The following is a 49,444-nucleotide window of genomic DNA, read 5'->3' on the forward strand; positions in this document are numbered from 1 at the left end:
ATTGGTATCTCCACCGACAAATTCCACGCTCGCGGCCCAGTGGGGCTGGAAGGGCTGACGTCGCAGAAATGGATTGTGTTTGGCGATGGCCAGATCAGGCAGTAACCGTTGAGCACACCTGAGCTATCCCAACAGCCCTCGGTAGGCTTGTTTGGTGGCACGTTTAACCCGGTTCATATCGGCCACCTGCGCTTGGCGTTGGAGATTCGCCAACACCTGCAGTTGGATGAAATGCGGCTGATGCCCTGCGCGCTGCCCCCTCATCGCGATGCTCCGGAGGTAGCTGCGCAACACCGCCTGGCCATGTTACAGCTGGCGGTGGCAGGGGAACCCGGTTTGCAGGTGGATGATCGTGAGCTGCGCCGCGCAGCGGCACATGCCGAAGCCAGGCCTTCCTATACTATTGATTCCGTTGCTGAATTGCGCACCGAGTTGGGGCCGCAGGCGGTTATTTGCCTGTGTATTGGCATGGACTCCCTGTTATCGCTGGATACCTGGCACCGTTGGCGCGAGTTGCTGGATTTTGTTCATCTGGTGGTGGTGGCGCGCCCCGGTTGGACTGCGCCACAATCGGGGGATGTGGCTGAGTGGCTCAAGCAGCACCGTATTGAGGATGCCGACCAGCTGCACCAGCAGCCGGCGGGTAAAGTGTGGCTGGAAACCCTGACCCTGTTACCGGTTTCCTCCACAGAAATTCGCCACAATCTGGCGGTGGGGCAATCGGTGCGTTACCTGTTGCCGGAGGCGGTAATAGGCTACATTAGTAAGTACAAACTGTATGCGAGAGATGCCTGATTGCAGGCTCTTTAATTAACTGGACAATCTATGAATCAAAATTTGCAGGAACTGGTAATCGATGCCCTGGAAGGCGTCAAAGCGAAAGATATTGTCACCCTGGATGTCAGTGGCCTCAGCGATGTTATGGATACCATGATCGTTGCCAGCGGCACCTCCAATCGCCACGTCAAGGCGCTGTCCGATAATGTTACCCACGAGGCCAAGGCGGCAGGCTTTCAGCCGTTGGGTGTAGAAGGCGCCGATCGTGCCGAATGGGTGCTGGTGGATCTGGGAGACGTGGTGGTTCATATCATGCTGCCCGCCACCCGCGCTTTTTACGATCTGGAAAAACTCTGGTCCATGCGCCCGGACGATGCCCAAAAAGAACAGTCTTAAACAAGGCACTGGCTTGTGCGCCTGAAAATCATCGCTGTCGGTACCAAAATGCCCGCCTGGGTAGAAACCGGTGTGCAAGAGTACGGCAAACGCTTGCCGCCAGAGCTAAAAATGGAATGGCATGAACTGTCACTTGGACAAAGAGGCAAAGGGGCCGATGTCAAACGGGCCATGGCCAAAGAAGGTGAAGCCATGCTCAAAGCCATAGGCCGCAATGACAAAGTGGTTGCCCTGGATGTAAAAGGCAAACCCTGGAGCACTGAACAGCTGGCAGGTCAGCTGAGCGACTGGCAGTTCCAGGGGTGTGATTACAGTTTTTTGATCGGCGGCCCCGATGGCCTGGCGCCAGAATGCCTGACTCGTGCCGACCTGAAATGGTCGCTGTCGCCGCTGACGTTGCCTCACCCGCTGGTGCGCATTGTGCTGGCGGAACAACTCTATCGGGCGTGGACAATCAATGCCGGTCATCCCTATCACAAGTGAGACGAGAGATGAGAGACGTGAGACGAATTGCGGCTCTTACATCTCCCATCTTCCGTCTCCCATCTCTCGGAGCGAGCCATTAATCAGGAGCTAAAAGATTCCCAGCGGGAACAGTCGCTCTATGTCCTGCGCTTGCTGGTGGCCGCTGCGGTGGTGCTCGGTCTGGCGCTGGCTCTTGGTTTGCGCTACTACAGCTTGCAGATTGAAAGCCACCAGCACTACGTGGCGGCATCGGAAGAAAATCGCGTGCACGTGCGCCCGGTGGCGCCCATACGGGGGCTGATTTACGATCGTAACGGTGAGTTGCTGGCGGATAATCGCCCCAGTTTTATTCTGCGTATCGTCGTGGAACGCACCGACGACCTGGATGGTCTTCTGGCCCAGTTGCGCCAGATGGTAGACATCAGCGACCAGCAAGTGGCGCAGTTCAAGAAACGCCTGCAACGGCGCCACCCCTACGAAGCCATTGCCTTGCGCTACAACCTCAGTGAGCGTGAACGCGGCATTTTGGCGGTGGATGCCCACCGCTTGCCCGGTGTGGAGGTGGCGGCTCAGGTGGTGCGCTACTACCCTCAAAAAGAGCGTTTGGCCCATGTGTTGGGGTATGTCAGCCGTATCAGTGAGGGTGACCTGAGGGGCCGTGATGAGCAGCGCTACCGTGGCACGGATGTCATTGGCAAGCGCGGCTTGGAATATCACTACGAGGATATCTTGTTGGGCGGGGTGGGCAGCGAGAACGTGGAGACCAATTCCCGTGGCCGGGTGATGCGAGTGCTGGAACGCAACGATCCCCAGCCGGGCAAAAATCTGCAGCTGTTCCTGGACAGTCGCCTGCAACAGGTGGCTCTGGATGCTCTGCAAGGGGAGCGCGGTTCAGTGGTTGCTCTGGATACCACAACCGGTGGTGTGTTGGCCATGGTGAGTGCTCCGGGTTACGACAGCAATCTGTTTGTCACCGGTATCAGCCACAAGGATTATGGCGAACTGCGGGATTCTCTGGATAAACCATTGCTCAATCGCACTTTGCAAGGCACTTATCCACCCGCATCTACCGTCAAGCCCGCCTACGGGTTGGCGATGCTCAAGAGCGGTGTCGCCACAGCAAATACCGAGGTGTGGGCCCCCGGCCATTTCAGGCTGCCCAATATCGACCATGAATATCGCTGCTGGGAGCGTCGCGGTCATGGCCATGTAAATATGCGGTCGGCTATTCAGCAATCCTGTGATATCTATTTTTACAAGCTGGCTTACCAGATGGGCATTGACCAAATGGCTCCCATGGGCAGGAGTGTTGGCCTTGGACAGCCCACGGGTATTGATATGTCCGGCGAGAAAGTCGGTGTGATGCCCAGCCGCGAGTGGAAGCAGGGCGCGCGCGGGGTTAGCTGGTATCACGGTGATACTATCAATGCGTCTATTGGCCAGGGTTTTACTGCTGCGACGCCATTGCAGTTGGCGGTGATGGCCATGCGTTTGGCCAATCGTGGTGAGTCGAGACCGCCCAAGCTGGTGCAGTCTGTGGGGGGTGAGCCCATCGATTTGGAGCCGCCGATGCAGCATATAGTCGCCGATAGTGCCCACTGGGATGTGGTGCAGGGGGCGATGGAGTCGGTGATTCACACGCTTAAGGGTACGGCTAACGCGGTGGCCAAAGGCTTGCAGTATCGTATGGCGGGTAAAACCGGTACCGCCCAGGTGGTGAGTATTGCCCAGGGTGAGAAGTACGACGCCGAGATTCTCACCAAACGTACATTACCCCACGCGTTGTTTATTGGATACGCGCCTGCTGACGACCCGAAGATTGCGGTGGCGGTGATTATCGAAAACGGCGAGAAAAGCAGCCGCAGCGCCAAAGTGGCGCGCCAGGTGATGGATGCCTGGTTGCTGGAATATTCGGATCAGCCGTTGGTGACTGATGATGGCCAATAGCTCAGTACGTAAAGGTTGGGGATCACTGGTTGTGACACGCTGTCCTAATTTGGAAAAGAAAGTCGTCCCTGTAAGCTCGAGGCCAGCATCCCTGCTGGCCACGGTCACAACCAGTAATCCCCAACCTTTACCGGCAAGCTGGGAGTTGTCGTAGTGCAAAACGATTTTGTCCGCCATTTGCGCCAGCACAGCACCGGTATGTACCGCAAGAATCGCTGGCAGAAGTTGCATCTGGATATGCCGCTGATCCTGCTGTTGATGCTGTTGTGCGGCATTGGTTTGATGGTGTTGTACAGTGCTAGCGAGCAGAGCCAGCATTACCTGAAACGGCAGATGGTGTTCTACGCTGTGGGTTTTGTGGTGATGTTGGTCACAGCGCAGTTGTCGCCGCGACTGTTGGCTCGTTGGGCGTTGCTGCCTTACGCCATTGGTTTGCTGCTGCTGGTGGCGGTGTTGTTTTTCGGGGTGGGGGCCAAAGGGGCGCAGCGCTGGTTGGAGTTGGGAGGCTTTCGCTTTCAGCCCTCGGAGATTATGAAAGTGGCGGTGCCGCTGATGCTGGCCAGTTATTTGGGGCAACGGCATCTGCCACCGACGCTTCGCTATGTGTTGGCGGCTTTGTTGATGATGGTATTGCCCGCGCTGTTGGTGGGTTTGCAACCGGATTTGGGCACGGCGCTGCTGATCTTTGCGTCTGGCTTTTTTGTGCTTTTTCTGGCGGGACTGCACAAGCGCTATATGTTGGGTGCCGGCCTGTTGGCCATGGCGGCGATTCCGCTGTTTTGGCTGTTTTTGCTTCACGATTACCAAAAGCAGCGTATTCTGACGTTGCTTGATCCCCAGGCGGATCGGCTCGGTTCTGGCTGGAATATTATCCAGTCCACCACCGCTATTGGCTCCGGTGGTTGGCAAGGCAAGGGTTGGATGCAGGGTACTCAATCGCAGTTGGATTTTTTGCCAGAGCCACACACGGATTTTATTATCGCCGTGTTCAGTGAGGAGTTCGGTCTGGCAGGGGTGCTGAGCCTGCTGGGGCTGTATTTGCTGATTGTGGGGCGTTGCCTGTTTTTGGCTCTGCGCGCCAGTAATATGTTTGGTCGTTTGCTGGCGGGCAGTATTGCGTTGACCTTTTTTGTGTATGTTGTGGTCAACATGGGTATGGTATCTGGCGTTTTACCGGTTGTTGGTGTGCCTTTACCCCTGGTGAGTTATGGGGGTACTTCCATTGTGACCCTGATGCTTGGGTTTGGTATGCTAATGGCCGTTTGTGTTGATAAGCGTTAGGGCAACAGACCCTGACTTGTGAGGGAGATTTTTCGGTGAACAAACGTGTTGTAACATTTGTAGCGGCGGTGGCGCTGCTGTTTTCTGCCGGGGTGCAGGCAAAAAACTATCTGGGTAATCCACAGGCCGAGTCATTTATCGGCCTTATGGTGGAGGAGCACGATTTTAAAGCCACCGAGCTGCGGCGCTTGTTTGCCCAGGCGGAGTTCAAGCAGAGCATTATTGATGCCATGACCCGCCCCGCCGAGAAGGTAAAACCCTGGCGCGATTACCGCAAAATTTTCTACACCAGCAAACGCATTGATCTGGGTACCAAGTTCTGGCGTGAAAATTCCGAAGCCCTGATGCGTGCCAAGGAAGATTACGGTGTAGACCCGGCGATGATTGTTGCCATTATCGGCGTGGAAACCTACTACGGCCGCAACAAGGGCTCTTTCCGGGTACTGGACGCACTTTCCACCCTGGCCTTTGACTACCCCAAGCGCAGCCGCTTTTTCACCAAGCAGCTGGAGCACTTCCTGCTGCTGGCCCGTGAGCAAAACCAGGACCCCCTGGCCCTGAAAGGCTCCTACGCTGGTGCCATGGGCTTTGGCCAGTTTATTCCCAGCAGCTATCGCGCTTACGCGGTGGATTACGATAACGACGGCTTTGCCGATATCTGGAACAACACCACCGACGCCATTGGCAGTGTTGCCAATTACTTTGCCGAGCACGGCTGGAAAGACGGTGAGCCAGTGGCCACCCGTGTCAAACTTAAGCCGGATTACTCTCCCGATGTGATCACCAAAGGTTTAAAGCCGGATCGCACCATTCTGGAATTCAGCGAACACGGTTATTTTCCAGTGGATTTTGCCTCTCCAGACGCCATGGCTTCTGCCATCAAACTGGATGGCCAGAACGGCGTGGAGTTCTGGTTCGGGCTGCATAATTTCTATGTGATTACCCGCTATAACCACAGCAGCATGTACGCCATGGCGGTCTATCAGGTGAGCCAGGCGATTCGCGAGCGCATGGAGCCCCATCTCGCAGAAAAATAGTTTGCAGGTAAATAGTCTTGCGGAAAAATAGTCTTGCTGAGAAATAACCGCCTTTTCTTCCCACTGCTCGCAGCGGTACTGCTGCTGGCGGGCTGTGGCGGCTCCAATTACTACAAGGATGACCGCCCGCCTCGCCAGGACAGAGACGTCAGCCAGATTCCCGATGCGGTCCCCAGAGTAGAGCCCATCACTCGCGCCGGCAATACCAACCCCTATCGCGCCCTGGGCAAAACCTACCATCTGCTGCCGGACAATCGCGGTTACAAGGCCCGCGGTATGGCCTCCTGGTACGGCAGCAAGTTTCACGGCAGGCCCACCGCCAACGGCGAAACCTACGATATGTTCGCCATGACGGCGGCCCACAAAACCCTGAAAATTCCCGCCTATGTGAAAGTCACCAATCTGGAAAATAATCGCCAGGTGGTGGTGCGAGTGAACGATCGCGGCCCGTTCCTGCACGATCGTTTGATTGATCTTTCCTACGCGGCGGCCAAGAAGCTCAATTTTGCCGATGATGGTCTGGCGCAAGTTGAAGTCGAATACATAGACCCTGCAGGTGTGCAGGCCCGGCCAGAGCCAGTCAGGCCGGCGCAAACAGGCAAGCCTATGGAGAAAGGCAGTTATCTGCAGTTGGCGGCATTTTCCAAGGCCAAGCCTGCCCTACAAATGCAGGCGCGCCTGCGCCAATGGGTGGGCCATCCGGTATTGATGACCATCAATGAGGGTTCCAAGGGCCTGCTTTACAAAGTCTTGATCGGCCCCGTGGCTCAGACTGAAGAGCAGCAGCGTCTTAAAGCGCAGGTGCGCCAGCGGGAAAAGCTATCTCCATTTTTGGTTCAGTTTTAACGGTATTGCTTCATACTTCTGCTGTGGTACTCGTGGTAAAATCCCCGCCGATTTTGAATCCTGTCACCCTTCATTTCATTCAGGGTGACGATTAGCTGTTTCAAGGAACCACCATGATTAGCAAGTTGCTTCAGATTTTTCTGGCCACTGTCCTTACCCTGCTGGCGCCGCTGGCCACTGCTCTCACACCCGCTCCCCCGGAACTGTCTGCCAAGGCCTGGATTCTGGTGGATGCGGATACCGGCGAAATCCTGGTAGAGCACAACGCCAACGAGCAGTTGGAGCCCGCCAGCCTCACCAAGATGATGACCAGTTACATCGTCTCCAAAGATATCCACCAGGGCAAAATCAGCGAGCAGGACATGGTGCCCATCAGCGTCAATGCCTGGCGTATGGGCGGCTCCAAGATGTTTATCCGCGAGGGTACCGAGGTCAAGCTGATCGACCTGCTGCGGGGGGTGATTATCCAGTCTGGCAACGACGCCTCAGTGGCGCTGGCGGAATACGTGGCCGGCAGTGAAGGCGCCTTTGCCGATGTAATGAACCAGCAGGCACAACTGCTGGGCATGAACAACACCAACTACGAAAATGCCACCGGTTGGCCGGCGGAAGGGCACCTCACTACCGCCTACGACCTGTCCCTGCTGGCGCGGGCATTGATCAAGGATCACCCGGAGCACTACAGCATCTACGCGGAAAAGTACTTCAAGTACAACATCGACAAGCCCCAGCCCAACCGCAACCGTCTGTTGTGGCGCGACAAATCCGTGGACGGCATCAAAACCGGCCACACCGAGGCGGCGGGCTACTGCCTGGTGTCTTCGGCGCTGCGCGATGGCATGCGCCTGGTTGCTGTGGTGATGGGCACCGACAGCGACGAAGCCCGTGCCCGTGAATCGCAAAAACTGCTTTCCTACGGCTTCCGCTATTTTGAAAGCGCCAAGGTATTTAACGCTCAACAAGTGATGCAGGAAAACGCTCGCGTTTGGTATGGCGAGAGCGAGAATCTCAACTTGGTAGTGGCGGAAGAAACCCAGCTCACCGTGCCCTACGGAGCAGCCAAAAAGCTGCAAATTGACGTTAATGCCCCCGAGCAGATCGAGGCTCCAGTCGCTTTGGGCCAACAGTTGGGAACGGTAACCGTCAGCTACGATGGCGAGCTGTTGCGGGAGCTGCCACTGGTGGCGGATCGTGAAATCCCTGAAGCGGGCTTCTTTGCTCGTATGTGGGACAGCATCAAGTTGTTTTTTGTGGGTATTTTCAGTTGATAACCATCAGTAACACCATGAGTGAACAAGACGCCCCGAAAATAGAATTCCCCTGCGATTACCCCATCAAAGTAATGGGTAAGGCGCACCCGGACTTTCACGCCTTTGTACTGGAAGTCATGCAGCGCCATGTGGGTGATTTCGACCCTAACCGGGTGACTGTGCGCGACAGCAGCAAGGGCACCTTCCAGGCGATAACCGCTACGATCGTCTGCACCGGCAAGCCGCAATTAGAAGCCATTTTTGCTGACCTGAAAGAGCACCCCATGGTGCATATGGTGATTTGATGCGGGGTATTTTCCTCTGTCATCCTGAGCGTAGCGAAGGATCTATATCTAGAATTGAAAGGCGAGATTCTTCGCTACGCTCAGAATGACGATGAAAGATACCATTACTGTCCGCCAGCTCGGCCGCCAGCCCTATGAACCGGTATTTGCTGCCATGCAGGCGTTTACCGATGGCCGCGACGACGACAGCCGGGACGAAATCTGGTTGGTAGAGCACGACCCGGTATTTACCCAGGGCCAGGCGGGCAAGGCAGAACATGTATTGATGCCCGGAGATATTCCGGTGGTGCAGGTAGACCGTGGAGGTCAGGTGACCTACCACGGCCCCGGCCAGATCGTCGCTTATCCGATGGTGGATTTGCGTCGCCGGGGAATGGGTGTACGCCAACTGGTCTCCGCTATCGAGCAGAGCATAGTGGAAACCCTCGCCCCTTATGGTATTGTCGCCGCCCCCAAAGCCGACGCGCCTGGCGTGTATGTGGATGGCGATAAAATTGCCTCTCTTGGCCTGCGGGTGCGCAAGGGCAAAAGTTATCATGGCCTGGCGTTTAATATTGATATGGATCTGTCGCCTTTCGCCCGGATCAATCCCTGCGGCTACGCCGGGCTGAAAATGGTGCAGATGAAGGATCTGGTGCAGGGCGAGATGCCTGCGTACCGCACCGTGGAAGAACTGTTACTGGATCGTATGGCGGCAAACCTGGGTTTTGACCGCTGGCAGTATGCGGATCAGCCTCATGAAATCCTTGACGTAGGGCGGATTAGCGAAGCGTAATCCGCCAGAAAACCGGTGGATTACGCTTCGCCGACCAACCTAAAGTAGGCACCCTACAAGTGGCCTTTGGCACAGTAGAGATTAACAACGATGACAGACCTCACCCGAAACGATGACGAATTGGCCGTAGATGCCACCAAGCTGCAACCGGTGCGCAAGACTCGCCGCCGGGTGCAGGGTGAAAAGCTGCGCGATGCCGACAAGGTAGAGCTGATTCCCGTCAAGGTGATGCCCAGCGAAGGCCACCAGCGCAAGCCGGAGTGGATTCGCGTACGCATGTCCAGCTCTCCGAAAGTGGCAGAGATCAAAAAGACCCTGCGCAGTCACAATTTGTCCACGGTGTGTGAAGAAGCCAACTGCCCCAACCTCAGTGAGTGTTTTGGCGGCGGTACTGCGACCTTTATGATTATGGGTGACATCTGCACCCGTCGCTGCCCGTTTTGCGATGTGGGCCATGGCAAGCCCAATCCACTGGATGTGGACGAGCCGTTGAACCTGGCGAAAGCCATCGCCGATATGAAACTCAAATACGTGGTGATCACCTCGGTGGATCGCGACGACCTGCGCGACGGTGGCGCCCAACATTACGCCGACTGCATTCGCGAAGCCCGTATTTTGTCCCCCAATTTGGAAGTGGAAGTGTTGGTGCCGGATTTTCGCGGCCGCATGGAGCCAGCATTGGAAATCCTCAGCGCAACGCCGCCGGATGTGTTCAATCACAACCTGGAAACCATCCCCCGCCTGTACCGCGAGGCGCGCCCCGGCGCCAACTACAAGTGGTCGCTGAAATTGCTGCAGGAATACGGCAGGCTCAACCCCAAGGTACCCACCAAATCCGGGCTGATGGTGGGTCTGGGTGAAACCAAAGACGAGCTGCTGGAAGTGTTCTACGAAATGCGCGAGCACGACATCGATATGCTCACCGTAGGCCAGTACCTGCAACCCTCCAAAGACCACTTGCCGGTAGACCGCTTTGTGCATCCGGATGAGTTTGAAGAATACGCCGAATACGCCTACTCCATCGGTTTCAAACACGTGGCCAGCGGCCCGCTGGTTCGCTCCTCCTACCACGCCGACAAACAGGCGCATGGAGAGACCGTTAAATAAGCTGCGAGCCGCGGGCTACTAGCGGCGAGCTGTCCGAGCGAAATTCGCGCTCTACACCATGTAGGTCGGCCTTCAGGCCGACAAGTTAGCGGCTGTTACTACCTTGAATAATGAGATGAGGCATAGTGGAAAATTCTGATGTATATAAGGCACCTGAGTCGGAACTGGTGTCAGGCGATGAGCTGAAATCTATTGGTGGCTGGCTGCGTTTCTTTCAGGTAGTTAATTTCATCTATGCTATAGCCGGGGTTTTGGTTGCGGCCTTGGTGGTGGTGACTTACTTTATCGATGAATCTGTATATGGCGGCTTGATTGGGTCGATAGCATCATTGGTAGAGCTTACCCCAGTGATAGTTTTTTCAATATTGATTTTGAAGGTAGTAAATCACCAAGAAGAAGGTATCCCTGTAAAGATTAAATCCTATATTGGCTATTATCTGCTGACTTCGTTTTTGGTGGCTGCTGGAATAGCCAGCTTATATATTATGGATTTAGTTCCTGATAAGCCTGCCTCTATCTTTGGTGATCTCATTTACTATCTAATTTGGTCTAGCTACTTTAAACGATCAAAGCGCGTTAGAAGTTTTTATGGCGCGACTGCATAAAATTATTTCGGGAATACAGTTTCTCCGCGAAATGCATTACCTTGGTTGGATAACCTCTAAAATTGTCATTATCGGAGTGTGGTGACACAGCAATCTCCGAATATATCTTTGTAGGTCGCCCTTTAGGGCGTCAAGTAAAGCGTAACAACCTGCTATTGTGACGGGCTAAAGCCCGACCTACATTCTGCTCGTGGCCCGGAGCCCGACGCTCGCAGCCGTATGCTACTCTTTGTGATAAACGACATCACAAGGAGAGCCCCGTGAAACGCATCGTCATCTGTGCCGACGGCACCTGGAACCGTCCGGAACAAGATCCCGCCAAAGACTTCCCCACCAACGTCCTCAAACTGGCCAGAGCGATTCGCCCGGTAGCGGCTGATGGCGTCGGTCAGCAGGTATTTTATGACTGGGGTGTTGGCAGCTATGAAAGCCGCGTTGTGGGTGGCATTACCGGCAAAGGGCTGCACAAAAACATCACCGACAACTACCGATACATTGTGCAGAACTACGCGCCGGGAGACGAAATCTGGCTGTTTGGCTTTAGCCGCGGCGCCTATACCGTGCGCAGCCTGTGCGGCATGATCAACAATTGCGGCATTCTCAAACGGCCAGATGCGGCATTGATCGCCGAGGCTTTTAAACTCTACAAAAAACCGGGTAGGCGCAATGCCCCCAAAGGCGAAAATTCCGTGGCGTTTCGCCGTGCCCACAGCCACCGCTCGCGCCAAGTGAAGTTTGTCGGCGTTTGGGATACCGTGGGCGCCATGGGTATCCCACTGTCGTTCCTGGGTTTGTTCGACGACAAGGATGAGTTTTACGATACCAAGCTGGGGCGCAATGTCAGCGTTGCTCGCCACGCACTGGCCATTGACGAACAGCGCAGTGACTTTGAGCCCACTATTTGGCAGCCGCGCCAAAACCTCGATCTAAAGCAAATGTGGTTTGCCGGTGCTCACAGTGATGTGGGCGGCAGCTACAAGCCGGATGACGATGGCAGTCTGTTGTCAGATCACGCATTGAAATGGATGCTCAGCGAAGCCTCTGCCCATGGCTTGAAGGTTGAATCCCATCTGCTCAGCGGTATTACTGACAACCCCCTGGCGCGCCTGCACCAATCCCGGCGCAGCTTCTATCGAGTGCGCAAACGCTTTTTCAGGCCCATTGACCACGGTCTGGGCGAGGTTCTCATTCACCCCTCCGTGAAACAGCGTTGGCAGCAAGACGACAGTTATCGGCCGAAAAACTTGCTGCAATATGTTGATCAAAATGGCTGGTGAGTGGTCATAGACGGATTGCTTATAACGAGGAATTGCAATGGATCAGTCAGCAACTTATGTCCCACCAAAAGTCTGGACCTGGGAATCTGAAAACGGCGGTGAATTCGCCAGCATCAACCGCCCCATATCCGGTGCTACCCACGATAAGGACTTGCCAGTAGGTGAACACCCGCTGCAGCTTCACTCTCTGGCAACCCCGAATGGCGTCAAGGCAACGGTGATGTTGGAGGAGCTGCTGGCGGCAGGCCACCGTGGTGCCGAGTACGATGCCTACCCGATCAGCATTACCGAAGGTGACCAGTTCAGCAGCGGCTTTGTGGCCATAAACCCCAACTCAAAAATACCGGCACTGGTGGATCGCAGTGGTGCCGAACCGGTGTCTATCTTTGAGTCCGGCGCTATCTTGTTGTACTTGGCGGAAAAATTTAACGCCTTTTTGCCCACGCCGGAAAAACGCCATGAGTGTCTGTCCTGGCTGTTCTGGCAAATGGGCAGCGCCCCTTACTTGGGTGGCGGCTTTGGTCACTTTTACAACTATGCGCCAGAGAAGTGGCAGTACCCCATCGATCGCTTCACCATGGAAGTCAAACGCCAGCTGGATGTGCTGGATCGTCGCCTGGCGGGAAATCGTTACCTGTGTGGTGACGATTACACCATCGCCGATATTGCCACCTGGCCTTGGTACGGCAGTCTGGTGTTGGGGCGCTTGTACGATGCCGCTGAATTTCTCGATGTGGCCAGTTACCAGCACGTTACTCGTTGGGCGAAAGAGATCGATTCTCGACCCGCTGTGCAGCGAGGTCGCATGGTGAATCGCACCTGGGGTGAGCCTGACGAACAATTGCACGAAAGGCACAGCGCTGAAGATTTTGAGCTGCGTACCCAGGACAAGTTGGAGGCTGATAATGTGTGACGAACAAACCGAAAAGGACAACGAGGAGTTTGCCAGAAATGGTGGCCAGCTGAACCGCCGGGATTTCAGCAAGCTCAGTGCGGCGGCCATTGCTGCCTTGATGTTTCCGACAGCTGCCCTGGGTTCTGGTGACCATGGTTTTGAAACCCTTGGCTCTGACGATATTGTGGAATCCGATGTCGATGTTCCCATGGCTGACGGCAATTCCGATTGTTACTTTGTCAGGCCAGCTAAGGGCAAACACCCTGGTGTGCTGATGTGGCCAGACATCAAAGGCCTGCGCCCGGCCTTCAAGGCTATGGGCAAACGCCTTGCCAGAGCCGGTTACGCGGTGCTGGTGGTCAATCAGTTTTACCGGGACGCCAAAGCCCCAGTGGTAGGGCCAGGGGCAGACTATCGTGACCCTGACACAAGAGCATTCCTGCGCGGTATGGCGAGAAAACTCACTCAGGATGCCAGCATGTCAGACGCCCGAGACTATATTGCCTTTCTCGACAAACAGAAGGTTGTTGATACCTCGAAAAAACTCGGCACTGCAGGTTATTGCATGGGCGGCCCGCTGATTATGCGCACGGCGGCTGCTGCTCCTGAACGGGTTGGTGCTGCGGCTTCTTTCCACACGTCCAGCCTGGTGCGGGATACCCCGGACAGCCCCCACTTACTGATCCCGAAGTCACCAGCCCATGTGCTGCACGCCATTGCGGAAAACGACGACAAAAGGGCGCCGGAAGCGAAGAATGTTCTAGCCGCTGCCTACAAAGCCGCCGGTACTCCTGCTGAAATTGAGGTTTATGAAGGTACCTTGCACGGCTGGTGCCCACCGGATTCCAGAGTGTACAACGAGAAACAGGCGGAGAAAGCCTGGGCCAGATTGCTAGCGCTTTTTCAGACGGCCTTGGACTGAGACTGCCTGGGCTTTAGCAGTGCCATCAACAGTGCTGGCAAAAACGTCAAGCTCAACACCGTGGATACCAAAATACCGCTGAGTACGATAATGCCCACACCACGATACAGTTCGGTGCCTTCGCCGGGGATCAGTACCAGCGGTGCCAGGCCAAATATGGTGGTGGCCGTGGACATCAGGATGGGCTTCAGGCGTTTTTGCAGTGCTTTATGAATAGCGTCTTTTACCGAAACGCCTTGCTCAAGTAGGCAGCGCCGGGTCTGGTCGACAATCAGAATTGGGTTGTTGACCACGGTGCCCAGCAAAATCAAAAAGCCGAGCATGGTAATCATGTCAAAAGGCTGGTGGAACGTGCTGATACCCAGCAAACCGAGACCCGTGTTAATGCCGTTCACCAGTACCAGACTCAGCAGGCCGCCTGCCATACCCAGTGGCACGGTTGCCAGAATAAACAACGGGTAGCGCCAGTGAGTAAAGATGGCCACCAGCACCAGATAAATCAGCGCGATGGCAATGACGAAATTGCTGGATAAGGCGTTGCGGGTTTCCTCCAGCTGATCGGCAGCGCCACTGATGCTGACCTTGATTCCCTGAGCGATTTTATTTTCCTGCCACAAGTGCGGCAGCAGCTGTTCGCGCACAATGGCCTCTGCGGTTTCCAGGGCAAGGTCTCTCGGCGGAATAATGTAAACGGTCACGGTGCGATTACTGTCAACACGGCGAATGCTGTTGCTGTTTTTACTTTCCAGCAAATCCGCCAGTGCGCTCAATGGCAGAATCTGACCATTGCCAGTCAATATGGGCGCCGCCGCCAGGTTGGGCAACGTTTGTCGGTTACCCGCATTACTGAACAGAAAAATATCCACCTTGTCGTCTTCGAGAATAAATTCATCCACGTAAGCGCCATCACTCATGGCGGCAATGGAATAATTTAATTCCCGGCTACTCATATCCAATTCAGCCAGACGTTCCCACCTGGGCTTTATCTGAATAAGGGGCTGATCCAGGCTGAGTGATCGGGGTTCGGAATTGATTTGTGGTTGTTCGAAGTAGGCGTCCGCCGCCTGGTACACCGCATCGGCGGCCTGATAAATCTCGGTAATATCATTGCCGGCAATATCCAGTGCCACTGCTCTGGTTCCGCCATCGTTGCTGGAAATGATTGAACCCCTTGCGGAAAATGCCCGCATGCCGGGGTAACTTTCAAATTTGCGGGTGATGCCTGCCATCATGGCATTGATGTTTTTTGCCTCAGACGGGGCACTCAGCATCCAGATACGGCCATTTGAAATGGACAACATGTAATAGGCCAGCGGCGGCATATTGTCCTCGCCACCGTTAAAACTTTTCGGGTCGGCGTCGATGTACTGATTAAAGTATGCCTTTAAATCAGTGCCAATTTTTTTCATTTCTGTCAGGTTATAACTGGGCGGCGCCACCATGTTTGAGAACGCTTTGGGTTCTTCACCTTCCGGCAGGTATTCCGCAGCGGGCATCAGTAAATAGGCCAGCGACAAAATAACCGCGACAAACGCCCCACTGTAAAGACGGGCTTTTTTTTGTGACTGGGTAAAGACCGCCGACATTTTTAACCAGCGGCCCGAAAGCTCGAATGCCTCGCTCTGCTGAATGGATGACTTTTTACCAAAGTGCGCCAGCGCCGCCGGGATTACCCAAATAGCCACCAGCATGGACGCAATAATGGCGCCGGATATTGCAATGGCAATGTCGGAGTACAGTTGCCCGGCTTCCTGAGCAATGAATAGAATGGGTGCGAACACCAATACAGTTGTAGTGGTGGAAGCGAGCACGGCGGGCCATACTTCTTTAACACCGGCAATGGCCGCTTCTACTTTGTTTAATCCTTTAAGCCGCTGCTGCAGAATGGATTCCAGTACCACAATGGTGTTGTCCACTGTCATACCGATCGCAAATGCCACCCCTGCCAGAGAGATCACATTAATGGTTCTGCCAAACGCCATTAATGCCAAAAACGCGAAAATGGTACACACCGGAATGCCAATCACGCCGATCATGGTGGCCCGGCCAGAGCGCAGAAACCCATACATCACCAGGGTGGCAAGCAGGGCGCCAATGCCCAGGTTTGTCCAGACATTATTTAGCGAACTTTGTACGTACTGAACGTCGTCGCTGGTGAGTTTTAACTCCAGGCCATTTTGTTGAAGCAAATCCTGATTGATGGCATCGATGACTGGCAGCATTTGCGCCTTGATCGCCAGAACATTGGAGCCGCTTTCTCGCCGCACCGACAGGTTGATGTTGCGCCTTCCATTAAAGAAGCGTTCGCCACGGGTTTCAAAATGATCCAGCGCCACCTCGGCAACGTCTTTCAAGCGTGTATTGGACTGGCCCTGACGCTTGATAATCAGATTTTCCAATTCGCTGAGTTGTTCAAAGCGGCCCACCACCCGCATCAGGTATCGGCTTTTGCCACTTTCGATGTCGCCCGCAGAGGCGTCGGAGTTTCGATCCCGGATGGCACTTCTGACGTCTGTCAGGCTGATGCCTCGCTGCGCCAACTTGCCCGCATCCACTTTTATCTGGATTTGACGCTGGGCGCCGCCTCTAACCCTGACTTCGGAGACGCCAGCAACGGATTCCATTCTTGGGCGAATAAAATCCTCGGCGTAATCGCGCAACAAGTCCATGTCCAGCTGCATGGGGTTGCCTTCCGTGGGGCGTAAAGTGAAATGCATAAAAGCGTTGCTGGAAAACGAGCTGGAAAACAGCCGCGGCTGATCGACATTTTCTGGATAAGCTGGTACCTGGCTGAGAGCATTGTTGACTCGAATCAGGGCGTCGTTAACGTCCACCCCAAAAGGAAACTCCAACTCGATATTGGCTTCACCCATTTCTGCAGACGAGAGCATGCGTTGCAAATTGGGCAGGCTGCGCAAGTAGCGTTCTTGCTCAATGAGGATTTCTTTTTCAATGTCTTGCGGCGTTGCTCCGGGCCAGCCGGTTTGTACCGTAATGGTGCGCACTTCGAGATCCGGGATCATCTGCACCGGAATATTAAAGGCGGCCACCAGGCCAAGAATGCAGCTGATCAGCACCACCACGGCAACCAGCGTGCCGCGTTTTACCGCAGCGTCGATCATGGCCGCTGCCCTTCAGTGTTCTTGATGGTCAGCGATTCGCCATCACGCAAAAGGGCAACGCCTGAGGTGACATAGGCGTGGTTTGCCGGGGCGCCGGTAACGGCGATTTGCTGCTCTTTTTTATCTACCACGTCAACGATAAAACGTTCTGCCTGGCCATTAACTACAGCAAATACACTGGTGCCGCCATCCGGGTGTTGTTTGAGCGCTCTTTTAGGCAGCCACACCAACTGTTTTTGCACTCGGTTAAATTGCAACTCCGCGTTGGCAGACATTCCAGGGGTTAGAGAGTCCGATGCAGGCAAGTCGATATGCGCTGTAAAAGCACGGCTTTGTTCATTGGATACGGCAACATAGCGGCTGATTTTGCCGGTGAGCTTGGCGGCCTCGGTAACATCTGGTGTGATAGTTACCACGGTGTTTTCCGGCTCTTTTAAAAACTGGTAATACTCCTGCGGAATGGAAATCACCAGACGCAGCTTGTCTTGCTGAACCAGGCCTAACACTGAACGTTGTTGTGTCACCCACTCGCCGACGTCCCCGTTGCGTCGCGAAATAACACCATTGAAAGGTGCGTACAGGGTGTGCCGGTTAACCAGTTCTTTCTGATAGGCAAGATTGGATTTTTCCCGGTTCAATGCTGCTTCAGCAGTAGCTACCGCAGCTTTGCGTTGGGCAATCAGGGTTTGTGCCATCGCCTGTTGCTCTGATAACGCCAGCGCTTCCTGATAAAGTCGCTTGGCCTCCCGAAGACGTATCTCACTGCTGGTGACGCTGGCCTCAGTTTCAGCCAGCGTTAGTCTGGCCAGGGTAGCATCCAGCGTCATCAGTTTTTGCCCGCGAGATACCTTGTCGCCCACTTCCACAAAGAACTGCTGGATAACTCCCGCCTGCAGGCTGGCCAAATCGGCATTTTGTGCTGCTTCCACGGTGCCGGTTAGCGTTAAGGTTTGGTAGGCAGGTTCTGATGTCGGGTAAAACACATCCACCTCTGCGGCTTGTACCGGCAGCGCCGAGTGCGCGCAAAGTACCAATGAACCGAGCAGCGCTCGTACTGGTGCTAAGGTGAAAGTTGGCATGGTGATCTCGCTAGGGATTCATTCAGTCTATTGTAGGGTAAGTGGATTTTTGGTGACATTGGAAAGCCATGAAACGAAGCGTAAATGTCTGTAAACAGAATCTTTAATAAAAACAACAAAAAAGGCTCACATCGCTGAAGCAGATATGAGCCTTGGAAAGATATGTCGGAGAAACTCCGTCCTCATATTTTCCTAAATATAATAGAGCACCAGAAAAGCTGCCAATAAGCCGGCGACCCACACCACCATGGTTTCTGTTGGCCACAGCCGCGCAAAGTAACCTTTGGGTTTGCCTTCTTCTGCATCGTAAGAGTTTTGAATGATTTGCTTGATCGATGCGGTGATGGATTTTTCGATACTTGCGTACACACCGTAGACGCTACAGCCGATGCGCTTAATAAAAGCAGGGGCCAGTTTGCGATACAGCCAGTCCGCATCCAGATTGGTGGACGGCAGTTCTGGTGGGTACAGCTTGTACAGGTTTAACCACACAAACGCCGCCGCGGAGAAGAACAGCAGCTGTAGTTGGGTCAGTACGTGAGTGACGTCGTAGGGCTGGTATTTATGCTCCCAGGGCAACAGGGCATACACCGTTTGCGCCGGGAATGAGCCGAGTACCACGCAGCCAACTGCAGCCAGGGTCATGGCGATCAGCATGTTCTTGGGGGCTTCGGTTGTGCGGATGCCAGAATCGTGGGCAAAGAAGGCAAAATAGGGAATCTTGATGCCCGCGTGGTGGAACACACCCGCCGCGGCAAACAACAGAAGCAACCACACATAGTCGTACCCTTCTTTTACCGCCGCCGACATAATCATCGACTTGGACACGAAGCCGCTGAACAGAGGGAATGCGGATATAGAAGCAGCGCCGACAATACAGAGTATGGTGGTTTTCGGCATGCTCTTGTACAGGCCGCCCAGTTCCGAGCCATTGATTTTGCCGGTTTTGTACAGCACCGCACCCATGGTCATCATCAACAGGCCTTTAAAGATCACGTCATTAAAAGCGTGAGCCACAGCGCCGTTAAGGGCCAGGGAGGTGCCAATGCCGATGCCGACAATCATAAAGCCAATCTGGTTAATCAGGCTGTAGGCCAGCACCCGGCGCAGGTCGTTTTCGATCACCGCGTAGAAGATCGGGAAGCACGCCATAGTGACGCCAATCCAAACCAGAATTTCTTCACCGGCGTAGGCACGCGCAAAGGCATACACGGCAACTTTGGTGGTAAAGGATGCGAGGAAAATCGTGCCACTGGGTGTGGCTTCCGGGTAGGCATCGGTGAGCCAGTTGTGCACAAACGGGAATGCACTCTTGATGCCGAACGCCAGGAAGATCAACCAGGCGCCAACTTGTGCGATGCCTTCATGCTGCAAACCAATGTCGGTAAACAGCAAGCTGTTGTTTACTTGCGCAAAAATCAGCAGCCCCGCAAGCAATAACACACCGGACAGCACCTGAAAAATCAGGTAACGAACACCGGACGAGTAGGCGCGATCGGTTCTTCGTGCCCAAATCAGAAACACCGACGTCAGCGCCAGCAGTTCCCAGAACACGAACAGTGTCAGTAAATCCCCGGCAAATACCGCACCCACCGCACTGGCCGCGTAGGACAGCCCGGCCACGTGTTGCGTGGTGTCTTTCACATGCAGCGCATAAATCACCGCAATCAAGGCGGCGATGTGGAACAGGTAGCCGAACATCAGACTGAGCTTGTCGACCTTAACCGGCTCCAGGGCGTAGCCCATAAATTCCATGGACCAGAACACACCGTGCTCCAGACCCAGCAAATTGAGGCCGCCAATAATCGGAGCGGCCAGCATAATAATGTTGCGTGCCCAACCGCGCAGGAAAAGCGCCGCCAGGGCCGCCAGCATTAATGGCAGAAAAGGGATAACACTATTCATCGCGGCTATCCACCTTGTCGTAACTATCTACCTCGTCGTAACCATTTACCTCGTAGTAATCTTCCCCACGCATTAAAAACGATCGCATCCAGGTTGCCACAAACACCAAAATGGAACAGCCCACAAAACCGTAAATGGCGTAAAAGGCCGGAACATTTTCCCAGCTGTGGTAAACGTATCGGTTCACAACAAAATCGGCGATCACCAATAACGCGCACAGTACATAAAACACTCTGAGCATTTTGCGAACGTTTTCTGGCTTGTCGAACCAGCCATCGGAGTCGTGATGGTCAGACATTTATCTTTCTCCCATGCTGGTTGAAACGCCCGGAATCAAATTAATGAGATCGATCAGGGGTTGAGGATAGAAGAACAGGGCCAGGCATCCGAAAGAGGTCACTCCCAGTGCAATCAGCATAGGCAGTGGCGCTTCTTTGGTCTCGGACCAAGACCAGGCTGCTGCGCCTTCACTCTGAGTGTTGAAAAACGCCTTGATTGGAATCGGCAACAAGTAAGCAATATTGAGCAGGGAGCTGATCATCAACGCGGCAACTACGATCAGTTTGTCTGCTTCCAGAGCGCCAATGGTCAGATACCATTTGCTCCAGGTGCCCACCATGGGTGGCAGGCCAATAATGCTAATGGCACCGATGGTAAAGGCTGTCATGGTCAGTGGCATTTGCCGGCCAAGGCCCACCATATCGCTGATGTTCTTTTTGTGGCTGGCCACCATGATCGCGCCAGCGCAGAAAAACAGGGTAATTTTGCCCACAGCGTGAGTGGCAATATGCAGCGCGGCACCGGCTGCGGCCACGGAAGAAGCGAGCAGGGCGCCGACCACGATATAGCTCAACTGGCTGACTGTGGAATAGGCCAGCCGCGCTTTCAGGTTGTCTTTGGTCATGGCAATGCACGACGACAGCAGAACCGTTGCGGTGGCAATGTAGAGCATGATGTCTGTGGTGACGAGGTCCGTCAGGCCATCGATGCCAAAGATATAAATCACCACTTTCAGAATACTGAACACACCGGCTTTTACTACGGCTACCGCGTGCAACAGAGCACTGACCGGTGTCGGTGCCACCATGGCAGCGGGCAACCAACGGTGGAACGGCATAATGGCGGCCTTGCCGATGCCATAGCAGAACAGCACCAACAACACCGCAAGCACCGTTTTGCTATGGGAATCGTCAAAAATACCGCCGGGGCGAAAATCGAGGGTGCCAGTCACGACATAGGTGCCTAGCACCGCGAACAGCAGGAAGGCGATAGAGGTACTGAGCAGAATACCCAGATAGGTTCGGCCCCCTTGTTTGGCCGCGTCGGTACCGGCATGGGTGACCAGCGGATAGGTAGATAGAGTCAGCACCTCATAAAACACAAACAGGGTCAGCAGGTTGCCGGAGAAGCAAATGGCCATGACCGAACTGATGGCCAGTGCGAAACAGCAGAAAAAACGGGTCTGGTTTTTTTCCTGGTGACCACGCATGTAACCAATGGCGTAGATGCTGGTAATAATCCAGAGGAAGCTGGCCACCAGGGCAAACAGCACGCCGAGCGGCTCTACATCAAAGTTCAAACCCAGGCCTGGGAAAATCTCGATCACATCCAGTGAAAGTGCTGAACCTTGTAAAGTAGGCCCTTGCATCGAGTAATCGGTGATCGCCAACACAATACTGAACAAAATAACTGCGGTCGTTAGCGTAACCGCTTCTCTCAGATTGGGGGTTTTACCGGTGGCCACCACCAGTAAGGACCCAACAAAGGGCACAATGATAGAAAGTGCAATTAATTGAGAAGGCTCAACGCCCTGCCAGAGATTCATTTCGACATCTCCTGCACATTACTTACACTATGGGTATCGCCGCTCGGGAACAGCCATTCTGCTGCACTGCTGGCAGCCTCGGTGGTCAAGCTGGTATCAATGCCAAAATAAATATTCGCCAGCACCAGCACCCACATGGGAGCCAGCATCAGCGGGGGTGCTTCTTTAACGGTGTTTGGATCGACATTATCGGGCAGCTTTTTGAAATAGGCTGCCTCCAGTATGCGCCCAATGTAGACAACCGCGAGTAAGGAGGCTGCCAGCACAAGTGCCGCAACGACCCAGTTGTCTTGTTCCAGCGCCCCGGTAACCAGGTACCACTTACTGACGAAACCCACAGTGAGTGGTACGCCAATAATACTCAAGCCCGCGATGGTGAATGCCGCCATGGTCAGAGGCATCTGCCGACCCAGCCCATTAAAGGCTTTAATGTCTACTGAGCCGACCCGGTAAAAGACTGCACCCACTGCCATAAACAGTGCCCCTTTCATAAGGGCGTGGTTGAAGACATGAAGTACGCCGGCCATTAAACCGGTCACGCTCACCAGGCTCAGGCCCAGAATCATATAGCCAACTTGTGCCACACTGCTGTAGGCAAATACGGTTTTAACGTTGCTTTGCACGGTTGCCATGTAAGAGCATTTGAAGATGGCCACAACCGCCAGGGCCATCAAAATAATGTCCATGCCCATTTTTTCAAAGACGTGGTCAATGCCAAAAATAGTGAAGATAAAGCGAATCATCACATACACGGCAACCTTGGTTGCGGTACTTGACAGAAAGGCGGTGACCGCAGACGGCGCGTGTGTATAGGCGGGAGGCAGCCACATGTGCAGCGGGAACAGAGCCATCTTGATGCCAATGCCGACGACGATAAATGCCAGGCCGGTGTTGATGGTGCGGTTGCTGTCGTATAGCTCGATTCGGCTGGCGAGGTCCAGCATATTGAGGGTGCCGGTCTTCATGTACAGCAGGCCCACACCAATCAGAATAAAGGTCGCACCAATGGTACCCATCACCAGATAGCGGAACGCGGCTGTTAAACAGCGCCGATCCGATGCCAGACTGACCAAGGTGTAAGTGGCCAGAGATGACACCTCCAGGAACACGAACAGGTTAAACGCGTCACCTGTGATCAAAATGCCGGAAAGGCCAGCCAGGCAGAGCAGGTGGGCGGTGTAAAACAGTGAATGCTTTGATTTTTCGACTTCTTTTTCAATGCTGTCTTTGGAATAAATCAGCACCAGAGTTGAAATAGCAGACACTGCGAGCAAGACGAAGGCATTCACTGCGTCAACACGCAATTCGATGCCCCAGGGCGGTGGCCAGCCCCCCAACGCGTAGCTCAGCACGCCATCGGACAATGCCGCGGCTAACAGTTGAATAGACACCACAAAAGCGCATCCACTAACCAGGGTAGCGAAACCCCAGGAGAGCAGTGAGCGACCCAAAATCAGGGTGATGGGTGCTGCGATTAACGGCAGAAGAACAGGAAGTGCTGCCAAGTGTTGCTCAAACATTAGATAGCATCATCCTTATGTTCAAATTCATTTTCTTCAACCGTGCCATAGGCTCTTTTGATGCGCACAATCAGTGAAAGGCCAACCGCTGTGACGGCAACGCCAACAACAATGGCTGTCAGAATCAGTACGTGAGGGAGCGGGTTGGAATACTGGGTAACGCCTTCGACCAGAATAGGCGCGGTACCTCCGCTGACTTTACCCATAGAGATATAAAGCATGAACACAGAGGTTTGAAAAACGTTCAGGCCGACAATCTTCTTAACCAGGTTGTTAGCGGAAATAACAATATAAAATCCGGCCATCATCAAAAATACGACGACCCAGTAGTTGTAGTAATCGAGAATAAAATTCACTGGACGTTTGACCTCTCTGCCTGGCTGCTAAAGGCATAGAAAATACTCAACATGACCGCAAACACCGTAATGCCAACACCCAGCTCAATAATGATGATGCCATAGTGTTGACCGGCTATTGGGTCGGCGGCGAGTTTGTTGTAATCAAGGAATTGGCCACCTTTAATCATGCTGACCAGGCCAACCCCGGCGTAGAGCAACACGCCAAAAGACGCCATCCATTGCAAAAATTTGGGGCTCGCCACCGCCAGGGTATTGGGCAGCCCGAATACCAGGGCATACAAAATAAAGGCCGCTGCCGCGATCACCCCGGCCTGGAAGCCTCCTCCAGGCCCGAAGTCGCCATGGAACTGCACATACAACGCAAAAAGAATCACATGGGGAATCACGATTTTGGCAATAACGTGGAGCACTTTATGCTCTTTTAGACCAGACTCCAGGTCACTGTCTTTTTTGCGCCGGATGCCGAGCAAGGCGAGAACGCCGATGGCCGCAGCGAATACCACTACCACTTCGCCCAGGGTATCGAAGGCACGATAGCTGGCCAGCACCGAGGTGACCATATTGGGCAGGCCAATTTCTTGGGGGGATTCTTCTATGTATCTGGGGGCAACATGCTGGTGTACCGGATTGTCCGGGTCGCCAAACGGAGGCATATCCAGTGTGCCGTAAATCAACGCCGCTCCCGTGACCGTGACAACTAATAAGGGAAGCAGAGAAGAGTGTGAATTCTTTTTCTCTTTTCGACCGGTTAATGCCAGTGTTCCGAGCATCAGAACAGTGGAGATACCTGCACCCACTGATGCTTCGGTGAAGGCGACATCAACCGCGTCCAGGTTTATAAAGATAAGCGCAGATAAAAAGCTGTAGATGCCGAACAACATCACCACCGCAAATAAATCCTTCAAAAAGATGATCCGCAATGCGGTGAGTGCAAGCATTGCCAGCAGCACCAAATCAATCAACTCAGCCATTAGTGCGCTTGCTCCTGTTTATCGTCTGCCCCTTTATTTTCCGTCTTGGCTTCTGCCAATGTCAGCAGCCCGCCGTGGCGAGCAGATTTTGCCAGGGCGTGTGAGGCAGTAGGGCTGGTAATCATTAGAAACAGCAAAATAAACACAAGTTTGGCTGTGTTCAGGTCGAATGACGTTTGCAGCAGTAAACCGCTGATGACCAAAATAGCGGCGATGGAATCGGTGACACTGGCAGCGTGTACACGAGTGAAAAAGTCGGGGAATTTAAACAGCCCGACCGCGCCACTGAAGCCAAAAAATACCCCTGCAATAAGCAGTATGCTACTGACAATGTCCAGGATAAACATGGGTTACCATTGTTGTGTAAATTGTTAAATAGGTTGTTATTCGGCTGGCGCGGTATATTCGAAGAAACGAAGTACCGCAACCATCCCAATAAAGTTGATAAGTGCATAAACAATAGCGATATCCAGAAAATCTGGCCGCCCCATCAAAAAGCCAACCGCCGCAATAAACAATACGGTCTTGGTGCCAAACATATTGACGCCAAGAATACGGTCGTAAACCGTGGGTGCTTTAAAGGCTCTGGCCAAGGCGATTGCCATAACCACCAAAATAGCAATGCAGGCTGCTGCCAGAACTTCGGTCATGTGTTTTTACCCCAGATGCCGGTGATTTTTCTTTCCATGCCACCTTGCTCAAGTTCTTCAATGGATGCCTTTTGCAGGGCATGGACGGTGATTTCGTCGTCTTCCAGGTCGACACTCAGTGTGCCGGGGGTGAGGGTGATGGAATTGGCGTAAAGCACTCGATTTTCCGGTGGCACATCCTGCGCTGATATTTTCGCCAGACAAGGTGAAACCTGGCTTGATGAGCCCCATACCAATTTGGTGACGTGAGTGCTGGATTGCATGATCTGGCCCAGCAGCCAGACGATGTATCGAACAATCTGCGGGCCGTTACCAACGTCTTCCGGTTCTTCATCAATGGCATCCATGCGATGTAGAACGAAAAGGACGATGGCGACAGAGGCGGCGCCAAAGCTGAGTAATAATGGTTGAATGTAGCCTGAAAGAAGTAACCAGAAGACAGCCAGTAAAACAGCCCACTTGCCGATACGCATAGATACCGCCCTACCCAGTTATTTTAGTTGTCGTTTTTTTGACCAATAATAAGCTATCTGGACTGGAATGGGTACTTTAGGGTGAACCGTCTTTAGGGTAAGTCGTTACTGGTTCTGAAATTGCAGAATCAAAAAAGGCCTATACGCCGAAAAACGTATAAGCCTTTGATATATATGGTAGCTACGGCTGGACTTGAACCAGCGACCCCAGCATTATGAATGCTGTGCTCTAACCAGCTGAGCTACGTAGCCACAAATTGTGTTCCTGCCCATCGGCAAGGGCGCGCATTCTCTATGCTTTACCCTGTTTTGTCAAGCGCCGCTTTGGCCGCCTTTTTACCTGGAAACCACCACTGTTAGCGACCCTGCGACCACCAGTCCAGCGCCGGCATAATTGAGTATTCCGAGCTGTTCCGGGGTGAACAATCCCGGCCAGATTTGCAGGCACAGGGGAATAATAAACAGCGTCCAGATAGGTACGGTAGTGAGTGTGGCGCTGACTTTTGTGGCCTGCCAGTGGTGCAGGGCGGCGGTAAAGCAACCGTAGGCCACCAGGGTGTTGGCGCCGCACAGAACCAGCAGCAGCCATTGCCCGCCGCTCAATTCGGGAACCAGTGGAAAGGAGAATGGCAGCAGGCTGATTGCACCGATAAAGAATACTGCCAAATTGAGCTGCTGGGCGTCGATCTGTTTAAGAATGCGCTTTTGTACCAGCGCGTAAATAGCCCATACCAGCGCAGCGATGACGATCAGCAGTATCCCCAAACCGTACTCACCGGGGTTGTTGAATAACGACTCCAGGCGATGATGAAAAAACAGCAGCAGGCCGGCGATAAAAATGCCACAACCCAGCCATTGGCGCGCTGAAAAGGGCTCTTTGTAGAGCAGGATGCTGCCCAGCAATAACATGATCGGTGCCAGCTGAATCAGTACTTGCGAGGCGCTGGGAGTGATGTAGTTAACCCCCCAGGCAAAGAACAGATAGTTGCCCGCCAGCATCAATCCGGCAAACAGGGTGGCCAGTAACAGCTTGGGCTGCGCCAGTTTTTTCAGGTTGTTGTCTTTTTTGCGGAAGCTGAGAATCGCCAACAACATAATGCCCGCCATCAGGAAGCGGTAAAACGCCGAGCTGGCCGGTGACATATCGCTCAATACGCCTTTGAGCATAATGGGCAGAATCGCCCACATCAGGGCGGCGCCCAGGGTCAGTGGCAGACCGAGTTTCCAGTTGTTGGTGTGGGGCATTGGGGTTCCAGAGAGTAGCTCCGTGTAACCGGGCTATTTTACGGCAGCTTTATCAATAAGCTGCGGGTTTGTGTTAACTGGTGTGTAAATTCAGCGCAACAGCCAGCACTACGCCATAGCGTGCGCCTTTGCCCAGGCCCACCAGAATCACAAAAGGCAGCAACCGGGTTTTCATCAGCCCCGCCACAAAGGTGAGCGGATCGCCCACTATTGGCAGCCAGGCAAACAGCAGCGATGCGGTACCGTATTTCTGAAAGCCGGCCTGGGCCCGTCGCAGTTTGTCAGGTTTGAAGGGAAACCAGCGGCGATCCTGAAAGTGCAGCAGTTTCAGCCCCAAATACCAGTTCACCACGGCGCCCAAGGTGTTGCCGGTTGTGGCAGTGATCCATAGCCACAGGGGCGAGTAACCTTCAATAACCAGCGCGCCCAGTAAAACTTCCGAGCCCAGTGGCAGCAGGGTGGCGGCGAGAAAGGCGGAGGTGAAGAGGGAGAGGTAGGGCATTACGTGAGATGGGAGGTGAGAGATGAGAGACGGGGTGAGGATTCTACATCTCTCATCTCACGTCTTTCATCTCTCATTCAACGTGGTTACACGTTGAATCTAAAATGCACCACATCGCCGTCGTTGACAATGTAGTCCTTGCCTTCCAGGCGCCATTTGCCCGCTTCCTTGGCACCGGCTTCGCCGTTGTTCGCCACAAAGTCGTCGTAGGCCACCACTTCGGCGCGGATAAAGCCTTTTTCAAAGTCTGTGTGGATTTTGCCGGCGGCCTGTGGGGCGGTAGCGCCTACGGGTACTGTCCAGGCGCGCACTTCTTTTGGCCCGGCAGTAAAGTAGGTGTGTAGACCCAGCAGCTCGTAGCCGGCGCGGATCACCCGGTTCAGACCCGGTTCTTCCATGCCCAGGTCTTGCAGGAATTCGGTTTTTTCGTCGTCGTCCAGCTCGGCGATTTCCGCTTCCAGCTTGTTACAGATGGCCACTACCACGGCGTTTTCGTCGGCGGCGATGGCGTTGACTTTATCCAGCAGTGGGTTGTCGTCAAAGCCGTCTTCGTCCACGTTGGCGATGTACATGGTGGGTTTGACGGTGAGCAGGGTCAGCTCTTTGAGCTTGTCCAGTTCGTCGTCGCTGAGGCCAAACGAGCGCAGCGGCCTGGCTTCGTCCAAATGGGGCTGGATTTTTTCCAGCAGCGCTTTCATGACGATGGCGTGTTTATCCTGGCCCTTGGCGGCGCGGGTGTAGCGTTGCAATGCCCGCTCCACGGTGTCCAGGTCTGCCAGTGCCAGCTCTGTGTTGATCACTTCCACATCCGCCAGCGGATCGATCTGGCCCTCTACGTGCACTACGTTATCGTCTTCAAAGCAACGCACGACATGAGCAATAGCATCGGTTTCGCGGATGTTAGCCAGGAATTTATTGCCCAGTCCTTCGCCCTTCGAGGCGCCCGCTACCAAACCGGCGATGTCCACAAACTCCATGGTGGTTGGGATCACTTTTTCCGGCTGGACGATCTCCGCCAGTTTGTCCTGGCGTGAGTCGGGCACCATCACCACACCGGTATTGGGCTCGATGGTGCAGAACGGGAAGTTCTCAGCGTCGATGCCCGCTTTGGTCAGTGCGTTAAACAGGGTGGATTTGCCCACATTAGGCAGGCCGACAATGCCGCAGTTAAAGCCCATTTTAAAAAGCCTCTGGTCGCACGTCTGACGTCGCACGTCTGACGCTAAAATCGGTTCGGCAGGTACTGGCGGCCTGTGCCACTTGTATCCTGATTTAGGTTGTGCGCAGTAATGGAATCTTGCGCATGGCCGCCTTTAGCGTGCGACGTCAGACGTGCGACGTGCGACCGTTTTATTGAAGCGCTGAACTTGCAGCACCTACTTTACTTCGAATGAAGCTCCGTCATCGCCAATTCCCACTTGCCGTCCACTGCCAGGGGTAGGGATCGCAGGGCGTTGTCGATGCTGTCGTCTATGTGTTGCTGATCGCTTTTGCTGGCTTTGCAGAGTACGTAGTTAATCACGTCTTTTGCATTGCCGGGGTGGCCGATGCCGATGCGCAGGCGGGCAAATTCCTTGTTATTGCCCAAGGCGCTGATGGTATCGCGCAAACCGTTGTGACCGCCGTGGCCGCCGCCTTTTTTAAAGCGTGCCGTGCCCGGGGGCAAATCCAGTTCGTCGTGTGCCACCAGAATGGCCTCCGGGGCAATCTGGTAGAACCGTGCCATGGCGCCAATGGCCTGGCCGCTGCGGTTCATAAAGGTAGTGGGAATCAGCAGGCGCACGTCCCGGTTATCAATACGAACGCGGGTGGTGTCGCCAAAGAATTTGCTTTCTGGCTTCAATGTGGCGCCGCACTGGCGTGCCAGTTCCACAACGAAATCGGCCCCGGCATTGTGACGGGTCCGGTCGTATTTTGGTCCGGGGTTTCCCAGACCGACAATTAATTCAACCGGTGCGTCCAATGTCGGGGCCTCTTGGCAAAGCCGGCGAGTAATTACTCCTCGCTGGCAGCCTCTTCACCGTCGTCAGTAGCTTCGTCACCAACAGTCGGTACATCTGCTGCATCAACGTCTTCGTCAGCCTCTTCTTCAGCGGCGGCTTTCGGCTTGTTAACAGCAGCGATCGGCAGGTCGTGGTCTTCGCCGTGAGAAAGGGCAACAGACTCAACACCTTCCGGCAGCTTGATGTCGGAGATGTGCAGGCTCTGGCCCAGGGTAACCTCTGCCATATCCACTTCCAGGTACTCCGGCAGGTCGGCGGGCAGACAGGTGATTTCCAGCTCGGTCATGGTGTGAGCAATCACACCACCTTCCTGCTTAACGCCAATACAGCTGTCTTCGTTAACGAAGTGCAGCGGTACGTTCACAGTCAGGGCACGCTTGGGGTTCACTCGCAGGAAGTCGGCGTGCAAAACCAGAGCTTTGGCCGGGTGACGCTGCAGATCCTTGAGGATGGCAGGTTGCTCGGTGCCGTCAATGTCCAGAGTGATAACGTGGGAGTAGAAGGCTTCGTTCTCCAGGGCTTTGGCAATGTCTTTGTGAGGGATGCTGATCATCACCGGCTCACGAACACCACCGTAAACAATACCTGGAATTTCGCCAGCCAGACGGCGTTGGCGGCGGCTCGCACCTTTCCCAACGTCCTGGCGGACCTTAACGCTAAGGGTAAAATCGTCAGACATGGTCTGAGTCTCCTATCATTTTGCCCACCGTTCTCTGCGACCGATTGCGGCGGGGATTAAAAAAATCTCCGCTTTCTTGGCGGAGATCGTGAAAACAGCGGATGTTTGTATGGCTTATTCAAACATCGCGCTGATGGATTCTTCGTTGTTGATGCGGCGAATGGTTTCCGCCAGCATCGGCGCCAGTGATAGCTGGCGAATTTTGCCCAGGGCCTTGGCTTCTTCACGCAGTGGGATGCTGTTGGTTACCACCAGTTCGTCCATTTGTGAATTGGCAATATTATCCAGGGCTTTGCCCGACAGCACGGCGTGGGTGGAGTAAGCCACTACTTTATTGGCGCCGTTTTGCTTGAGGGCGTCGGCAGCACCGCACAAGGTGCCGGCGGTATCCACCATATCGTCTACCAGCAGGCAGGTGCGGCCTTCCACTTCACCGATGATGTTCATCACTTCAGCCACATTGGCCTTGGGGCGACGCTTGTCGATAATGGCCAGGTCGCAGCCCAGCAGCTTCGCAGTGGCCCGCGCCCGTACTACGCCACCGATATCCGGGGAAACCACAATCAGGTCTTCGTAGCGCTGATTGCGGATGTCTTCCAGCAGTATCGGGGTGCCGAATACGTTGTCCACGGTGCAGTTAAAGAAGCCCTGAATCTGCTCCGCGTGCAGGTCTACGGTCACCACGCGCTCAACGCCCACATTGGCGATCATATCCGCCACTACCTTCGCGCTTATAGGTACGCGAATGGAGCGCACCCGGCGATCCTGACGGGCGTAACCGAAGTAGGGAATCACTGCGGTGACGATGGAGGCGGAGGCGCGGCGCAGAGCGTCCGCCATCAGTACCAGCTCCATCAAATTTTTGTTGGTGGGCTTGCAGGTGGACTGGACGATAAACACCTCTTTGCCGCGAACGTTCTCGCAGATTTCGATGTTGATTTCGCCGTCGGAAAACTGCGATACCGTTGCATTACCCACGGGCACGCCGAGGATAGAGGCGACTTCCGCCGTCAGCTCCGGATTGGCGTTTCCGGAGAAAACCATCAAGTTGGCCACAGTAAGATCCTTGATAGGTAGTACCCAGGTTGCAACCCCGCGCCCAGCTTTACGGGATTTTTACGGGAAGAAAATGGCAGGGGTAGGAGGACTCGAACCTCCGAATGACGGGATCAAAACCCGTTGCCTTAGCCACTTGGCGATACCCCTGCAGATAGCTTTCGCTATGGGTAGGAACGGTTATCGTAGAGCGGTGACTGATTAACACCTCTGGCTACGAACCCCTGCGTGTTTTCTGGCCTTTCATCCAGCGCTGCCAAAGCGGCAGATCGGGATGTGAAGCGGGCAAAAACGCAGGCACCGGTTCCAGTCATTCGAGCATTTTCGTCGTATTTTCGCAGCCATTCCCGTGCATTTCGCACCTCGGGATGGAGCAATTCCACCACTTGCTGACAGTCATTTTGCCAGCCCTGCTCGAAAGAGGCGCGTATTTTCAGGATTGGGGTGTCCCTTGTCAATGCTTGATGAGAAAAAATTTTGGCTGTTTCCACATGACAGTTGGGGTGAATCACCAGGAACCAATCGTCAGCGGTTTCAACAGGAGTTAGCTGCTCGCCAATGCCTTCTCCCCAGGCGGTGTGGCCACGGACAAAAACCGGTACGTCGGCGCCCAGTTGCAACCCCAGTTCCGCCAGCTGATCGATATTGAGATTCAATTTCCACAAGCGGTTGAGGCCCACCAGTGCGGTGGCCGCATTGGAGCTGCCGCCCCCCAGGCCGCCACCCATAGGCAGGCGTTTGGTCAGCTGGAAATCCACGCCTTGGGCGCAACCGGTGTATTGCTGCAAAAGGCGCGCGGCTTTGTATATCAGGTTGTATTGTGGTGGCACCCCATCAATAGCGGGGTGAATGTGAATGTCGCCGTCATCGCGAATGGCAAATCCCAGCTCATCGCCGTAATCGAGAATCTGAAACAGGGTTTGCAGGTTGTGATAGCCATCCTCCCGCCGCCCGGTGATATGCAGGAACAGGTTGAGTTTGGCGGGGGCGGGGAGGGTAAAGGTCATCAGCTGCGGGTTGCGGGTTGCGGGTTGCGGGTTGCGGGTTGCGAACCATAGCAAAGCTGCGGGCGGCGGGCTACGGGCATATCGTCATCGCGAAGGAGCGTAGCGACTGCGGCGATCTTCATCTACAGAGCGCCCAATGTCAGGAGATTGCCGCGTCGCTACGCTCCTCGCAATGACGAGGTGATTGGAGCGTAGCGTTCGATCTGCCCGCAACACGTAACGCGAAACCCGCAACGGTTACTCAAACTCCCAACGCTTAATCACCAACTTAAAGCTCAACTCGCCTTTTTGGCCATCAATCTTCCCCGGCAGCAGCCACTGGCCGGATTGTCGGTAGCGGCTAAAGGCCAGTTGCCAGCCATCTTGTTCCAGTTGGCTCAACAGCCCTTGGGGGTCGTGGCTCTGGGCGGTGATGGTGCCGCTGGGGGTGGGAATGCCTCGCGCCCAGTAGGTGAGGTCTTCTACAGAAAGTGGCACGCCAAGCAGGTCGCCGGTCAGTTGCTGGCTGTTGGCGGCGACCAGTTGTTCGTCCCCTTGGCGCAATGTCACCTGTTGGTCATTGCCTTCTATATAGGTAGTGCCAATGCCGAAGATGCCGCTCAGGCGCATTTGGTATTGCTGTTGCTGTTGTTGCCAGCGCAGGGAGGCGCTGCCGGATTCTGCCGGGGAACGAAACGCCAGTTTGCCGTTGAGGTGCCATTGTTGCAGGGTTTGCAATTGTTGCTGGTGAAGCTGCCAGTCGGGAAGCGGCTGTTTGTTTTGCGGAGGCAGATTGCTGCAAGCGGCGAGGCCGATCAGCAAGGCAGTCACAAAGGCGCGGCGAATGACTGCCATCAGGGTTGGTTCTGGCTCACTCGGGTGGCGCCCAGGCGTTCCATGGTTTCCACCACATGTTTGGCGCCGGGTTTGTCTTTGTTATCCGCCAGGCTTTTTTCCCAGATGTCCAGTGCTTCGGTACGCTCGCCCATTTGCCACAATACCTCTCCCAAGTGGGCAGCTACCTCCGGGTCCGGGTACAGCTCAAAAGCGCGGCGCAGGTAGGGCAGAGCTTCTTCCAGCCGTTGCAGGCGGAACAGCGCCCAGCCCATGCTGTCGAGAATGGCGGGGTTTTCCGGGTCCAGCTTTAGCGCCTTGCTCACCAGTTGGTGGGCTTCCTGATAATCCGCCGGGTCATCACTGTTGCTGAGGGAGTAACCCAGAGCGTTGAGGGCGTCGGCGCTGTCTGGTTGCAGGGCAATCATTGCCCGTAAATCTTTGTGAGAGCTGGGGCTGTCCCCCTGTTGTTCGTACAGCATTGAACGGCTGTACAACAACTCGCCATTCTCCGGGTGCTTTTGCAGGGCGCTATTGAGCAGAGCCAGTGCCCGGTCGTTGAACTGGTTGCTGGCCAGCACGGAAGCAATTTCCTGATAGATGCCGGCAGATTCTTTGGGGTTGAGCGCCAGCAATTCTTCCACCAGTTGGTTCAGTTCGTCATCGCGATCATTGGCCGCCAGCAGGCGGATTTGTGCACTCACGGCATTGCTGTAGCGGTTGCCTGCTGCCACCTGGCGGTAGTGCGCAATGGCGTCGTCGTGGCGCTCTGCCTGCTCGTCGATACGCCCCAGCTGGTAGTGGGCGTTGTCTTTGTATTCGGCGCTGTCCAGCAGCTGTTCGAACAGGGGCTGCGCTTCCTGGTACAGCTTTTTGGTGATGTTGAACATGGCCAGGGCATTCACCAAACGCTGATCATCCGGAAACTGCTCCACCAGGCTCACCAGTTCGGCACGGCTGCGGTCCACGTCTTTGTCTGCCCACTGTTTGGACAGCTGCAGGCGCAGGCGCTTGCTGTTCGGGTATTGCGCGACGCTTTGCTCCAGATACGCCAGGTTGGCATCCAGACCGTCTTTTTCAAAAATGGCGCTGGCGATAATGAGCAGGGCGCTGTCTCGCTCGGTTTCCGGCTGTTGTACGGTGCTGGCACGGGCAATGGTTGCGTCGTAATTCTGTTCCAGCAATAGCAGTCGTGCGTCCAGCAATGCGATCTGGGGATGGCTGGTCAGATCGTGGTACTGGCCAGCGGGAGCGGTGAGTGTCTTCAAAGCGTTGCGCAGCAGCTGACGCTGTTCGGGGGTGGCTTCTTGCAGCTGGCGGGCAATGACGTAGCTGGCTTCTTTGTCATCGTCCCGCAGCGCTTGCAGGGCGTGTGGCAGTGCCTTGGCGAGCTGCCCGCCGTAGGCCAGGTAATAGCCGGCGATACGGTTGGCGTCGGTATTCTGTGGTGCCACTTCTGCCCATAACTGCGCCAGTTCCAGCGCTTGTTGGGCGGCGTTGAGTTGCACAGCCAACCAGGTGGCGGTGGCAGCTACCCCCGGGTCACGGGTGGCAAATGCCTGTTTGCGGTAGCGATTGAGTTGCAGGCCATATTGTTGGTTGGCTCCGGCAAAGTCGGCGACCAGCAGGTCGAACAGGGTTTCCGGTTTAAAGGGCTCCAGAGGAGGCTTGGGTTTGTTGTCGGCCTCGGCGACTACCGCTGTTTGTTCAACACTTTCCACTATCGGTGCGCCGCCGTTTTGTTGCAGCGTGGTACAGCCAGTCAGGGTCAGCAATAATGCTGCGATGGTGGTTGCCAGCGGTGAGCGGCGCTTGCTTTGTCGGCAGTGAAGTAAGGACATAATGCAGCCTTATATGCAGTTACAGGTAATAGTGTCATGTTCTATGACCACTGTCACAGCCATTCGACTCCTATTTTCTTCCGCCCCTTGTGTTTTCCCACCGCAATCACCGAAAATTCACGGTTTCGTCGGCCACCTCCTGATTTTATGAAGTTTCTCGCCCTGGGTATCAATCACCGCACCGCGTCGCTGGACGTGCGTGAGCGAGTGGCGTTTGCCCCTGAGCGCATGGTGGCGGCGTTGCAGCAGGCCAGCGAGCGTGTTGGCCTGGATGAAGTGGTGATTCTGTCCACCTGCAATCGCACCGAGGTGTACAGCGCCGGCCAGCAAGATGCCGATGCGTTGCTGGAGTGGTTTGCCAGTTACCATTCTCTGACTCGCCAGCAATTGGCCGATTGTCACTACCTGTACAGGGATGGCGATATGGCCCGCCATATGATGCGCGTGGCCTGTGGGCTGGATTCCATGGTGCTGGGTGAGCCGCAGATTCTCGGCCAGGTGAAGTCTGCCTTTGCGGTGGCCCAGGAAGCGGGCACGGTGAACGGCCATCTCAATCAGGTGTTCCAGCAGGTGTTCTCGGTGGCCAAAAAAGTGCGCACCGAAACCGCCATTGGCGAAAGCCCGGTATCTGTGGCCTACGCAGCGGTCAGTCTGGGGCAGCAGATTTTTTCCGATCTCAGCCGCGAACACGCGCTGTTAATTGGTGCTGGCGATACCGTTGAGCTGGCGGCGCGCCATCTGGTTGAAAAGGGCATCGGTGGCATTACTGTGGCCAACCGCACGTTTAACCGGGCTGAGCAACTGGCGCAGCAATTCGGTGCGGACGCTATTCTGTTGTCGGACATCCCCGACCACCTGCACCGGGCCGATATTGTGATTTCTTCCACTGCCAGCCAGTTGCCGATTCTCGGTAAAGGAGCGGTGGAGTCGGCCCTGAAAAAGCGCAAACATCGCCCCATGTTTATGGTGGACATTGCCGTGCCCAGGGATATTGAGCCCCAGGTGGGGTCGCTCAGTGATGTTTACCTGTATACCGTCGACGACCTGCGGGAAGTGATCGACGAGAACATCCGTTCCAGAGAAAGCGCCGCCCACAAGGCGGAGGAAATTATTGAGCACGGCGTAGAGCTATGGCAGCGCCAACTGCGTGGCCTGGACGCGGTGGATACCATACGCGCGGTGCGCACCGCCATGGAAAAGCTGCGCGACGACGAACTTGATAAAGCACTGAAGGCGCTGCAACGGGGCGACGATCCACAGGATTTATTGCGCCAGTTTGCCCGCAACCTCACCAACAAGTTTCTCCACCAGCCCACCAGCGGACTAAAGCAGGCCGGCGAAGAAGGCCGTCAGGACCAAATACGCTTGGCGAGCAAACTGTTTGCCGTTGGCGATAACAACAAAGCAGAGAAGTAATGAAGCAGAGCATTCTCGACAAACTGGAACACCTGATGGAGCGCTACGAGGAAGTGGGAATTTCCCTGGGCGATCCGGATGTTATCGGTGACCAGAAGAAATTCCAGGCCTTGAGTCGCGAGTACGCCGAGTTAGAGCCAGTGGTAAAAAGCTATGGCCGCTACCAACAGGTGCTGGCGGATATCGACGAAGCCAAAACCATGCTCAAGGACGCCGACCCGGACATGCGGGAAATGGCTCAGGAGGAATTAAAACAGGGCGAAGCAGCGCTGGAACCACTGGAAACGGAGTTGCAAAAACTATTGTTGCCCAAAGACCCCAACGACGACAAAAACGTGTTCCTGGAAATTCGTGCCGGTACCGGTGGTGACGAAGCGGCGATTTTTTCCGGCGACCTGTTTCGCATGTATTCCCGCTACGCGGAGCTGCAAGGTTGGCGCATCGAAATGATCAGCGCTCGCGACGGTGAACACGGCGGTTTTAAAGAAGTGATCAGCCGCATTGTAGGGGCGGGAGCCTACTCCAAACTGAAATTTGAATCCGGTGCCCACCGAGTCCAGCGGGTGCCGGAAACCGAATCCCAGGGGCGTATCCACACCTCCGCCTGCACCGTTGCTATTTTGGCGGAGGCAGATGAATTGGATGCCATCGAAATCAACCCGGCGGAACTGCGCATCGATACCTTCCGTGCCTCCGGAGCCGGTGGTCAGCACGTCAACAAAACCGATTCCGCCATTCGCATTACCCATCTGCCCACCGGCTTGGTAGTGGAATGTCAGGACGAGCGATCGCAACACAAAAACAAAGCCAAGGCACTGGCACATCTGCAATCGCGTCTGCAACAAGCCCAGGAAGAAGCCGCGGCCAAAGAACAATCCGACACCCGCCGTTTGCTGGTAGGCAGTGGCGATCGCTCGGAACGGATTCGCACCTACAACTACCCCCAGGGCCGGGTCACTGACCACCGCATCAACCTGACGCTCTACAAGCTGGACGAAATTATGCAGGGGAAATTGGAGGAAGTGGTGCAGCCGTTGGTGACGGAGTATCAGGCAGATCAGTTGGCGGCGTTGGCGGGGGAGTAAATGCTACGAGTTTCGGGTTACGGGCCGCGGGCAGATCGAATTACCTTGCCATTGCGAGCCGCTACAGGCGAAGTGGCAATCTTCTGAATTCGGAGTGCCTGTATGGAGATCGCCGCAGTCGCGCTGAGGGTGGTTTAAAAGTAGGCTGTGGCTTCACAATAAATTGCTATAAATTTTAGGGAAGTTATGAAACATCATTTTGGAGATTTATTGGATCGAGATGGTGACTACTGGACAATAATTCCTAATAGAGAGCGCTACACCTATTATGTAGGTGATGTACCACCAGGAAGTGCAGAGATTACAGTTGTTACTATTGGTGAGGAAGATGAAAAGTGGAGAACCATTTCTTCTTTACCAAATTTAGAAGAGCTTACACTTCATAAGCCTACTAAAGAACAACTAGAGAGTGTTTCTAAGCTGACACAATTAAAAAGACTAAGAGTTACTCACGCCAGAACAAAGGATATTGGATTTATAAGCTCATTATGTAATTTAGAAGAGCTAGTCATGGAATATGTATCAGGTTTTTCTGACTTGTCGCCTCTTAATGGTCTCCCAAATTTAAAGTCTATCCACTTTGAGAATTTAAGGCGAGTAACTGATTTTGGAGGCTTGTCAGGCTTAAGAAGTCTTCGATATCTGAATATCGATGGTACGCTGGATTGGAAGCAACCAATACTAGATTTTGAATTTTTAAGTGGTTTGCCTAATCTCGAAGTTTTATCTCTAGGGCAAATTATTAACAAGACACCTTACCCCGCACTACTGCCAGCTTTAACACTTAAAAAACTCAAAAGTTTTCGCGCAACATGGACTATGTTAGCTGCTGAAGAGTACGCTTTATTAGAGGTCGGTATGCCTCATGTTGACGGTGCTGTGCGTGGTCCTTATACAAAGTTTGCATATTCAACTATTCCACTTCCAAATCATGATATTCGCAGCCACTTGTCAGATGATGTAGTTCGAGAAAAACATCCAGAGGTTAAAATTTACTACAATGGGGAAAGGCATATAGACGACCCAAAGAATACGTGGCTTGAGTTTACGGGCAAAAAAGCTGGTAGAGTAAAGGTTGGCTCTTCAAAGGAAAAAGAGAGGCGCGATGCCTATTCTGAAAGATACGAATCAATGAAAGATCAAGCAAGAGCAATAATTGCTGAGTTGATTTAGGTGCAAAATATTTGTAGCGAGTACAAGCGACAAAACCACAAAAAGCCCGACTGCTTTTGCGCCTGCATACGTTAGTGACCCAATACCTCTTTCCTTAGCTCACCAACCGAGAACGCCGCCAGTGCCCCCCACTATTTCCGAACTTCTGCGTCGTAGCGACCAACTCGCCGCCGTCAGCGATACTCCACGTCTGGATGTGGAGGTGTTGTTATGCCACTTGTTGGGTAAGGATCGCGCATTTCTTTACACATGGCCAGATCATCAGTTGAACGACGCCCGGTTGGCTGATTTTTACGCCGCCTTTGAACGCCGCAAGAACGGTGAGCCGGTGGCCTATATCATTGGCCAGCGGGAGTTCTGGTCGTTGCCATTGGAAGTGGAGCCAAGCACTTTGATTCCCCGCCCGGAAACCGAATTGTTGGTGGAAGTTGCACTTGACCTGCCTTTACCGGAAAAAGCGCAGGTACTGGATTTGGGTACCGGCACCGGGGCGATTGCTCTGGCATTGGCGTCAGAGCGCAGTGGTTGGCAGGTAGATGCGGTAGATGTTGTCGAAGAGGCGGTGGCCTTGGCAGAGCGCAATCGGCAAACCTTGCAACTGAATAATGCGCGAGTTTGGCAGAGCTGCTGGTTTCAGTGTGTGACAGCTAACGGTTACCACTTGATTGTCAGCAACCCCCCTTATATCGACCCGCAAGATGCCCACCTGCAGCAGGGAGATGTGCGCTTTGAGCCCCGCTCGGCACTGGTGGCGCAACAATCCGGGCTGGCAGATATTGAGACCATTATTGCTTGCGCCCCCGGCCATTTGCAGCCGGGGGGGTGGCTGTTGTTTGAGCACGGTTACGACCAAGGGGAAGCTGTACAGAGACTGCTTACCGAAGGTGGCTTTAAGCAGGTAGAAACCCGCCAGGATTTGGCGGGTAACGATCGGGTGAGTTTAGGCTGCTACTCCGGCCAGAGGTGATGGCAGGCGCTGTTGCCGTCGGTGCTTGTTGGCAAAGTAAAGCCAGGAACCAACGGTGCACACTGCGCCAATAACCGCCACCAGGTAGCTGGTATAAATAATAAAACTGTGCCACTGAATGTCGTTTTGCCCCAGATTCTTGTACACCATCACGCCGACACTGCCCAGGTAGCCGAACGAGTCCGCCAGGTAGATCAAAAACCCCACATTACCCACTTGCTTGAAGGTGGCGATCAGGCGCTCAAACAGCACGCTGTTAAAGGGTACGTACGCCAGGTAAAGGCCAAAACCGTTGATAATCATCCAGCTGATCGGGCCCAGGTTCCCGGCCTGGTAGGCCAGGGTCGATAGCCCACAGCTGGCAAAGCCAAACAAAATCAAAAAGTGATTCACCATCAGCGCCCGACTGTTGCTTTTAATCAGCATCATGGCGCCAATAATAATCAGAACCACCACCGCGATGGGGATTTCCGTGAGGCTGAAAATGGCCGGTGAACCGGTGTAACCCAACTCGTCCCAGATGTTGGCGGTGAAGTTATCGCGCAAATCTCGAAAGATGGTCAGCAGCACATAGCCGCCGATCAACAAGCACAAACCGGTACTGAATTGCTTGAAGAATGCCCGGCGGGCAGAGGCATCCATAGGCTCGCGCTTGGTGCGCAGGCTAATATCATCCGCGTTCGGTGGTGGCAGCTGTTCCAGCATATATACCGCCAACATTAACAGCGGCATAAACAGTGCAGCGGTAGTGACCGGCATCCAGAATTCATCCACGCCCCAATTCAGCATCAGATAACTGCCGACGGTTTTTACCACTCCGGAGGAGGCGATAAAGCTGGTGCACAGGCCAGCGGCCAGTACCTCGGTGACTTTGCGGCCTTCCAGATAGCTGAATACATAACCCCATACCATGCCCAGGGGTATGCCGTTTAAAAACATGCAGACGATATTCCAGGGGTGCGGCAGCAATGCGAACAGCAGCAGGGCGATACCGGCGATGGTGATCAGCGTCAGAATACCTTTGGCGCGACTGTTGCCACTTTGCTCTGACACCACTTTGATGCCAATAAATTTTGACAAAGCGTATCCGGCGACTTGAGCTGACAGGTAAAGCACCTTGATGGATATGCCCCAGTAGACAATATCCTCGTACAGGCCCACCGCGATGGGCTTGCGAAAAGCGTACATGCAGGAGTACGTACAAAAAGCCGCTACCATGGCAAACAGGCAGAAGCCAAAACCCTGGCCTTTGCCGGTGATTCTTTGTAGAAAATTAGTCATAGTAGCCGCTCAATATTGGTATACACCAAGAGCGTTATTTAAGCGGCGCAGTGTGACTTTATTGTGACAGAGCGGGCATTTTCAGTACTGGAAACCGGGAGAGGGTGCCAGTATGCTATGGCCACCCGAATGTGGGGAACATTCTATAAGGAGAATAACTATGTCTGATTCAGCGACTGAAAAGCGTATTTTGCCAGCGTTTTTGCTGTGCTTCTTTCTGGGGCCACTGGGAGCGCACCGTTTTTATGCGGGTAAAATTGGCACTGGAATTCTGCACCTGCTCACTCTGGGCGCATTGGGTATCTGGACACTGATTGATTTTATTATGATTATTATCGGTTCTTTTACCGATAAAGAAGGCAATAAAATCACTGAGTGGACCTGAGTAGATATCTCTGGCAGGTTCAAAAAATCCCGGCAATGCAGATTGCCGGGATTTTTGTTTGTGGGCTTAGATACTATTAATCCGGCAATCAAATAGTTCGTCCTGAACTATTTGATTGTCGCCCAAAAAAATCTGGCGATGCTGCGTGGAGCCTCTTGATTTTTTTGGGCTCGCGCCGACTTTGTCGGCGGCGGCACGTCCCTGTGCCGCGCTAATCTAGCTCGCCGATGGCGGTTAATACGCTTTCCCGCAGCGATTCGATACTGTTATTTACTCGGTCGTATGATGCTTTGTTACCCAGTTCATCGGAATACATTTGCCACTTGCTGTACAGCTGTGTGGATTCCTCGTTGACGTTGTCGGGCATAAAGTAACGCAAATCACGCATGGCAATCACCTGCACCCAACCGCGCTTGCGGGAGTTTTCCAGCTCTGCGGCGGTCATGTCGTCGCGGGCGTAACGCATGTGTATGGCCACCTCATCCAGTTCCGCCAATCGTTCTATCAGGGCAAAGCCTGCGGTACGCACATTGCGATTTTGTTCGGTGACTTCGTTGCGCCAGGTGTTGTACCCCAGGCTTGCCAGGGCAATGGTCAGGCTGATCAGTGCCACGGAATTGCGGCGCACCTGCTGTAAAAAACTGTGGTAACTCATGGTGTCTAATGGGTAAATGCAAAGAGGTACCCATCAGATTCGCCGCGCTTTGGTTGGTTCCCTGAATAAAAACGGCCTGCAGAGTCAGTTTCTCCAACGGGCCGTTTTCAGGATGTACTGACGGAATTATTTGCCAGTAGTCAGGCGGTCTTTGGTGCTCTGCAACTTCTTTGCCGCCTGTTTGGCAGCCTTGCGGGCTTCAATCAGTTTGGCGGCATCGCCACCCACGTGCACTTCGTTGCGTTGCCTGGCCAGTTGAATTTGCTTTTCCCGCTCCCGGTAGCGGGCCTTGTCGGCGGCAGAGGTTTTGTCGTAGCAGTGCGGACAGCTGACGCCGCGCTGGTATTGATCACTCTGTTGATCCACTTTGGTAATGGGCATGCGGCAAGCATTGCACTGGTCGTACTCGCCCCGCTCCAGGTTGTGGTTAACGGTTACGCGCTCATCAAACACAAAGCACTCACCTTCCCACAAAGTGTTGTCAGCGGGCACGTCTTCCAGGTATTTGAGAATGCCGCCCTGCAGGTGGTACACCTCATCAAAACCCTGTTCTTTCATATAAGCCGTGGACTTTTCGCAACGAATGCCACCGGTGCAGAACATGGCGACTTTTTTGTGCACAGCCGGGTTCAGGTTATCTTTCACGTACTGGGGGAACTCGCGAAAGCTGGTGGTGTTGGGGTTGATGGCGTTTTTAAACGTACCCACCTGGTATTCGTAATCGTTGCGGGTGTCCACCAGCACCACATCCGGGTCGCTGATCAGCGTGTTCCAGTCTTCCGGTTTGACGTAGGTGCCCACTACTTTTTTCGGGTCGATGCCCTCAACGCCCATGGTGACAATTTCTCTCTTGAGCTTCACCTTGGTGCGCAGGAAGGGTTTGTGGTCGGTGTGAGATTCTTTGTAATCAATGCCTTCCAGACCGGGTTGCTGTTGCAGCCAGTGCAGCAGGGCGTCGATGCCTTTGCGGGAGCCGGCGACTGTGCCGTTAATGCCTTCACTGGCCAGCAGCAGGGTGCCGCAAATGCGGTTGGCTTCCATGGTGGCCAGCAGGGGCTCACGGAGCTGTTGGTAGTTTTTCAGGGTAACGAATTTGTACATCGCGCAGACGACATACTGGCCAGAACTGGCCACGTGCGGGGTAGTCATAGTGTTGCCTCGTGCGAGCCGGAGCGTAAATCCGGAGCAGTCATTTAAGACATAAAGTCAGGGAGGCGGGATTTTATAGAAATTGATCCGGCATTGCGAATAACTGCCACATTTGAATGAACAGAGTATTTAGGTTTTTGAGCGCTGAATTAACAGGTCGCACGTCTGACGTCGCATGTCGCACGCTAAAACCAAGCACTTCGTAGGTCGGACTTTAGTCCGACAAGCAACTTATCAATGACCACCAGCCCTGTAGGGCTACTCATTATTTCAGAGAGTGACTATCTACATAGAATGGTGCTTTTAGCGTGCGACGTCAGACATGCGACGTGCGACCAGTCAGGCTGCCAAATGCTTCTGCAAGGCTTCATAACCACCGATGTATTCAGTGCCATGAAAAATCTGTGGCACGGTGTTTACCGGTTGGCCGATGGTTTTCGACAGGTCGGCCTTGCTGATGCCTTCTTCATGAATATCCACGTAGCGGTAGGGCAGGTTTTTTTGCTCCATCACCGCTTTTGCCTGGCGGCAGAATCCACAGGCCTGATGACCAAAAATGGTGTAGCGAGTGTTGTTGGTGCTCATCATCAATTCCTCAATAAGTGATTCGATGTGTGCACTGTAACTACTGCCCTTTATTAAGACTATTTAATTGATTAAATGAGTTTGATAGTTTTTTTCTTGCCATGGTGCTGCACCATAGCCATCAGGCACAGAGCTGAAATGCTCAGGGCCACGGTAGCTCCTACCCAAAAGCCGCTGACACCCATGGCTGTACCCCAGAAGTCAGTCATTGCCAGACTGTAGGCCAACGGGAAGCCCACCACCCAGAAGGCAACGAATTGCACAATCATCGGTGCTTTGGTGATTTTGTAGCCCCGCAATGCACTCATGGCGCCCACCGCAATGGCGTCGGAAAAACGGTAAATGGCGGCGATCAATAACAGTTGCACCGCGATGGCTTGTACCGACGGATCTTTGTTGAAAAAGGCGGCAATGGCCTCCGGGAACAGCAAATAAACGGCCACCTGCAAGCAGGCGATGGCGGCAATCAGGGTTAGCCCGGCTCGGCAGCTGAGCCAGGCTTTTTCGCTGTTCTCGGCACCTATGTGTTGCGAGATAGCCACCGTCAGCGCCTGGCCGATACCCAGCGAGACAATAAACATCAGGCCATCGAACTGGTGGGCGATGCTGTGGCCAGACAGCACCTCACTGCCCAGGCTGGCAACGATCAGCGGGATAATGCCGAAAAAACTGAACTCAAACAGAATGCCCACCGAGATGGGTGCGCCCAGGCGCAGAATGTCGCCAATGGCTCTGAGTTGTGGTCGGGCCAATTGGGCGAATAGTTTCATCGCACGGGTGGCGCGGCTGCGCAACAACCACAAGGCAAACGCCAGTACCTGAAAGAACACCACAATCAAAGTGGCCCAGCCACAGCCGACACCGCCCAGCTTGGGCAGCCCCCAGTGGCCGAATACCAGCGCGTAATCCAGCAGAATATTCAGCAGCAGGCCAGAAATATTGACCACCATCACCGCTCGCGGCAGGCTCACGGCTTCCAGAGTGGTGCGCAGCCAGAACATCAGATGAAAGCCGAACACCGCGGCGATCATCGGCACCATGTAGCCGCGGGCGATGGCCACTACCTGAGGCTCAGCCCCCAGTTGCCCCACCAGCCACAACCCACCAGACATGGTAGCGCTGGCAATCAAGCCAAGTGGCAGAGCCAGCCACAGGCACTGGTGGAACTGATTGCGCAGGGCGTTGTGATCGTTGGCGCCAAAGTGGTGGCCAATAAGGGGCGCGTTGGCAAACAGGATGCCCCCCAGAATCAAAAACACAAAAATGGTAATGCTGTTGCCCAGTGTGACCCCGGCCAGATCATCCACGCTGGCCTGACCGGCCATAAATACGTCGGTCAGCCCCATGCCCACAGCCGCCGCCTGGCCGATAACCAGAGGCAGTGCGAAGCGAAACAGGCGAACTGCCTCGCCGACGAGGGTCTGTTTATACTTCATATCCACCACTGCTGAGAGCGATTTTTGTGCTCAACAAGGCGTAAAGAGTGTCGTGTAGTCATTCTACATAAGCGATTTACAACGCAGTGGAGCGCAAAAATAGCCTCAGCCCCATGCGTTTTAATAAAAGGGGTTGGGGCTGAAAAGGCGCCCCTCGTTGTTGCTCGTCGCTCATTTGGAATGACCAAACTACTCTCCTCGCGCCTAGATGGACGCCTTTTCAGCCGCCAACAGTGGCGGATATGAAGTATAAACAGACCCTAGCTGGCGATATTGCAAGGCTTGAGGCATGGTGAGTGCTGGAGCTTTCTATCAAGGAGCGGCGAAGCATATCGACCATTGCGGTTGTCGCAAAGGCTTAATTTTTTGAGGCTTATAGTTGGGGTACGTATGTCAGAAGAAAAAATTGATTTTTTAACCTTTGCCATGCAGCTGTTCGCGGCATCGGTTTTAGGGCTGCTGGTATTGGGGCTGGTCATATTGGCGGTGTTGTATGTTATCGACGTCAACCAGACGCGCCATACCATTCGCCGCAACTACCCGGTAATTGGCCGCCTGCGTTACTGGTTTGAACACATGGGCGAGTTTTTCCGGCAGTACTTTTTTGCCCTGGATCGGGAAGAAATGCCCTTTAACCGCGCACAGCGATCCTGGGTGTATCGAGCGGCAAAAAACGTCGATAGCACCCTGGCGTTTGGTTCCACCGCGCCTCTGGATAAACCGGGCACCTTGCTGTTTGTCAGCACCCCGTTCCCCACCCTGAGCGAAGACGTATGCACTGCGCCGCCGTTGGTGATCGGCCCCTGGTGCCGTACCCCCTACGAAGCGCCATCGTTTTTTAATATTTCCGGGATGAGCTACGGCTCATTGTCGAGCCCGGCGGTTCAGGCGCTTTCCAGGGGGGCGAAGGAAGCGGGCTGCTGGTTGAATACCGGAGAGGGTGGTTTGAGCCCCCATCACCTGTCCGGGGGTTGCGACCTGGTAATGCAGATAGGTACTGCCAAATACGGAGTGCGTGATGAAAACGGTAACCTCAGTGATGAAAAACTGCGCGAGATCGCCGCTCACCAACAGGTGCGCATGTTTGAACTGAAAATCAGCCAGGGCGCCAAGCCGGGCAAGGGCGGCATTCTGCCAGGCTTGAAAGTCACCGAGGAAATTGCAGCCATTCGTGGTATTCCGGCCGGGCAAGATTCCATCAGCCCCAACGGCCACCCGGAAATACACTCTGTGCGTGACCTGCTGGATATGATCCACCGCATTCGCGACGTCACCGGCAAACCTGTGGGCATAAAAATGGTCATGGGAGGCACCGACTTTTTTGACCTGCTGTGTTCGGAAGTTCGCGAGCGCGGTGAATGGTCGGCACCGGATTTTATTGCCCTGGACAGTGCGGATGGTGGCACCGGTGCTGCGCCGCAAAGCCTGATGGATCATGCCGGGTTGCCCATCCGCGAGAGCTTGCCCTGGCTGGTGGACAAGCTGGAACACTACGGCTTGCGCGAACGCATACGGTTGATCGCCACCGGCAAACTGGTCAACCCGGTGGATGTGGCTTGGGCACTGTGTGCAGGGGCAGATTTTGTGGTGTCGGCGCGGGGCTTTATGTTTGCCCTGGGGTGTATTCAGGCGTTGCAGTGCAACAAAAATACCTGTCCAACGGGTATTACTACCCACAACAAAAAACTTCAACAGGGGCTCAACCCCGCCGATAAATCCGTTCGGGTTACCAGTTATGCGCAGCATATGGTGCACGAAGTAGGCGTTATCGCGCACTCCTGCGGCGTGTCAGAGCCGCGCCAGCTCACCCGTCGCCACGCTCGCATGGTGATTGAGCCGGGGCACTCGGAATCCCTGGACGTTCTCTATCGTGCTCGCCATCAGCCAGTAAGAATTGTTGAGTAAGGGAATTATTTGCGCACTTTACCCTCAAAGGGGGCGCAAATATTCTGGAGAACAACAATGAATAAACTGTTTAGCCTGCACAATGGCTTTATGAATGGTGCCAGCAAAGTCGATTTTCTAGCTCCGCTGTTTTTTCGTATATACCTGGCTCCTGTGATGATACAGGCTGGCTGGAATAAATTGTCCGGCTGGGAGGGCACTGTGTCCTGGTTTGGCAATGCTGACTGGGGCCTGGGTCTGCCAATGCCAGAAGTCATGGCTGCTCTGGCCGTGGGTGCTGAACTGGTAGGCGGCATTATGTTGCTGATTGGCCTTGCAACTCGAGTGGTCGCAATTCCCTTAATGGTGACTATGTTGGTGGCTACTTTTGCGGTGCACTGGGAAAACGGCTGGTTGGCGGTTTCAGACTCATCCAGTTGGCTGGCCAACGACCGGGTAATGGAAGCCGCAGAACGTAAGGATGCGATTAAGTCTATTTTGAAACAGCACGGCAACTATTCCTGGCTCACTGGACGCGGCAGTGTCACCATACTGAACAACGGGGTCGAGTTTGCAGTGACCTACTTTATTATGCTGCTGAGTTTGATGTTTACCGGTGGTGGGCGATACGCCAGCGCAGACTATTGGCTTTGCAAATTATTTTGCAAAGAGCAGAAGTAAGTATCTCACCATGAAAGCCGCCTCCGGGCGGCTTTTTCTATTCTGGTTGATAGTGCCATTCCTGTTATAATCCGCCGCTTCGCCATTTTGGCTAATTTTTGAACAGTTGAACTATGTCCCAAGACAACAAAGAAGCATCCCAAAAAAGTGGCGATTCCAGACGCCGTTCCCACAATCGCCGCCGTCGCCGTCCTTCCGGCAATCGCGGTGGCGCTGGCAAAGCCTGGAGCCTGGAGCAATTTCCGGTAACTCCGGAGGCAGGCAAGTTGCGCTTTCACGATCTCAATCTGGAACTGCCGCTGATGCACGGCATTGCCGATGTGGGCTTTAAATACGCCTCGCCCATTCAGGCGCACTCACTGCCCCACAGCCTGTGCGGCCACGATGTGGTGGGCAAGGCTCAAACCGGCACAGGCAAAACCGCTGCCTTTCTGGTTACCATTATTGACGACCTGCTGAAAAACCCCGTTCCCGAAGACGAGCGTTACGCTGGTGAGCCTCGCGCCCTGATTATCGCCCCCACCCGGGAGCTGGTGATGCAAATTGCCGATGATGCCCTGGCCTTGTGCAAACACACCGGCCTTACCATCCACACTCTGGTGGGCGGTATGGATTACGGCAAACAGCAGAAAAAACTCCACGACCGCCTGGCGGATATTCTGGTGGCCACGCCGGGGCGCCTGATCGACTTTGCCGGCAGCCACGATGTTTATCTGGATCAAGTAGAAATATTGGTGATCGACGAAGCGGACCGCATGCTGGATATGGGCTTTATCCCGCAAGTGCGCCGCATCGTGCGCCAGACGCCGAAAAAGGATTTCCGCCAAACCCTGCTGTTCAGTGCCACCTTTACCCCGGAAGTAATGTCCCTGTCCGAACACTGGACTCAGCAACCGGTGATGGTGGAAATTGAGCCGGAACACGCGGCCGCCGATACCGTGGATCAAAAGGTGTACATCACCGCCACGGAAGATAAGTTCGCCCTGCTCGACAACATCATCAAGCAAGACAATGTGGACAGCATTATTGTCTTCGCCAACCGCCGCGACCAGTGCCGTCGCCTGCAAGAGCGCCTGCAAAAGAAAGGCTTTCAGGTTGGGCTGTTATCCGGTGATGTGCCGCAAAATAAACGGGTGCGCACCTTGGAAGACTTTAAATCCGGCAAACTCAAAGTGCTGGTGGCCACCGACGTGGCGGGCCGCGGCATCCACGTAGATGGCATCAGCCACGTGGTGAACTTCACCCTGCCGGAAGAGCCGGAAGACTACATCCACCGCATCGGCCGTACCGGCCGCGCCGGCAAAACCGGTACCTCCATCAGCTTTGCCTGCGAAGACGACGCCTTCCTGCTGGAACCCATCCAGCAATTGCTGGGGGAAGACAACAAACTGACCTGTGAACAACCGCCGGAGGAGTTGCTCGCTTAATGCGAGTGTACGCCCAACCAAAAACGGCCACCTTTGCGGTGGCCCAGATCGCTGACAAACCCTGGCATTTTTGCTGGGGTTTGTTGTTTCTGGGCATTGCTAACCCAAAAGCCGGAGAGTTTCTCGAATCTAGGTTGAGCCTCGCAAACACCGTACTGGGGCATTTACAGAGGCTAAGCAAGGGGTTTGGAGTGTAGAGAGGGCTCAATAGAGGCTCAGGCCGCCATCTGAGCAATTTTCTTGATGTTTTGGGCAGTTGCAGCCATCAGACACTGACCAGCCACTCTATTAAGCCTGGTGTAGCGAGCATATCGATAACCGTGTAGTTGTTTAGCATCAGCGAAGCTGCGTTCAACTGTCTCCTGCCGGCGCCTGTAAATCTCTT

The 49,444-nt window shown here is 54.2% G+C and carries 50 protein-coding genes and 2 tRNA genes (1 of these 52 running past the window's edge); 24 read left to right on the top strand and 28 right to left on the bottom strand.

Translation table 11 applies throughout. The features are described from left to right. The 16 genes from QSV34_RS09015 to QSV34_RS09090 all read left to right on the top strand — a co-directional run. A protein-coding gene (locus QSV34_RS09015) for a glutamate-5-semialdehyde dehydrogenase (protein ID WP_289154028.1) crosses the window boundary here: on the top strand, nucleotides 1-105 show its end. It extends 1,149 nt beyond the left edge of the window; the window shows 105 of its 1,254 coding nt (coding positions 1,150-1,254); the start codon falls outside the window, past its left edge; its stop codon occupies nucleotides 103-105. Between the two features lie 3 nt (nucleotides 106-108). Then, nucleotides 109-795, top strand: a complete 687-nt coding sequence (nadD, locus tag QSV34_RS09020) for a nicotinate-nucleotide adenylyltransferase (RefSeq protein WP_289153942.1) — start codon at nucleotides 109-111, stop codon at nucleotides 793-795. A gap of 30 nt (nucleotides 796-825) precedes the next feature. Next, on the top strand, nucleotides 826-1,173 hold the full coding sequence (gene rsfS, locus QSV34_RS09025; RefSeq protein ID WP_289153944.1) for a ribosome silencing factor: 348 nt from the start codon (nucleotides 826-828) through the stop codon (nucleotides 1,171-1,173). 15 nt (nucleotides 1,174-1,188) lie between these two features. Continuing rightward, a complete protein-coding gene (rlmH, locus tag QSV34_RS09030) occupies nucleotides 1,189-1,656 on the top strand; it encodes a 23S rRNA (pseudouridine(1915)-N(3))-methyltransferase RlmH (RefSeq protein ID WP_289153946.1) in 468 nt (155 codons plus the stop codon). 27 nt (nucleotides 1,657-1,683) lie between these two features. Further along, nucleotides 1,684-3,585 carry a penicillin-binding protein 2 gene (gene mrdA, locus QSV34_RS09035; protein ID WP_289153947.1) on the top strand — a complete coding sequence of 634 codons (1,902 nt, stop codon included), beginning with the start codon at nucleotides 1,684-1,686 and terminating at the stop codon, nucleotides 3,583-3,585. A 198-nt stretch (nucleotides 3,586-3,783) separates the two neighbouring features. After that, the gene (rodA, locus tag QSV34_RS09040) at nucleotides 3,784-4,866 is read left to right on the top strand and encodes a rod shape-determining protein RodA (RefSeq protein WP_289154030.1); all 1,083 of its coding nucleotides are present in this window, start codon (nucleotides 3,784-3,786) and stop codon (nucleotides 4,864-4,866) included. Nucleotides 4,867-4,901: 35 nt separating this feature from the next. Next, nucleotides 4,902-5,903 carry a lytic murein transglycosylase B gene (mltB, locus tag QSV34_RS09045; protein ID WP_289153949.1) on the top strand — a complete coding sequence of 334 codons (1,002 nt, stop codon included), beginning with the start codon at nucleotides 4,902-4,904 and terminating at the stop codon, nucleotides 5,901-5,903. 33 nt (nucleotides 5,904-5,936) lie between these two features. Next, nucleotides 5,937-6,749: a septal ring lytic transglycosylase RlpA family protein gene (locus QSV34_RS09050; RefSeq protein WP_289153950.1), complete on the top strand. Its 813-nt coding sequence runs from the start codon at nucleotides 5,937-5,939 to the stop codon at nucleotides 6,747-6,749. Between the two features lie 113 nt (nucleotides 6,750-6,862). Next, nucleotides 6,863-8,017: a D-alanyl-D-alanine carboxypeptidase family protein gene (locus QSV34_RS09055; protein WP_289153952.1), complete on the top strand. Its 1,155-nt coding sequence runs from the start codon at nucleotides 6,863-6,865 to the stop codon at nucleotides 8,015-8,017. 17 nt (nucleotides 8,018-8,034) lie between these two features. Continuing rightward, nucleotides 8,035-8,304 (top strand): HP0495 family protein, encoded by a 270-nt coding sequence (locus QSV34_RS09060; RefSeq protein WP_289153954.1) that lies wholly within the window; start codon nucleotides 8,035-8,037, stop codon nucleotides 8,302-8,304. An 85-nt stretch (nucleotides 8,305-8,389) separates the two neighbouring features. Further along, nucleotides 8,390-9,079: a lipoyl(octanoyl) transferase LipB gene (gene lipB / locus QSV34_RS09065; protein ID WP_502929003.1), complete on the top strand. Its 690-nt coding sequence runs from the start codon at nucleotides 8,390-8,392 to the stop codon at nucleotides 9,077-9,079. Nucleotides 9,080-9,169: 90 nt separating this feature from the next. Then, on the top strand, nucleotides 9,170-10,186 hold the full coding sequence (gene lipA / locus QSV34_RS09070) for a lipoyl synthase (RefSeq protein WP_289153958.1): 1,017 nt from the start codon (nucleotides 9,170-9,172) through the stop codon (nucleotides 10,184-10,186). Between the two features lie 125 nt (nucleotides 10,187-10,311). Then, nucleotides 10,312-10,791, top strand: a complete 480-nt coding sequence (locus QSV34_RS09075; protein ID WP_289153960.1) for a hypothetical protein — start codon at nucleotides 10,312-10,314, stop codon at nucleotides 10,789-10,791. A 260-nt stretch (nucleotides 10,792-11,051) separates the two neighbouring features. Next, a complete protein-coding gene (locus QSV34_RS09080) occupies nucleotides 11,052-12,068 on the top strand; it encodes a T6SS phospholipase effector Tle1-like catalytic domain-containing protein (RefSeq protein WP_289153962.1) in 1,017 nt (338 codons plus the stop codon). Between the two features lie 37 nt (nucleotides 12,069-12,105). Beyond that, nucleotides 12,106-12,981 carry a glutathione-dependent disulfide-bond oxidoreductase gene (gene yghU / locus QSV34_RS09085; protein WP_289153964.1) on the top strand — a complete coding sequence of 292 codons (876 nt, stop codon included), beginning with the start codon at nucleotides 12,106-12,108 and terminating at the stop codon, nucleotides 12,979-12,981. Beyond that, entirely contained in the window at nucleotides 12,974-13,885 is a 912-nt protein-coding gene (locus QSV34_RS09090; protein ID WP_289153966.1) for a dienelactone hydrolase family protein, read from the top strand. The genes yghU and QSV34_RS09090 overlap by 8 nt, the downstream gene beginning before the upstream one ends. Here QSV34_RS09090 and QSV34_RS09095 read toward each other — a convergent pair. The 22 genes from QSV34_RS09095 to QSV34_RS09200 form a co-directional block, all read right to left on the bottom strand. Next, entirely contained in the window at nucleotides 13,867-17,007 is a 3,141-nt protein-coding gene (locus QSV34_RS09095) for an efflux RND transporter permease subunit (protein WP_289153967.1), read from the bottom strand. The genes QSV34_RS09090 and QSV34_RS09095 overlap by 19 nt on opposite strands. Further along, entirely contained in the window at nucleotides 17,004-18,086 is a 1,083-nt protein-coding gene (locus QSV34_RS09100) for an efflux RND transporter periplasmic adaptor subunit (RefSeq protein ID WP_289153968.1), read from the bottom strand. Before QSV34_RS09100 ends, QSV34_RS09095 begins: the two co-directional genes overlap by 4 nt. Before the next feature lie 192 nt (nucleotides 18,087-18,278). Continuing rightward, on the bottom strand, nucleotides 18,279-19,991 hold the full coding sequence (locus tag QSV34_RS09105) for a Na(+)/H(+) antiporter subunit D (protein ID WP_289153969.1): 1,713 nt from the start codon (nucleotides 19,989-19,991) through the stop codon (nucleotides 18,279-18,281). Beyond that, a complete protein-coding gene (locus QSV34_RS09110) occupies nucleotides 19,984-20,289 on the bottom strand; it encodes a hypothetical protein (protein ID WP_289153971.1) in 306 nt (101 codons plus the stop codon). The genes QSV34_RS09105 and QSV34_RS09110 overlap by 8 nt, the downstream gene beginning before the upstream one ends. Beyond that, nucleotides 20,290-21,816, bottom strand: coding sequence for a monovalent cation/H+ antiporter subunit D family protein (locus tag QSV34_RS09115; RefSeq protein ID WP_289153973.1), 1,527 nt, complete (start codon nucleotides 21,814-21,816; stop codon nucleotides 20,290-20,292). It abuts the gene before it with no gap. Next, nucleotides 21,813-23,336, bottom strand: a complete 1,524-nt coding sequence (locus QSV34_RS09120; protein ID WP_289153975.1) for a monovalent cation/H+ antiporter subunit D family protein — start codon at nucleotides 23,334-23,336, stop codon at nucleotides 21,813-21,815. The genes QSV34_RS09115 and QSV34_RS09120 overlap by 4 nt, the downstream gene beginning before the upstream one ends. Then, a complete protein-coding gene (locus QSV34_RS09125) occupies nucleotides 23,336-23,692 on the bottom strand; it encodes a cation:proton antiporter subunit C (RefSeq protein ID WP_289153977.1) in 357 nt (118 codons plus the stop codon). The genes QSV34_RS09120 and QSV34_RS09125 overlap by 1 nt, the downstream gene beginning before the upstream one ends. Next, a complete protein-coding gene (locus QSV34_RS09130; protein ID WP_289153979.1) occupies nucleotides 23,689-24,666 on the bottom strand; it encodes a DUF4040 domain-containing protein in 978 nt (325 codons plus the stop codon). The genes QSV34_RS09125 and QSV34_RS09130 overlap by 4 nt, the downstream gene beginning before the upstream one ends. After that, nucleotides 24,666-25,013 (bottom strand): monovalent cation/H(+) antiporter subunit G, encoded by a 348-nt coding sequence (mnhG, locus tag QSV34_RS09135; RefSeq protein WP_289153980.1) that lies wholly within the window; start codon nucleotides 25,011-25,013, stop codon nucleotides 24,666-24,668. Before mnhG ends, QSV34_RS09130 begins: the two co-directional genes overlap by 1 nt. 36 nt (nucleotides 25,014-25,049) lie before the next feature. Then, nucleotides 25,050-25,316 carry an MrpF/PhaF family protein gene (locus QSV34_RS09140; RefSeq protein WP_289153982.1) on the bottom strand — a complete coding sequence of 89 codons (267 nt, stop codon included), beginning with the start codon at nucleotides 25,314-25,316 and terminating at the stop codon, nucleotides 25,050-25,052. Beyond that, nucleotides 25,313-25,789, bottom strand: coding sequence for a Na+/H+ antiporter subunit E (locus QSV34_RS09145; RefSeq protein ID WP_289153984.1), 477 nt, complete (start codon nucleotides 25,787-25,789; stop codon nucleotides 25,313-25,315). Before QSV34_RS09145 ends, QSV34_RS09140 begins: the two co-directional genes overlap by 4 nt. Before the next feature lie 175 nt (nucleotides 25,790-25,964). Next, a tRNA-Met gene (locus QSV34_RS09150) sits at nucleotides 25,965-26,041 on the bottom strand. A gap of 84 nt (nucleotides 26,042-26,125) precedes the next feature. Further along, complete coding sequence (locus QSV34_RS09155) at nucleotides 26,126-27,034, bottom strand: DMT family transporter (RefSeq protein WP_289153986.1); 909 nt, start codon at nucleotides 27,032-27,034, stop codon at nucleotides 26,126-26,128. 73 nt (nucleotides 27,035-27,107) lie between these two features. Continuing rightward, complete coding sequence (locus QSV34_RS09160; RefSeq protein ID WP_289153988.1) at nucleotides 27,108-27,536, bottom strand: YqaA family protein; 429 nt, start codon at nucleotides 27,534-27,536, stop codon at nucleotides 27,108-27,110. A gap of 86 nt (nucleotides 27,537-27,622) precedes the next feature. Next, nucleotides 27,623-28,714 carry a redox-regulated ATPase YchF gene (gene ychF, locus QSV34_RS09165; RefSeq protein ID WP_289153989.1) on the bottom strand — a complete coding sequence of 364 codons (1,092 nt, stop codon included), beginning with the start codon at nucleotides 28,712-28,714 and terminating at the stop codon, nucleotides 27,623-27,625. Nucleotides 28,715-28,917: 203 nt separating this feature from the next. Then, the gene (gene pth / locus QSV34_RS09170; RefSeq protein ID WP_289153991.1) at nucleotides 28,918-29,499 is read right to left on the bottom strand and encodes an aminoacyl-tRNA hydrolase; all 582 of its coding nucleotides are present in this window, start codon (nucleotides 29,497-29,499) and stop codon (nucleotides 28,918-28,920) included. Nucleotides 29,500-29,531: 32 nt separating this feature from the next. Beyond that, entirely contained in the window at nucleotides 29,532-30,218 is a 687-nt protein-coding gene (locus tag QSV34_RS09175) for a 50S ribosomal protein L25/general stress protein Ctc (RefSeq protein WP_289153993.1), read from the bottom strand. 114 nt (nucleotides 30,219-30,332) lie between these two features. Then, the gene (locus QSV34_RS09180; protein ID WP_289154031.1) at nucleotides 30,333-31,262 is read right to left on the bottom strand and encodes a ribose-phosphate pyrophosphokinase; all 930 of its coding nucleotides are present in this window, start codon (nucleotides 31,260-31,262) and stop codon (nucleotides 30,333-30,335) included. Nucleotides 31,263-31,348: 86 nt separating this feature from the next. Next, nucleotides 31,349-31,424 (bottom strand) — tRNA-Gln (locus QSV34_RS09185). A 14-nt stretch (nucleotides 31,425-31,438) separates the two neighbouring features. Continuing rightward, nucleotides 31,439-32,284: a 4-(cytidine 5'-diphospho)-2-C-methyl-D-erythritol kinase gene (gene ispE / locus QSV34_RS09190; protein WP_502929004.1), complete on the bottom strand. Its 846-nt coding sequence runs from the start codon at nucleotides 32,282-32,284 to the stop codon at nucleotides 31,439-31,441. A 234-nt stretch (nucleotides 32,285-32,518) separates the two neighbouring features. After that, on the bottom strand, nucleotides 32,519-33,115 hold the full coding sequence (gene lolB, locus QSV34_RS09195) for a lipoprotein insertase outer membrane protein LolB (protein ID WP_289153997.1): 597 nt from the start codon (nucleotides 33,113-33,115) through the stop codon (nucleotides 32,519-32,521). Then, complete coding sequence (locus tag QSV34_RS09200) at nucleotides 33,115-34,935, bottom strand: tetratricopeptide repeat protein (protein ID WP_289153998.1); 1,821 nt, start codon at nucleotides 34,933-34,935, stop codon at nucleotides 33,115-33,117. The genes lolB and QSV34_RS09200 overlap by 1 nt, the downstream gene beginning before the upstream one ends. 147 nt (nucleotides 34,936-35,082) lie before the next feature. Here QSV34_RS09200 and hemA point away from each other — a divergent pair, with 147 nt between their 5' ends. From hemA to prmC, 4 genes are all read left to right on the top strand, one after another. Beyond that, nucleotides 35,083-36,351 carry a glutamyl-tRNA reductase gene (hemA, locus tag QSV34_RS09205; RefSeq protein WP_289154000.1) on the top strand — a complete coding sequence of 423 codons (1,269 nt, stop codon included), beginning with the start codon at nucleotides 35,083-35,085 and terminating at the stop codon, nucleotides 36,349-36,351. After that, a complete protein-coding gene (prfA, locus tag QSV34_RS09210; protein ID WP_289154002.1) occupies nucleotides 36,351-37,436 on the top strand; it encodes a peptide chain release factor 1 in 1,086 nt (361 codons plus the stop codon). The genes hemA and prfA overlap by 1 nt, the downstream gene beginning before the upstream one ends. Before the next feature lie 186 nt (nucleotides 37,437-37,622). Continuing rightward, a complete protein-coding gene (locus tag QSV34_RS09215; RefSeq protein WP_289154004.1) occupies nucleotides 37,623-38,609 on the top strand; it encodes a leucine-rich repeat domain-containing protein in 987 nt (328 codons plus the stop codon). Between the two features lie 121 nt (nucleotides 38,610-38,730). Next, entirely contained in the window at nucleotides 38,731-39,576 is an 846-nt protein-coding gene (gene prmC, locus QSV34_RS09220; RefSeq protein WP_289154006.1) for a peptide chain release factor N(5)-glutamine methyltransferase, read from the top strand. On the opposite strand, the gene QSV34_RS09225 is transcribed toward prmC, so the two are convergent. Further along, complete coding sequence (locus QSV34_RS09225; RefSeq protein ID WP_289154008.1) at nucleotides 39,550-40,857, bottom strand: DUF5690 family protein; 1,308 nt, start codon at nucleotides 40,855-40,857, stop codon at nucleotides 39,550-39,552. The genes prmC and QSV34_RS09225 overlap by 27 nt on opposite strands. A 160-nt stretch (nucleotides 40,858-41,017) precedes the next feature. Here QSV34_RS09225 and QSV34_RS09230 point away from each other — a divergent pair, with 160 nt between their 5' ends. Beyond that, nucleotides 41,018-41,242: a TM2 domain-containing protein gene (locus tag QSV34_RS09230; protein WP_289154010.1), complete on the top strand. Its 225-nt coding sequence runs from the start codon at nucleotides 41,018-41,020 to the stop codon at nucleotides 41,240-41,242. 211 nt (nucleotides 41,243-41,453) lie between these two features. Here the strand turns inward: QSV34_RS09230 and QSV34_RS09235 are convergent, their stop codons facing one another. The 4 genes from QSV34_RS09235 to QSV34_RS09250 all read right to left on the bottom strand — a co-directional run bounded on the left by QSV34_RS09235 (nucleotide 41,454) and on the right by QSV34_RS09250 (nucleotide 45,067). After that, a complete protein-coding gene (locus tag QSV34_RS09235; protein ID WP_289154012.1) occupies nucleotides 41,454-41,897 on the bottom strand; it encodes a hypothetical protein in 444 nt (147 codons plus the stop codon). A 126-nt stretch (nucleotides 41,898-42,023) separates the two neighbouring features. Next, a complete protein-coding gene (gene trhO, locus QSV34_RS09240; RefSeq protein ID WP_289154014.1) occupies nucleotides 42,024-43,046 on the bottom strand; it encodes an oxygen-dependent tRNA uridine(34) hydroxylase TrhO in 1,023 nt (340 codons plus the stop codon). Between the two features lie 339 nt (nucleotides 43,047-43,385). Further along, nucleotides 43,386-43,631, bottom strand: a complete 246-nt coding sequence (locus tag QSV34_RS09245) for a GrxA family glutaredoxin (protein WP_289154016.1) — start codon at nucleotides 43,629-43,631, stop codon at nucleotides 43,386-43,388. A 71-nt stretch (nucleotides 43,632-43,702) separates the two neighbouring features. Beyond that, entirely contained in the window at nucleotides 43,703-45,067 is a 1,365-nt protein-coding gene (locus QSV34_RS09250) for an MATE family efflux transporter (protein WP_289154018.1), read from the bottom strand. 390 nt (nucleotides 45,068-45,457) lie between these two features. Here QSV34_RS09250 and QSV34_RS09255 point away from each other — a divergent pair, with 390 nt between their 5' ends. The 3 genes from QSV34_RS09255 to rhlB all read left to right on the top strand — a co-directional run bounded on the left by QSV34_RS09255 (nucleotide 45,458) and on the right by rhlB (nucleotide 49,059). Next, nucleotides 45,458-46,972: an FMN-binding glutamate synthase family protein gene (locus QSV34_RS09255; protein WP_289154020.1), complete on the top strand. Its 1,515-nt coding sequence runs from the start codon at nucleotides 45,458-45,460 to the stop codon at nucleotides 46,970-46,972. Nucleotides 46,973-47,029: 57 nt separating this feature from the next. Then, nucleotides 47,030-47,632: an HvfX family Cu-binding RiPP maturation protein gene (locus QSV34_RS09260; RefSeq protein WP_289154022.1), complete on the top strand. Its 603-nt coding sequence runs from the start codon at nucleotides 47,030-47,032 to the stop codon at nucleotides 47,630-47,632. Nucleotides 47,633-47,745: 113 nt separating this feature from the next. Continuing rightward, the gene (rhlB, locus tag QSV34_RS09265; protein ID WP_289154024.1) at nucleotides 47,746-49,059 is read left to right on the top strand and encodes an ATP-dependent RNA helicase RhlB; all 1,314 of its coding nucleotides are present in this window, start codon (nucleotides 47,746-47,748) and stop codon (nucleotides 49,057-49,059) included. 215 nt (nucleotides 49,060-49,274) lie between these two features. Here the strand turns inward: rhlB and QSV34_RS09270 are convergent. Then, nucleotides 49,275-49,444: transposase (locus tag QSV34_RS09270; RefSeq protein WP_289151995.1), on the bottom strand; the 170-nt coding region annotated here is incomplete at its 5' end.

Origin of the sequence: Porticoccus sp. W117, from assembly GCF_030341905.1 — a bacterium.
Lineage (GTDB): Bacteria > Pseudomonadota > Gammaproteobacteria > Pseudomonadales > Porticoccaceae > SCSIO-12696.

Excerpts from the sequence above, each read along its gene's own strand:
- lipB (WP_502929003.1), top strand. The coding sequence starts at position 8,390 with ATGACGATGAAAGATACCATTACTGTCCGCCAGCTCGGCCGCCAGCCC.
- yghU (WP_289153964.1), top strand. The coding sequence starts at position 12,106 with ATGGATCAGTCAGCAACTTATGTCCCACCAAAAGTCTGGACCTGGGAA.
- QSV34_RS09235 (WP_289154012.1), bottom strand. The coding sequence starts at position 41,897 with ATGAGTTACCACAGTTTTTTACAGCAGGTGCGCCGCAATTCCGTGGCA.
- prfA (WP_289154002.1), top strand. The coding sequence starts at position 36,351 with ATGAAGCAGAGCATTCTCGACAAACTGGAACACCTGATGGAGCGCTAC.
- QSV34_RS09115 (WP_289153973.1), bottom strand. The coding sequence starts at position 21,816 with ATGAATCTCTGGCAGGGCGTTGAGCCTTCTCAATTAATTGCACTTTCT.
- rsfS (WP_289153944.1), top strand. The coding sequence starts at position 826 with ATGAATCAAAATTTGCAGGAACTGGTAATCGATGCCCTGGAAGGCGTC.
- QSV34_RS09225 (WP_289154008.1), bottom strand. The coding sequence starts at position 40,857 with ATGACTAATTTTCTACAAAGAATCACCGGCAAAGGCCAGGGTTTTGGC.
- QSV34_RS09140 (WP_289153982.1), bottom strand. The coding sequence starts at position 25,316 with ATGACCGAAGTTCTGGCAGCAGCCTGCATTGCTATTTTGGTGGTTATG.
- QSV34_RS09230 (WP_289154010.1), top strand. The coding sequence starts at position 41,018 with ATGTCTGATTCAGCGACTGAAAAGCGTATTTTGCCAGCGTTTTTGCTG.
- QSV34_RS09155 (WP_289153986.1), bottom strand. The coding sequence starts at position 27,034 with ATGCCCCACACCAACAACTGGAAACTCGGTCTGCCACTGACCCTGGGC.
- QSV34_RS09120 (WP_289153975.1), bottom strand. The coding sequence starts at position 23,336 with ATGTTTGAGCAACACTTGGCAGCACTTCCTGTTCTTCTGCCGTTAATC.
- QSV34_RS09200 (WP_289153998.1), bottom strand. The coding sequence starts at position 34,935 with ATGTCCTTACTTCACTGCCGACAAAGCAAGCGCCGCTCACCGCTGGCA.
- QSV34_RS09160 (WP_289153988.1), bottom strand. The coding sequence starts at position 27,536 with ATGCCCTACCTCTCCCTCTTCACCTCCGCCTTTCTCGCCGCCACCCTG.
- lolB (WP_289153997.1), bottom strand. The coding sequence starts at position 33,115 with ATGGCAGTCATTCGCCGCGCCTTTGTGACTGCCTTGCTGATCGGCCTC.
- QSV34_RS09060 (WP_289153954.1), top strand. The coding sequence starts at position 8,035 with ATGAGTGAACAAGACGCCCCGAAAATAGAATTCCCCTGCGATTACCCC.
- QSV34_RS09110 (WP_289153971.1), bottom strand. The coding sequence starts at position 20,289 with ATGTCTGACCATCACGACTCCGATGGCTGGTTCGACAAGCCAGAAAAC.
- QSV34_RS09215 (WP_289154004.1), top strand. The coding sequence starts at position 37,623 with ATGAAACATCATTTTGGAGATTTATTGGATCGAGATGGTGACTACTGG.
- trhO (WP_289154014.1), bottom strand. The coding sequence starts at position 43,046 with ATGACTACCCCGCACGTGGCCAGTTCTGGCCAGTATGTCGTCTGCGCG.
- rodA (WP_289154030.1), top strand. The coding sequence starts at position 3,784 with ATGTACCGCAAGAATCGCTGGCAGAAGTTGCATCTGGATATGCCGCTG.
- lipA (WP_289153958.1), top strand. The coding sequence starts at position 9,170 with ATGACAGACCTCACCCGAAACGATGACGAATTGGCCGTAGATGCCACC.
- QSV34_RS09260 (WP_289154022.1), top strand. The coding sequence starts at position 47,030 with ATGAATAAACTGTTTAGCCTGCACAATGGCTTTATGAATGGTGCCAGC.
- QSV34_RS09145 (WP_289153984.1), bottom strand. The coding sequence starts at position 25,789 with ATGCGTATCGGCAAGTGGGCTGTTTTACTGGCTGTCTTCTGGTTACTT.
- QSV34_RS09055 (WP_289153952.1), top strand. The coding sequence starts at position 6,863 with ATGATTAGCAAGTTGCTTCAGATTTTTCTGGCCACTGTCCTTACCCTG.
- QSV34_RS09130 (WP_289153979.1), bottom strand. The coding sequence starts at position 24,666 with ATGGCTGAGTTGATTGATTTGGTGCTGCTGGCAATGCTTGCACTCACC.
- QSV34_RS09255 (WP_289154020.1), top strand. The coding sequence starts at position 45,458 with ATGTCAGAAGAAAAAATTGATTTTTTAACCTTTGCCATGCAGCTGTTC.
- QSV34_RS09090 (WP_289153966.1), top strand. The coding sequence starts at position 12,974 with ATGTGTGACGAACAAACCGAAAAGGACAACGAGGAGTTTGCCAGAAAT.
- QSV34_RS09245 (WP_289154016.1), bottom strand. The coding sequence starts at position 43,631 with ATGAGCACCAACAACACTCGCTACACCATTTTTGGTCATCAGGCCTGT.
- hemA (WP_289154000.1), top strand. The coding sequence starts at position 35,083 with ATGAAGTTTCTCGCCCTGGGTATCAATCACCGCACCGCGTCGCTGGAC.
- QSV34_RS09250 (WP_289154018.1), bottom strand. The coding sequence starts at position 45,067 with ATGAAGTATAAACAGACCCTCGTCGGCGAGGCAGTTCGCCTGTTTCGC.
- rhlB (WP_289154024.1), top strand. The coding sequence starts at position 47,746 with ATGTCCCAAGACAACAAAGAAGCATCCCAAAAAAGTGGCGATTCCAGA.
- ychF (WP_289153989.1), bottom strand. The coding sequence starts at position 28,714 with ATGGGCTTTAACTGCGGCATTGTCGGCCTGCCTAATGTGGGCAAATCC.
- QSV34_RS09180 (WP_289154031.1), bottom strand. The coding sequence starts at position 31,262 with ATGGTTTTCTCCGGAAACGCCAATCCGGAGCTGACGGCGGAAGTCGCC.
- QSV34_RS09175 (WP_289153993.1), bottom strand. The coding sequence starts at position 30,218 with ATGTCTGACGATTTTACCCTTAGCGTTAAGGTCCGCCAGGACGTTGGG.
- QSV34_RS09095 (WP_289153967.1), bottom strand. The coding sequence starts at position 17,007 with ATGATCGACGCTGCGGTAAAACGCGGCACGCTGGTTGCCGTGGTGGTG.
- mnhG (WP_289153980.1), bottom strand. The coding sequence starts at position 25,013 with ATGTTTATCCTGGACATTGTCAGTAGCATACTGCTTATTGCAGGGGTA.
- QSV34_RS09105 (WP_289153969.1), bottom strand. The coding sequence starts at position 19,991 with ATGAATAGTGTTATCCCTTTTCTGCCATTAATGCTGGCGGCCCTGGCG.
- QSV34_RS09100 (WP_289153968.1), bottom strand. The coding sequence starts at position 18,086 with ATGCCAACTTTCACCTTAGCACCAGTACGAGCGCTGCTCGGTTCATTG.